Here is a 57362-nt window from a genome sequence, read left to right as displayed (position 1 = left end):
TGCCCCTAAATGGCCTGATTTGATTCAAAAAATGCGCCAATCCCGAATCCAATAAATACTGACGAGTCCCCATGTTCGACGGAAAAGTACTCATGATCACCGGTGGTACAGGGTCGTTTGGCCACACCGTGCTGAAGCGTTTTATCGAAACTGAAGTGAAAGAAATCCGCATCTTCAGTCGTGATGAAAAAAAGCAGGAAGACATGCGCATTGCCTTGGGCTGCGACAAGGTCAAGTTCTACATCGGTGATGTTCGTGATTATGACAGTCTTGCGCAAGCCATGACTGGCGTTGATTACGTGTTCCATGCTGCCGCACTGAAGCAGGTGCCTTCCTGCGAGTTCTACCCTATGGAGGCCGTGCGCACTAACGTGTTGGGCACCGAGAACATGCTGAACGCAGCCATTGCCAAGGGTGTTAGTCGCGTGGTGGTTTTAAGTACCGACAAAGCGGTGTATCCCATCAACGCCATGGGAATTTCAAAGGCCATGGCGGAAAAGCTCATGGTTGCGAAGTCCCGCACCATTCCCGAGGGGGGTACGGTGGTGTGTGCCACCCGATATGGCAACGTCATGGCCAGTCGCGGCTCGGTCATTCCCTTGTTCATCCAGCAGTTGCTGGATGGTCAGGAAATCACTGTTACCGACCCCAGCATGACCCGTTTTTTGATGTCACTTGAAGAGTCGGTTGATCTGGTTTTGCATGCGTTTGAACACGGTCAGCAAGGCGATATTTTTATTCAAAAAGCACCAGCCTCTACTGTGGCGGATCTTGCCCAAGGATTGAAAGAACTTCTAAACAAAAACAACCCGGTTAAAGTCATCGGTACCCGGCATGGTGAAAAACTTTACGAGTCCTTGGTGTCGCGCGAAGAAATGGCCAAAGCTGAAGACATGGGGCGTTACTTCCGCATCCCAGCAGACAATCGCGACCTGAACTACAAAAAGTATTTTGTAGAGGGCGAGCAGCGTATCTCCGAATTCGATGACTACACGTCTCACAACACGCATCGATTAGATGTGCAGGGCGTAAAAGAGGTGCTCTCAACACTCGACTATGTGCGGGGGTTCCTGAATGCTTAAGGTCATGACTCTGGTTGGCACACGACCCGAACTCATCAAGATGAGTCGCGTAATTGCAGAACTAGACAAACACACTGAGCACACCCTCGTGCACACCGGTCAAAATTACGACTATGAATTGAATCAAGTTTTTTTCGATGACCTGGGTATTCGCAAACCCGACTTTTTTCTGGAAGCGGTGGGTGAAAATGCAGCGCAAACCATTGCTCGTGTAATTGAAAAATCGGATGCCGTGCTTGAACAAGTCAAGCCCGACGCGTTGATGCTGTACGGTGATACAAATTCTTGCCTAGCGGTCATTTCTGCAAAACGTCGCAAGGTACCTGTGTTTCACATGGAAGCGGGTAATCGATGTTTTGATCAACGCGTACCTGAAGAATTGAACCGCAAAGTGCTGGACCATTTAAGCGACATTAACTTGGTGTTGACCGAGCACGCGCGCCGTTACTTGATCGCTGAAGGTATTCGCCCTGAAACCATCATCAAGACCGGTTCGCATATGCGGGAAGTGTTGGACCATTACATGCCCAAAATTCAGCAAAGCACCGTGTTGCAAACCATGAAGCTGGAAGAGGGCAAGTTTTTCATCGTGAGCGCACACCGCGAGGAAAACGTAGACAGTCCTGAGAATGTGGCTGATCTGCTTGAAACCCTGAATGCTTTGGCGCAGCAGTACAACTACCCTGTAATCGTATCCACGCACCCGCGTACCCAAAAGCGCCTGGCAGAACTTGACTTGAGCCGTATGAACCCGCTGATTCAGTTCCTGAAGCCGTTTGGTTTCACCGACTACATTCGCTTGCAAATGGGTGCAGCATGCGTAATCTCCGACAGCGGTACCATCACTGAAGAAACTTCACTGCTTGGGTTGAAGGCTATTACCATTCGCAATGCACATGAGCGGCCCGAGGGTATGGATGAAGGCGTTCTCATCATGTCAGGTCTGAAGAAAGCGCGTGTGCTGGATGCTGTTCGTGTGGTAATCGAGCAGAAAGCCGAACAACCAGGTGTAGCTCCGGTTGTGAAAGATTACGAGAATCCGCACGTGGCCCGCCAAGTTCTGCGCGTTGTTCTCAGCTACACCGACTACATCAATAGAACCGTGTGGTCCAAGTGAATGATCAGCGTATGTTGGTAACTGGCGCTACCGGCTTCGTTGGCCTGCGTGTTTGCAGCTTGCTCGAAAGTCTGGGTGCTGTTGTCGTAAAAGCCAGTAGATCACCTTCTCGTGAACCCAACACATTTCAGGTCTCTGCATTGGGTTCAAATACCGACTGGCGTAAGGCACTTCAAGGCTGTACTGCAGTAGTGCATCTTGCTGCGCGCGTGCATGTGATGAATGACCAAGTGGTCAATCCATTGCTTGAATTCCGCCAAGCGAACACAGAGGGCACCTTGCAGCTGGCAAGGCAGGCTGTGCAAGCTGGTGTAAAGCGCATGGTGTTTGTTAGCTCCATCAAAGTGAATGGAGAAGCCGGCCACTTCACTGCAGGTTCAAAACCGAATCCGATTGATCCTTACGGCATTTCGAAATTTGAAGCCGAAGAACAGTTGTTGGAGTTTGGTCGGCAAAGTGGCTTGGAAGTTGTCGTACTGCGCCCGCCACTGGTGTATGGGCCAGGTGTAAAAGCCAATTTCTTGAAACTGTTAAGCGCGGTTGCGCGTGGAATACCATTGCCCCTGGGGGCGGTGAACAACAAACGCAGCTTGGTGTTTGTAGGCAACTTGGCTAATGCCATTGCGACTTGCCTGGTACATCCAAAGGCTAAGGGTCGAGTCTATTTGGTTTCAGACAACTCCGATGTTTCCACTGCGCAGTTGGTTCGTGAAATGGCGCAGGCTTTTGGCCGCAAAGCCAACTTAATCAGCATATCGCCCAGGCTTATGGAGTCACTGGCAGCTATATTGGGCAAGCGGGCAGCAGCGCAACGCCTGTTAGGCGACCTAACAGTAAGTCCTCAAGCCTTGTGTGAAGAACTGGACTGGAAGCCCCCTTTCAATATGCAGGCTGGCATGAAAGAAACGGCCGACTGGTATATGCATCAGGGGCAACTGAAACTACGATGATGAAACGATCATTCGACTTTTTATTGTGCATTGTTGCTTTGGCCATTTTGGCCTTGCCAATTGTATTGGTTGCTTTGGCTGTACGCCTTACCTCCAAAGGTCCCGCTCTTTACTGGAGCGACCGCGTTGGAATTCGCAATCAAATTTTTAAAATGCCAAAATTTCGCAGCATGCGTGTGGGCACACCCGCTGTTGCAACTCACCTGCTGAATGACCCGCGATCGCACCTTACGCCGATCGGTTCATTCATACGAAGAACAAGTCTTGATGAATTGCCCCAGCTGTGGAGCATCCTCAAAGGCGACATGAGTTTTGTTGGTCCACGCCCGGCCTTGTTTAATCAACACGACCTCATTGAATTGCGCACGGAAAAGGGTGTGCATCAAATTCTTCCCGGCTTGACAGGCTGGGCCCAAGTGAATGGTCGTGATGACATACCGATTGACCGGAAGGTGCAGCTAGATTACGAATACCTTCAAAAGCAAAGTCTGCTTTTTGATATGCGGATACTTTGGCTGACTTTTCTGAAAGTGGTTAAACGCGACGGCGTTTCGCACTAGGGCACACGTTCATCATGTTTCTTTCAAAATTCGCCAGCCCTGTTCTTAATTTACCTCGCATTGCCAAGCGTTTAATCGTATTGGCAGTGGACGCTAGCTTGTGTGTTCTAACCGTTTGGCTTGCCTATTATTTACGCCTTGATTACTGGATCTCATTGACCAACCCTGACTTTGGCTGGAATCCAATGGCTGCAGTGGGTATGAGCTTGCTGGTTGCGATTCCACTGTTTATTGTCAATGGTTTCTATCGAGCAATATTCAGGTATTCAGGCTTGTCCGCCATATTCACAGTCACAAAAGTTATTGCTGTTTACGGTGTCATTTACGCCGCAATTTTCACGGCCATGGGTGTATCTGGTGTGCCGCGTACGGTAGGAATAATTCAACCAATTTTACTGATGGTATTTGTGGGGCTTACTCGCTTGTTCGCACGTTTTTGGCTGGGTGGTTTGTACCGAAACCAATTGCAGCTGGCTAACCTGCCACGTGTGCTCATTTATGGCGCTGGTTCCACTGGTCGCCAGCTAGCGGGGGCACTGGCCAACAGCCACGAAATGCGTGTAGTGGGCTTCATTGACGACAACAAGGCCTTACACAAACAAACCATTAACGATCTGAAGATTTTTAATCCTAAAGATCTGCAAGGCCTTGTAGAAACACTTGGCGTAAATACTGTTTTGCTGGCATTCAGTGCGGCAAGTCGTAAACGCAGGAATGAAATTCTCGATAGCATTTCAAAGAGTAAAGTGGCTGTTCGCACCCTGCCGCGAGTCACTGAAATAGCAACAGGCAAGGTCAGTGTTTCTGACCTGCGTGAACTAGATATTGACGACCTGCTAGGGCGCGACCCCGTAAGTCCTGACCCTGAACTGCTGTCAAAAAATATTCTAGGCAAAGTGGTCTTGGTGACTGGCTCTGGTGGTTCAATTGGTAGTGAACTCTGTCGTCAAATTTTGAATATAGGTCCAACGCAGCTTTTGCTCGTCGAACAAAGTGAATTTGCTCTATATCAAATCCACCAGGAACTTGAGCACAAACTGTTAGCGAGCAATAACTCGCAAATTGCTCTGGTTCCCTTTTTGGCTTCCGTTCGGGATGAAATCCGTATGGACAGTATCCTTGCCAAATTTAAACCTCAAACAATCTTCCATGCAGCCGCATACAAGCACGTACCGCTGGTTGAGCACAACCTTAGCGAAGGTATTTACAACAATGTATTCGGTACCTTCACAACAGCTAAACTGGCTTTGAAACACGGAGCAGAAAACTTTGTGTTGATCAGCACCGACAAAGCCGTGCGGCCCACCAATGTGATGGGGGCCACCAAACGCCTGGCTGAAATGTCGCTACAGGCGCTTGCCGAAACATCAAGCACAACCGTTTTTTCTATGGTGCGTTTTGGAAACGTACTCGGCTCATCGGGTTCTGTTGTTCCCCTGTTCCGTCAGCAAATCCGCGACGGTGGGCCAATCACTCTTACTCACCGAGATATAACCCGTTATTTCATGACGATACCCGAAGCCGCGCAGCTGGTGATTCAAGCCAGCGCTTTGGCGGAGGGCGGGGATGTGTTCTTGCTGGATATGGGTGAGCCCATCAAAATTTATGACTTAGCCGTACGCATGGTTGAGTTGTCCGGGCTCTCGTTGAAGGATGAGTCGAATCCAGAGGGTGATATTGAAATTCAGATTACAGGGTTGCGGCCAGGTGAGAAGTTGTATGAAGAATTGTTGATTGGGAACGAACCTCACCCAACGGTTCATGCGCGTATTATGCGTGGAAGCGAAGGATCTTTAAATATTGAAACCTTAGCAAATAACCTTGAAATTCTAAAGAATTTGGTAGCGGCTCAAAGATTCGATTTGGTTCAAAATTTCTTAGTTAAAAATGTGATTGGTTACGATCCGAAAAAAATTGTGGATTGGATTTTTTCATCAACAAACTAGAGCCGTTTGTAGTCAGACATCAATCCAAAAACACGCATAACTTCACTTTTAAATCTTTGATACGCCCTGGAAATTAGATTTAAATAATATATGAGATCGAGAGGCATGTCGTTCGATTTTTCAATGCGAAACTTCTCAATATGACTGCTGCTCAAATCAGTTGGATGCTGGACTAAATTGCTGTAAAAGTAAGAAGGAATAGTCTCTTGGAAAAAATATCTCCAGTCGTCGGCGACTGTTGTGAAGTTAACGGTACGCTCTAAAATTTGTATTGCCGTAGCTCGGTCGACTACATAACAGCAGGTTCTCCACAAGTGTTTCCCAGAGAACGGATGTAATCGATATACCGGAGGGAAAATAGTGGGTTTTCCTAAAAGATAACGTTGACTAGGTAACCCGTTTTGACCACCAGGAATAAATATTGAGTGTTGAGGTAGCGTAGCATTGACTTGAAGTATTAAATCAATATCTTCATCGGTAACTGAAACGTCATCTTCAAGGATGAGTGCGTGAGAAGAATCTGATTTAAGAAATCTATTAAGTGCAATCTGATGGCTTAAAAAACACCCAATTTCGCCTGGTGACAATAATCTATTTCTGATTTTGAAGTGATTTGAGACATGTCTATAAAACTCATTGCATGGTAGGTCGGAGCCGTTGATAGCATTTACGCACTGAATATTATCATAGTAACGAGGCAGTCTACTCGCGAGTATTTTTCTGCGAGCTTCGTCTTTTTCGAGACTGATAAGCAATAGAATTGTAGATGAATAGCTCATGATTGGGTTGTTAGCATCGATTAGGCTGGATAAAAGGATCTGAGAGTTGAAAAATTTGTCATTATCAATATGCATACCAACTTACAACAGAAAGAATAAATTGGAGAAAACTTTGGATGTGCTTGTTCCAGCACTGAGAAAATTTCACAATTTAGAAATTATAGTATCAGATAATTGTTCTGTCGATGGTACGGATCAAGTTAGAAAGAAATATGCTGGTAGCCTGAGATGGAATACAAATACGAAGAATCTGGGTTTACTTGGAAATTTAAATAAGCTCTATGAAATTTCGAATGGTAAGTTCATATGGTTTGTCGGTGATGATGATTATGTGCCAATTGAGGCTGTTGCTTATATTATTAAGATAATAGATGAAGTTGATATCGATCATATATTTTTAAATCATGAAATCGTGAGTTCAGGGTCATTGACTGAAAGAAGAAGTGTTATCGAGGGAGGGGAGGATCTATCACTGACTGAGGGATCATTTGAACTGATTGATCGTTTGGGTCCTAATTACTTTTGTCAATTAATGTTTATAACTGCCAATGTATATAAAAAAGAAAAAATAGAAAAGGCGATAAATGATGTCCATTCTATTGCTTTGCCACTATATTTGACGCTTTATGTGATGGCCTGTGGCAAGTCTCGTGTCGTTGCTCGGTCGATGGTAGTTAATGACTGGTCCGAAATAAGTTGGTCGGATCGTTATGAGGAAATCTATACCAGAGATATCCCGAACATATTCTATTTGATAACGAGAAAATTCCCGTCTGCTAAATTAAAATTTAATTTTCTATTTAGGTTTCGTTGGATTGTTAAATATAAGAGTTTATATTTAAGGTTCATCTTTCGGGCGCTGAGATTAATTCGATTCAGTGGTGAGGTGAAATGATTTGAATTCAGCATTTGATGGCGCATCGCTTTGGGGTGGGGTATCTGCATTTCTGCGTTTAATGCTTGGTCCAATAACCCTATTGCTTGTTGCTTATAAACTAACCCCAGCAGAGATGGGTTTTTACTTTCAGTTTTTTTCTCTTTATGCTTTTCAGCAGGTTTTTGAAGGTGGCGTAGGGTTTTTGTTGTTGCGTTATTGTTCTAGATTGAAAGCATCTGGTGTTGAGGATGTGAGGAATAATTTAGAATTAATTGAAAAAATAAATTTTTCTTTAGTCTGGTATCGAATTATATCGATCATACTGATTCTGGCATTAGGTTTTTCGGGATTTTATATTTTTATTGGGGATCAGTTTCAATCGACGGTTAGTTGGGAAGTACCTTGGGTTATTTATATAGTTTTTTCTTGTTTAACTTTGGGTCTCTATCCGTATTCTATTTTGAATGAGGTTTTTTATTCGGCTGCGGAAGTTTATAAAAAAAGAGCCTTTGTTAACTTGGCGCAGTTTGTTGTTATTTCATTGTCTCTTCTGCTTGACATGAAGTTGTTCGCGCTATCTCTGAGTGCAATATTCGTATTTATATTGAGTCGATTTTTGTATTATAATTCTGGGTTGCTTATTCTAAAAAGATTTGCATCGGTATCATTGAAGTTCTCAAATGTATTTAGGGTCTATTTTGTTGAAAATTGGAAGCTAATCCTGGTTTGGGTTACTGGATATTTTTATTGGTTTTCGCTGCCATTACTGATTTTTGTGATGGAGGGTAGCAAAGTATCAGGTGCTTTTTCTTTCACCAATTCCATTGTGTTGGCGATCTCAACACTTGCCTCTATGATGGTTATTGCCAAGGCGGCATTCTTTTCTGAAAGGTTAAGTTCTGGTTGTTTTCTTCAGGCAATTGATGTGTTTCGGAAGTCTAATTTCTGGTCAATTGTTTTATATTTACCGACTTTTATATTAATTTTTATAATTGATTTCTCGGATATATCTTTGCTTAAGGGAAAAATTGTAGAAGGTTCTGTGTTATTTTTTCTTGCTTTGAATCAATTGTGTGTTCTGGTTTTTTCGAATCTAGCTTTCTTTTGTAGATTAAAGGAGGGCGATCCTTTTTTTTGGGTGAGTATGTGTTCAAATATTTTAACGCCAGTCGTTTTGTTGATTTTTTCCAGTACTGCTGATGGGGTTTTAGTTTTGATTGTTACTAGTTTAATTTTGAATTTATTTTATTTAATTTATGGTTATCTAATTTACAAGGGTTTTGTCAAAGATTTAATTATTGGTGATGGTTTTTAAGGTATGAGTGTATTGTGAGATCAAGTCCTTCATGCATTTTTATTGTAGGGGTCCAATCTATTGAAGAAGTCCATTGTAGGTTGGCGGAAGAGGAGCTTATTTCACCATTTCTCTGATTTACAGCTCCATAATTTCTTTTCGTGTGAGTTCCGATTGTAGTGGCTAAGTATTCAATTAAATTTTTTAGTGGCACCGCTTGTCCTGTTCCAATTTCCAGTTCTACGCATTCAGGTGATAAGTAAGAATAATTGGATAGTATCAGATGCATGGCATTGCATACGTCGTTAACAAATACGAAATCTCTTGATTGTTCACAAGATGAAAGATCTATTTTTTCAATATTATTTGTGAATTGTCTAATTAAAAAAGGTATCAGTTTTTGCTCGTTGTCGTCTGGACCATATACATGTTCCAAGCGTGCAGTTATAAATTTGCAGTCTGTATTTTTTGTAAGGTCATCGCCGAGGATTCGAAATAAGTTTTTAGTCTCTGAGTATGCTTGCATCGCAGGATAGCTGCGTCCTCCCTTCGTATAGTACGAATCCGTGTTTAAAAATAATTGACCATTTTGCTCTAAGAACTTGCTCAATATAAATAGGGGCATAGTGAGGTTCGACTCGTGAACCTCCTCGGTTTCTCCGTTTCTTCCGTAGTGTGTTGCTAGATGTACAACACAATCAATTTTAAATTTCGCAAACAGATCCTCGACCTCATTTGCTCCGACCCAATGCATACCTAGTTGTTCTAAAGTTTGCATTGATGTGTTTTTGTGTTGTTGTCGATGAAGTCCAAATACAGCATATTTATTGTTTAACAATCTTCGGGCTAAGTGTTTTCCTATAAAACCTGAGGCGCCCGTTATAAACACGTTTTTCAAAACCCAACCCCAAAAAACTCTTCCATCTTTTGCACCACGTAATCCAAATGCTCTGTGCTTAAACCTGGGTACACTCCCAGCCAGAAGGTTTGGTTCATCACAATGTCGGTGTTGGTCAAGTCACCACTGATACGGAAGTTACGTCCAATCATGTAAGGCTGTCTTGTCAGGTTGCCTGCAAACAGCAACCGCGTGCCAATCTTGGCTTGGTCCAGGTAGTTCAAAAGGTCAACGCGCTTCACTCCGCTTTCTTCCCTCAGCACCAAGGGGAAACCAAACCACGATGGTTCGGAATTGGGTGTGGCCACAGGCAGGTGGAAATAATCCTGAAGGCTTTCAAGTTTGTTGCGCAGGTAATCATAATTCGCACGGCGCTGTTCAATGAATCCTTCCAGTCGGTCCATTTGTGCCAATGCGCAAGCAGCTTGCATGTCTGTAATCTTCAGGTTGTAACCCGCGTGGCTGTAGGTGTACTTGTGGTCATAACCTTCGGGCAGTTCACCCAGCTTCCAGCAAAAACGCTTGTTGCAGGTGTTGTCTTTTCCGGGGGGGCAATAACAATCGCGGCCCCAATCGCGGAAGCTTTCCGCGATTACTTTCAGTTCATCGTTGTTGGTAAACACAGCACCACCTTCGCCCATCGTAATGTGGTGGGCAGGGTAAAAGCTTAATGTTGCAATGTCACCAAACGTGCCCACGGTTTGCCCCTTGTATTTGGCCCCCAAGGCATCGCAAGTGTCTTCAACCAGCCAAAGGTCATATTTCTTGCAAAGTGCGCTGACCACGTCCAGGTTAAAGGGGTTGCCCAAGCTATGCGCCAACATAATTGCTTTGGTTTTAGGGCCAATTGCAGCTTCAATTTTCGTGGCATCAATATTGTGGGTGTGCAGGTCTACATCTACAAACACGGGCACCGCACCAAACTGCAAAATTGGGTTCACCGTGGTTGGAAAGCCTGCAGCCACACCAATCACTTCATCGCCAGGTTTAATGGCTCGGTCGCCCAGCTTAGGGCTAGTCAATGTTGAAAACGCCACCAGGTTGGCTGATGAACCTGAATTCACTGTAAGCACATGCTTAACACCCAAAAACTTGGCCAAGCGGGCTTCAAACATGGTGTTAAAGCGCCCTGTGGTCAACCAGCAATCAAGGCTGGCCTCCACCATCATTTGAATTTCAGGCGCGCCCACTACTTTGCCTGAAACAGGTACAGAACTTTCACCGGGAACGAACGCCTTGGGTGCGTGTACTGCATCTGCATACTGCTGAACCAATTCCGCGATTTGCGCGCGCAGGGCTTCCGGGTTGGTTTTGTGGAATGTAAGGGGTTCGCTCATGCTGCTTCCTGTGTGCGGGTATTTGTGTATTCGTTAATTTGTTGCAGGCAAAGGTCGCGGGCATTTTCGCCAGCCAACCACGCCTTGTGCCACTTAGTAATCTTTTCCAACGCTAAGCCCAAATTCCATTTGGGCTGCCAATTTAGGTGGCGCTTGGCCTTGGAAATATCTAATTTTAAATAATTGGCTTCATGCGGGTTGGGTTGACCGTCTAACTTCCAGCTCGCGCCCTGGCCCCACTGTTTCACCATGTGGTCGCAGATCCAGCCTACGGGTTGCACATCCTCATCTTTCGGACCAAAGTTCCAGCCATCCGCAAACTCTGGGTGCTTCCCGCCGTGAAGCTGTTCTGCCAGCACAAAGTAGCCAGCAAGTGGTTCCATCACATGTTGCCAAGGTCGGGTTGCAGTGGGGTTGCGAATCACGACAGCTTGTTGCTTTTCAAAGGCCCTGAGAATGTCGGGTATTAGCCTGTCTTCAGCCCAATCGCCACCGCCAATTACATTGCCTGCGCGCACGCTGGCCAGTGCAGGTGTTCCGGGGGCGTTAAAAAACGATTTGCGGTAAGCGCTGGTCACCAGCTCTGCACAACCTTTACTGTTGCTGTAGGGGTCGTGTCCACCCATGGGTTCGTTCTCGCGATATCCCCATTCCCACTCTCGGTTCTCGTAACACTTGTCGGTGGTAATGTTTACAATCGCTTCCAAGTTCGCGCATTTCCGTGCTGCCTCAAATACATGCACAGTACCCATTACGTTGGTGGCGTAAGTTTCAACGGGATCCCGGTAGCTTAGCCGCACCAAGGGTTGCGCCGCCATGTGAATCAGAATGTCTGGGTTGAAAGCCGCCATACTCTTGGTAATCGTAGCTAAATCGCGAATGTCGCCAAATTCGCTTTCCATGCCTTCGGCAACCTGGGCCTGTTCAAACAGAGAAGGCGATGTGGGCGGTGGCAATGAAAATCCTTTCACAACTGCACCCATTTGTTGCAACCACAGTGCAGCCCAGCCACCTTTGAAACCGGTGTGGCCGGTCAGAAATACCCGCTTTCCTTTCCAAAAATCGGCATTCACGAAGCCCGTCATTTTTAGTCCCACTTTTTCCAGGGTGCTTTGCCGCTGGCCCACAATTCTTCCAGCAAGTGCTTGTCGCGTAGCGTGTCCATGGGTTGCCAAAAGCCTTGGTGTTCAAAAGCCATCAGTTCACCGTCCCCGGCTAACTTTTGCAATGGCGTCTGTTCCCAAATAGTGTCATCACCACCAAGGTAGCTTAAAACTTTGGGACTTAATACAAAGAAACCACCATTGATCATCGCCCCATCGCCTTTGGGTTTTTCCTTAAAGTTAAGTACTTTGCCTTCACGAATATCCAGTGCGCCAAAGCGCCCTGGAGGGTAAGTGGCGGTTAGTGTTGCCGCTTTGCCATGCTGCTTGTGAAAAGCAATGGATGCACCAATATCGATATCGCCCACGCCATCGCCATAGGTGAAGCAGAACATTTCATCGTTTTCAATGTACTTGCGCACCCGGCCCAAGCGTCCACCAGTCATTGAATTCTCGCCAGTATCAACAAGCGTAACTGTCCATGGTTCGGCACGCTTGTGGTGAACGTCCATGGTGTTGTTGCGCATGTCAAACGTAACGTCTGATTGATGAAGAAAGTAGTTCGCAAAGTATTCTTTAATCACATAGCCTTTGTAGCCACAACAAATCACGAAATCGTTAATGCCATGGTGTGAATACATTTTCATGATGTGCCATAAAATCGGCATGCCACCAATTTCCACCATCGGCTTGGGTTTAATGCTGGTTTCTTCACTTAGGCGTGTGCCAAGGCCACCGGCCAGAATTACGGCTTTCATTAATTTGAGCTCACAAAGGCGTCTGAATGGAATTTGTTGGATGGTAACCCACTTTTCACCAAGGCCGCTTTGGCGGATTCAATCATTTTGATCGAGCCGCAAGCATAAACAGCACATTCATTAAAATGCCTGTGATCAGTCAATACCGCCTCCTGAACATGGCCTGTGCGACCAATCCAGTCCTCTCCGGGCCGACTAAGCAGCACATGAATCTTTAAGTTTGAGGAAGAAGGTTGGGCCAGGTCCATGTAAATGTCTTCCGCAAACCTGCTTCCCCAATACATATGAATTTCAGGCAAATCATTTGCGGGTAGTGTGTTTATATGCTCAAGAAGGCCTTTAATCGGGGCAAGGCCAGTGCCGGTTGCCAGCAAAATCAACTTCTTGGGCAAGGGTTTTCGCACGAAGAAAGTGCCTAGCGGCCCCTCGAATCGAAGCAGATCATTTGCCTTTGCGTGATCAAACCAGTACGCACTGAATGCACCACCATCCACTTTTTTGATGTGCAATTCAATTTTTCCGTCTGCTCGTGGGGCGTTTGCAATTGAATAACTGCGTCTTAGGCCATTTGGCCCGATCACGGAAATGTATTGCCCAGCTAAAAAGTGAATTTTGTCGTTGGGTGGAGTTCGCAGAATAACCTTGATAATCGATTGGGTTAATCTCTCAATTGAATCAATACGCGCCGGGTAGGTTTTGGTCTTGATCCCAGCCAATTCGGGCAGGTCCTCAGCATCAATTTCAAGGTCAGAAATCGCCGTGCGGCAGCAAGTCAGTACATAGCCTTGTTCAAGCCTTTCTGCACCCAATGCAATCTCGGGGCGCAAAGCCTTAGTGTCACCTTTTAGCACTTTGACCTCGCAAACACCGCATTGACCATTTTTACAACTGTGCTCCAAGGCAATTTTGTTGGTAATAGCACTGTCCAGAATGGTGGTGTTGGATTCGCAAGCGAACCGATTGCCGTTTCTTAGTAATACCTGGCGCATGTGATTGTTCCGTGTAAGGCGCTTTTAACGTCCTTATTTTACGCTTTCAAGCCGCTTAACCCATCAAATGAGCCTGTCAATAGCCTGTTAAGCAACACCTTACTTTTCAATTTTGGGCTTGCTGCAGTATGAATGTGTCGCTCGGTTTTCAGACCAGGCACCCAGCGCAAACCTTAATTAGAGAACGGATTTAGCAGCGGTACTTCAAACCGAGTGAAGTCCCTCGTATTGCGAGTCACCACCGTTAACTGGTTGGCAAGGGCCGTGGCTGCAATCATGGCATCTTCAAGTGCTGTGTCTGTTTCCCGGTGCATTAATTTCGCCCATACTCGAAAGCACCTTGCATCCATAGGCAGTACCTTAAAGGTCGCTTCCAGTTTGTTCAGCCATTGCTCTATTTCTTCGGCTTTGTCGCTATCTTGTTCTCGAGTTTTTTCTATCCCACTTTGAATCTCAGCCAGTGTGAATGCGCTAAGGTAAAGCAAATGCTCGGGAATATTCTTGATCCACGCAAGCACTGCTCCATGGGGCTTTGCTTTTCTAAGTTCGGAAATAACGTTGGTGTCCAGAAGGTACATGGTTCAGCCTTCCTGTGCGTTGGCTTTTCGGCGCTTAAGCTGCCCTCTCGGGGGTACAAGGTATTCCGTACGGGCCTCCTCGGCCAGTAGCAAAACTTTCACGCCCGGCTGATTTTGCTGGGTCAGCCGTACCCATTCAGCCATGGATACCAAAACCGCCTGTTCTTGGCCGCGCCTGCTTACCGCTTGGGGACCATCACGCAGGCAGGTGTCCAGTAGCTCACTGAATCTGGCTTTTGCATCCTGTACAGGCCATGTTTGCATAAACTTATCCTAAATGACTAGTTATCTGACTAGTTTATCTGGTTTGGTATTTTCAAGCAACAACCAGCAGCAATAACCCCCATCCTGATTACGTACTCAACCCTGTTTTTGCCTCCCGCCCCACCCAGTGCTAGCGTGCTCGTTTGTTCAAAACATGCAGGCTTAAACCATGTACCGCATCTTGTTTGCTCTGGTATTGCTGCTGCCCCTCTCTCCCGTCCCCTCGGAGGCCTTTGTGTTCAGAAAAATTGTGTACTGCTCGCCCATCGAAGGGTTTATTCATTGGCAAGGAAAGCCGCTGGCCAACGAGGTTGTAACGCGAGAACTCCACAGCGGTGGGTTTGCGGGGGGTAAGTACAGCGACACCGCTTCAACTGGCATCGACGGACGCTTCAAGTTCGATGTGGTTCAGGAACGAAGGTTCTTAAGACCAGATTTGTTGTCGGCGAATCCAGTTGTTTCTCAGAGTCTGAAAGTTAGTTATCAAGGAATCAACTATCTGATTTGGTATTTCCGAAAGCCAAATTACGAACTTGGGTCTGAATCTCTCAATGGTTTTCTAAAACTCGATTGCGATCTCTCCATTTCTGAAGAGGGTGGTGAAAGTCAAATTGTTCGCTGTAAACACAATGGAGCTTTGTAAAAATGGAATTAAATCCTGGTCAAATTTATAAGCTGACTGACCAAGCTTATGAAAGTAAAGACATCACCTTGGGAAACTTTAAAGATAAGGTGAGGTACGCGTTACCGTTTGTCGCCAAAGACAGCGTCAAAATCATCACCGCCACCTCCGGTCTCACCACCCCCATTCCCAGCGGCTTTGGCTTCATGGCCCAGCTCAACGGTGGTCGCTCCCGCGAAATCGTCATCGCCACCCGTGGCACAGCCACTTGGGCTGATGCTGGTACCGACATCAACGCCATTCCTACCCCTGGCCCCACTGGCCATGCCATTCACAAAGGCTTTGGCACCACATTCAAAAGCTACGTTCAGCAGCTTAATGAATTCATCAGGCAACAAAACCTCGGTTTCAAGCCCACCGCAGTGCACTGCATGGGGCATAGCTTGGGCGGTGCGTTGGCCAATCTCAATGCAGCGGCTTGCGCCGAACTGGGCTTGAATTCTTACCTGTACACCGTGGCCGCACCCCGCGTGGGTATGGTGCCGTATGCCGAGCACCTGAGTAAAAAAATGAAAGCCGCCCATGTGTACCGCGTGGCCAACGAAGCGGATATTGTCACCATGGTGCCGTGCTATCCCTTCGTGCACTCGCCCTATGTGCATGGCACTTACCTGCTAGAAGCCGGCATGCTGAAAATCAACCCCATGCAGCACATGCTGGCCAACGGCTATGGCAGCATGGTCAACAGCAGTTGGAAACAAATGCAAAGCCTTACCCAAGGCAAACAACAGCAGCTTGAAAACTCCCTGTACCCAGCCAACAACAAGGAAGCAGGGCAGTTTGAACAACTCGCCAAAATGCCCGGTGCCATGTTCAGTGGGCGTTTGCTCAAGCTGATCAACAAAGCCATTCACGACATGCTGAGCCGTTTGGGCGCACAAAGCCTGCTCAGCGTGAGCCATTACGGTACGGGGGCATTCACGGTATTGGATCAGATCTCGGAAATACTCGCCCGCTACGCCCAAGCCAGCCACAAACAAGCCAAAGAGGTAGCTGGCATGCTCAATGCCATCATGGCTTACCTGGGCCGCTCAACTTATGCATTGGCAGATGCCTCAGTGGCCACCATCCGCTGGGTGTTTAACCTGTTGCACCTGTCGGTCAATACCATGGCCAAACAGGCCATTCAACTGGTGGGAAGGTGATCCAAATATTGCGTTTGGTACAAATTTGGGTGCTAGATACCCGCAAACCGGGTTTCGCCGAGGAATGTGCACGCCAATCGAATGTTGTTGCCCAAAGTGACTCTGCAGACCAAGCGATTAATGATCTGTTGGACGAGTCTTTACGCAATATCGATGGTTGGGCCGATTGATGCAAACTGGTTTATAGAAATTGGACTAGCCATGCCAACCAATTCTCCACTCGCCCGTTAGCAATTAATGGCCTCTAGCTGAATCCAAAAGGCTGTAACACGTGTAACAAAGGCAGGCGTATACTTCACCCTTAGGTGCTGTGTCACAAACCTGCCATGAAGCAGGTGCGATAATTACGAAATATTACCTGTAGCAATTTGCCGCCTCGGGCATTTTTAATGACTTAAATAAAACAATGTGCTTGCCTGCCCGCAAGCACTGTTTCATGTGTGTGGAGCATCATGCAAACAGCAGCGGCGCTAAGCCTGAACTGGCCTTCGGCCATGGTAGGGCTATTATGTAGCTTTCTGGTGGCCTTGTTTATTGTATTAACTAAAAAATGGCATGGCCGCCTTACACTCGATGCCCCGCAGGGCATCCAAAAATTTCACACCATTCCAACGCCCCGCATTGGCGGTGTCGCGCTGGCCGTGGGCTTAATTGCGGCTTGGTCATTCCTGCCCGTGGGCAGCAACCGCCAACACTTGTTGGGCCTGTTGTTGCTGGGCGCCTTGCCAGCATTTGCCTTTGGCCTGGCCGAAGATATTACCAAGCGCGTCAGCGTAAAAGCCCGCCTGTTGGCCACCATTGCCAGCGGTTTAATCGCAGCATTGCTGACTGGTTACTGGGTCAGTTTTGTGAATGTACCGGGCGTAGACATGCTGCTGGCACTTGCCCCAATCGGCCTCATATTCACCGCCTTTGCCGTGGCAGGTATTGCCAACAGCGTGAATATTGTTGATGGTTTCAATGGCTTGGCTGGTGGCGTGGTGGTGCTTATGCTGCTTACGCTGGCCACCATCGCGTGGCGTGTAGACGACTTTGTCATCATTCAGCTGGCGCTACTGGGCGTGTCGGTTACCTTGGGTTTTTTGTTCATCAACTACCCCAAGGGCCACCTGTTTCTGGGCGATGCTGGGGCCTATTTCCTGGGCTACTACGTCGCCATGCTGGCTGTAATGCTGGCCATGCGCAACCCCATCGAAGTAAGCCCATGGGCCATGTTGCTGGTGTGCGGTTACCCGGTGATTGAAACACTGTTCAGTGTGTACCGCCGAACCACGCGCAAACGCAGGCACAACCCTGGCGCGCCCGATGCTTCCCATTTACACAGCTTGGTGTATCGCCGCGTGGTTAGCCGCAAACTGTTGCCCTATGCGCCAGCTTGGCAGCGCAATGCTGCCACTTCCCCGTTAATGTGGATTTACGCCGCAGTGCCCATGCTGGGCGCCGTGTTCTGGCCAGAAAGCCTGGGCATGGTGTTGGCATGGTTGGCCTTCAGCGTAGTGGCCTATGTGCGGCTGTACCGCCGCATGCTGGTGCTGGGTATTTTCTTTCGCAGGCGTGCGCACTAAAACGCACTTGGCAAATAGACACAATAATGTCCATAAGTTGTTATAATTGGATTTTATGGATATTATTGTATCTTAAATGAATATCAGTTTGTCTACTGAAATCAACCTGCAAAACCAGCTGGCCCAGCACCTTCAGCGGCTGCGCAAGCAGCAAAAGCTGTCTCGTCAGGCATTGGAAAAAATTAGCACTGTGCCAGCGCCCACCATCAAAAAGTTTGAAACCACCGGCCAAATATCGCTACGCCAGTTTTTGCTGCTTTGGGAGTGCCTGGACAACATAGACCGCCTGGCCATGCTGCTTAATCAGCGGCACAACAACACCTTAGCCCACCCAACAACCATCGAACAGGTGCTGGCCGATGAGTTTTAAACCCATCCAAAAACTGAATGTAAGCCGCACCTTGTCCACCGGTGTGCAGGTTGAAGTGGGCACCCTGGCGCAAAACAGGCAAGGCGTTTACTTTCAGTACCACGACCAATACCTAAGCCGCTTTGGTAATTTGTCGCCTTACGCGCTGAATAACACATTGGCCCTTCAGCAAGCCCAGGCTGGCCCGCACCAAGGCCTGCATGGTGTGTTTGCCGATAGCCTGCCCGATGGCTGGGGGTTGTTGCTTCAAGACCGCGTGTTTCGCCAGCATGGCATACTGCCCAACCTGCTCACGCAAATGGACCGCCTGGCCTTTGTTGGGCAGGGTGCAGTGGGTGCCTTGGCGTACGCCCCCAATTCACAATATGCAGCTATAACGCAAAGCGATATTGACCTTTCCGAATTGGGCCAACAAGCCCAAGCCGTGTTCGAGGGGCAAACCGGGGAGGTGCTGCAAGCCTTGGTGGTCAGTGGTAATTCTGGTGGAGCAAGGCCCAAGGCCTTGATATATGCGCAACCCGGCAACTGGGCCAACTGCAGCACGGCATTCAGGGCGGGCGATGAAGCCTGGTTGGTTAAATTTACTTCCGCAAGTTTGCCCTTGGGCCACGAGGAAGGTATTTGCGAAGCGGTGTACTTGCAGCTTGCCGAGCAACTTCAGCTTGAACCAGCACAACACACCTTGGTTCAACCTTGTTATGCCAATCGTGAGTACCCTTGGTTGGCTTTAAAGCGTTTTGACTGGGTTTCCAATCAAGAGGGCCCGGCCGGCCGCTTGCACATGCACAGTGCTTGTGGCCTGTTGGGTGCAGACTTTCGCTTGCCCAGCCTGGATTACCAAACGCTAATTTCGGCAACCCGGCGCTTGTGTAAATCGCCTGCGGCAGCTCAGCTTCAATTTCGGCGCGCTGTGTTCAATTTGCTGGCGAGCAATCAAGACGACCACAGCAAAAACTGGGCGTTTTTGCAAAACGACCAAGGCCACTGGCAGCCAGCACCTTTTTACGATGTCACCTTTAGCCCCCACCCCCACGGTGAGCACAGCACGGCATTTGCAGGGTTTGGCAAAGCGCCGCCGTTGAAGGCCGTTCAGGGCCTGGCAGCTGCAGCAGGTTTTGCGAATTGGGGCGAAGCCAGGCAAATCGTTGAACACACCGTTCATGCCCTCGCTCAGTTTGAAACCTTGGCCAAGGCGGTAGGTTTAAGCAAGCAAACAGGCGCTTTGATACAGAAAGAGCTTGAAGCCACACGCACAGCGAACAAAGGGTTGCTGGGTTGAACTCCAAAACAGTGAAATAGAATCCGGAATTTGTCCTCTAATGTTCCGAAATATACGGTAGTAGATCCCGAGATTTATGTTGATCTATTACGAATTCTATTGGCAGGAGCCTTTATTGAGCGTGACGAACACCACGTTTTGTTGTGGTGTTCGTCGAGCAACGAATTGAATACTATGGCTGCTGTTCAATCTCAGACATTTCAAGATGGATTTGCCGAGTTTATTCTGAATTGAAAGCCCTGTTGTAGTCATTTTTACAGCCCCGCATTTGCAGGGTACAAAAATGCATCCAAGATCCTTGTTGCGGAGTGATATGATAGTCGATTGTGAGCTTAATGCTTCGTTCCATATTTAGGCCAGCATTAGACTTCGGCGCATAGAAGTAATCAAGTTGACATGCTGCAAGCGCACAATAAGGTCGCCAAATTTGAAGAAATATGCGGCCTTGTTGAATTAAAAAAAGCCATCAAATTACAAACATATATCCGCTGTGTTCAACCATTGGTTGATGAAATAAATTAAATAATTGAGTTGATACAAATATGCAAACCATCGAGGCCATCAAAATATTCTGGCCAGCATTATTTAGCGGGCTTGCTTGCTCATTTCTGGCCAGTTTAATTATTGTTGCAACCAAACGCTGGCACGGCACTTTCAGTATGGACGGCACTTGTGGCGTTCAAAAATTCCACACGGCGCCAACCCCTCGAATTGGCGGTATTGCCTTGTTGGCTGGCTTTTTGGGTGTGTGGTTTGCATTGCCCCATGGTTTCAGCAAGGGTACCGCTTCTTTGCTCACCCTTATCCTTATTGGCGCAATTCCAGCATTTGCCGAGGGCTTGCTCGAAGATTTCACCAAGCGGGTTTCAGTCAAAGCCCGCCTCTTGGCTACCATGCTGAGCGGTTTCCTGGCTGCGGTAATTACAGGTTATTGGGTCAGCAGCGTTGATGTACCTGGCCTCGATTGGTTTCTCGCGCTAGCCCCGGTGGGTTTGCTGTTCACTGCTTTCGCAGTCGCCGGCATCGCCAACAGCGTCAACATTATCGATGGTTTTAATGGCTTGGCCAGTGGTGTGGTGGTACTCATGCTGCTCACCTTGGGGTCTATCGCTTACAGCGTTGGTGACACCGCAGTGCTGAATTTGGCTTTGTTGGGTGCTGCCGTGGTGCTGGGTTTTATGGCCGTGAATTACCCCCGTGGTTATATATTTCTTGGCGATGCGGGTGCTTACACCTTGGGCTATTACGTGGCTGTGCTGGCCGTGGCCTTGGCAACGCGCAACCCCGACCAGGTAAGCCCATGGGCCATGTTGCTGGTGTGCGGTTATCCGTTTATTGAAACCTTGTTCAGTGTGTACCGGCGCGCAAGCCGCAAACGCAAGCACAACCCCGGCAGCCCAGATGCAAGCCACCTTCACAGCCTCATCTACCGTCGTGTGGTTAGTCGCAAGCTGATGCCAGGCGCCCCAGCCTGGAAGCGCAATGCCTACACGTCACCCTTTTTGTGGGTGTATTCGTTCATTCCCATGTTGGGCGCCATATTCTGGCCTGAAAGTATTGGAATGGTGGTGGCTTGGCTGGTTATCAGCTTTGTGGTGTATCAGCGCATGTACCGGCGCATGCTGCGTTTAAGTATTTACTTCCGTCGACAGGCCAAAGCCCTGAATTAACGCAGGTTTCTGCTAATCTTTACTGCTCTACCAATCAGGTTATACACAATGTATTGTTTAACGCTAGGTCGCACTGGCCGTTTGCTGGGTATTCTTGCCTTCTCCGTTTTTGCTACCTCTGCTTGGGCCCAACAGGGGTTGGGGCTAGCTGGTTTTGTAAATTTGTCTCAAGAACAACAGCGCGCCATTCAACTTCAGCAAGGCGGCGCAGCAAGTTTAAATGCCGGTAACCCGTCAGCCGGCGTTCAACAACTTCCGGGTCAATCAAGCCCGGCTTTGTCGAGTGCTAATCGGGAGGGTCAACCGGGCAGCGGTCAATCGTTGAACGATCAGTCTTCGCCGGCTCCCAAGCGCCCACTGAGCGGTTTTCAGCGCTTTGTGTTTGAAAACACCGGCAAGTTGCTGTACCCGTTTGGCAGCAAAGCCCTGAAAACCGAATTCGCTGTGGGCGGGGAAAACAATGCCCAGGTGTCGGCGGATTATGAAATAAGCGCGGGTGATGAAATTTTGGTGCGGGTGTGGGGTGGTATTGATGTGAACCACACAGCCACAGTCGATCGTGACGGTCAGCTCACCATCCCAACCGTGGGAACCTTTCCCGTGGCAGGTGTGCGCGCACGTAATCTGGATGAATTCCTGAAAGCAGAAATTGGCAAGTACTACAAAAACTTCAGTTTAAGCGCAACACTGGGCAAGCTAAGCGGAGTCAATATTTACGTGGCTGGCCAAGCCCTTGCCCCGGGTTTGCACACTGTGAACAGCACTAGCACCTTGGCTTCAGTGGTGTTTTCTGTTGCTCAGCCAGGCGTTAACGGTAGTTTTCGAAATGTGCAGCTAAAACGCGGTGGCGAAACTGTGGCTACGTTTGACCTTTACGATTTACTTCGCAAAGGTGAATTGAACGGAGACCGCAAGTTGCGCGCTGGCGATGTTGTGTTTATTGCGCAGGCTGGTGCGCGCGTAGCCCTGAATGTAGAGGGCCCTGCGGCTGCAATTTTTGAACTGAAACCCGGTGAAAACCTGGTCGATGTGCTGGATATGTCGGGTGTAGACCGCACCTTGTTGCGGCAAGATACCGTGCTGATTGAGGGGTTTAACACTGGCAACCCCAAAGCACCCAGAGCCGTTGAACAACTCAGTTACACTCGCGCCCTTAATCAGGCGACCCTTCAAGACGGTGACATTGTCACCGTATTTCAGACGCGGCGAGAATTCGCAAACGCAGTAACCTTGAAAGGGAATGTGGCAGCGCCAGCGCGCTACCCCTACTTCGAAGGTATGCGAATTGCCGACTTGATCCCCAACACCGATGCCTTGATTCAAGACAGCTATTTCAAAAAGAAGGGCGCCTTGGTGCAATTCAATAAAGCCGATGCCCGCAAATCGGTCAAAGATCCCGATTTGCGCAGCCAGTTGAACCAAGACGATTCAAAGCTTTTTAATAAGGCAGATCAGGGTGAAGAGGGCGAGCAAAAAATTGAGGTGGTCGAAGAAACCATTACCTCTATGCTTGCGCAAATTAATTGGGATTACGCCGTAATCGAGCGCCTTGATCGGCAAGAACTTCAAACCAGGCTGATTCCCTTTAATTTGCGAAAAGCCATGGCTGGCGACCCCGCTCAAAACATGCAACTTCAAGCGGGCGATGTGGTAACCATTTTCAGCGCGAATGATGCACAAATTCCACGCTCTCGCCAAACGGCATTGATCAAGGTAACCGGGGAAGTAAAAGCGCCCGGTTACTACCAAATTGCGCCCGGCGAAACCCTGCGCGATGTGATTGTGAAAGCAGGTGGCCTTGCCGAAGACGCTTACTTATTTGGCACCAAGCTCAACCGCCGCGCCATTGCTGCTGAACAGGAACAACAAAAGCAAAAGGCTTTGGAGCAGGCCGAGCGCATGTTGGTGTCGGCACAGGCGAGCAACGCTGCATCGGCCATTTCGGCCGCTGATGCCGCAAACGCCCAAAAGCAGGCTCAAGTGCAGGGCGCTTACCTGGAGCGCTTGCGTAAAATGAAGCCGGAAGGCCGGGTGGTGCTGGAAGTTAAACCCGATGCACAGTCTATTGCCGAACTTCCCCCCATTGAATTGGTGGATGGTGACGTCGTGGCTGTGCCATCCCTGCCCGGGCAGGTAGCGGTATTGGGGTCGGTGTATAGCCAAGGCGTGTATGCCTTCCAGCCGGGTAACACAGTATTCGATTATTTGGGCATGGCCGGTGGTGCTGCGAAAGGCGCTGATGATGACTCCATATTCGTCATTCGAGCCAACGGCACCGTAGACAGTGCGCAACAAGGCTGGGTGCCCTTCGTCAGCGGCTTGTATGGCAAGCGCGCGCTGCCGGGGGACGCTATTTATGTGCCTGAAGACTTTGAGCGCGTATCGCTCACAAAAACCTTGATCGATATTTCCCAAATTTTTTATCAGGTTGGCCTTGGCGCGGCAGCTGTTAACGCCATTCAAGACTAACGGTAAGCAGGTATGAATTCACACATGGAACCCCGGCAAGCTGAGCAATTTGACGACGATGAAATAAGTTTGGTCGAACTTGCCACCACCCTGGGCGAAGAAAAAAAACTGGTATTCGGTTTGCCTTTTGTAGTTGGCATTGTGGCTATTGTGGTTAGCTTGTTTTTAACTCCGATATTTACGGCAAAAACCACTCTGCTACCTCCACAAAACAGTGGTGGCGGTGGGGCAGCGGCTGCATTGGCCAGCCTGGGTGGTTTGGCAGGGCTGGCAGGCATTAGTACTGGGGGCACTACGGCAGACACTGTAATTGCCATGCTGCAAAGTCGCAGTGCGAAGGATCAAATCATCGATCAATTCAATTTGGTGGAGTACTACGAGGCCGAATTGCGTGGAGATGTCTACGGCACCTTAGACAATGCCGTACGGGTGACTAGTGATAAAAAGTCTGGATTGATTACCGTTGAAGTGGATGACAAAGACCCCGAACTCGCCGCGAAAATGGCCAATGCCTATTACGAGGTACTTAAAAGCTTGATGACTCGTGTGGCCGTTACCGAAGCTCAGCAACGTCGCCAGTTTTTTGAAGATCAATTTGCCAAGGCCAAAGAAGAACTTTCCAATGCTGAGGTAAAACTGAAAGAAACCCAAGAGCGCACAGGTTTGGTGGAGTTGAAAAGCCAGGCAGAGGTAACCATTGAGGCTGTGGCGCGCCTGCGTGCCGAGATTGCGCAGCGTGAGGTGCAGCTTAGTGCCATGCGCACCTTTGCCACCCCCGAGAATTCCGATTATCGCCGAGTGGTGGCCGAATTGAATGGCCTGCGCGCTGAGCTTAAAAAGCTGGACAAAGGTGGTACTGGTGGTGAATTGGGTTTGGTGTCCGCGGGTAATTTGCCCGAGCAAGGGTTGGAATATGTTCGCGCCCTGCGCGAGGTGAAGTACCAGGAAGCGGTGTTTGAAATTATGGCCAAGCAGTTCGAGCTGGCCAAAGTCGACGAAGCCAAAGACGGTGGCAATGTGCAGCAGCTGGATGTGGCTACGGTTCCCGAGCGCAAAAGCAAGCCCAAGCGTGCCTTGATTGTAGTGCTCAGTGTATTGGCCTCGGGTTTCCTTGCCGTGTTACTGGCATTCGTGCGCGCTGCCATGCGCAAGGCCGCCGCCGATGAAAACAGCCAGCAGGGTTTCCAGGCGCTGAAGAAAGCCTGGAGTTTTAAACGATAAAGGTGTGCCCCCACCAAAACAGGGTGTAGGGTTGTTTTTAGTTCAAAAACAAGCCTTTAAAGGTAGCGTAATTGTGAAATCTGATGTATTTTCTAAAGACGCGCGTTTATAGAATCCTTAATTAGGGAGAATTGTTATGAAGAAATTTTTGGCCATGATTTCCATGGTGGCTTTTAGTGGCGTAGCCATTGCCCAATCTGCAACGGGTGAGGCTGCTTCCGGTGGCCAAGCTGGTGGTGCGGGTGGCGGCGCTGGTGCAGGTTCTGGCGCAAGCGCCGGTGCTGGTGCAGCTGGTGCAGGTGCTGCGGCTGGTGGCTTGGGTGTGGCCGGTGCAGTGGGTGTTGCCGCTGCCTTGGGTACTGTTATTGCCGTTTCCAATGACGACAACAACGCCCCCGTGTCTGTTTCTCAGTCCAACTAAGCCACAGCACACAAAAACGCCTCCTGATGGGGGCGTTTTTTTTTGCCCGTTGTTATCGTGTTTTTATACTCATCAATTGTGCTGAAAATTATTCGACTTCTGCTGTTGCCCCTTGCCTGTGTGGGTTTAAGTGCGTGCACCACAAATTTCAAAGCTGCTTACGACATGATTCAAGCGGTGGGGTCGCCAAGCCCCGATCGGTTTGAGCAATTTGAAATGGACCCAAACTTACAGTACCTGGAGGCGCATACCGTGGGTGCGCAGGCCATGATGGTGCTTGGCTATGTAGTTACTCCACAACAGCAGCCCTCCGTGCAAACCTGGTACGATTCACAGCGCGAATTACTGCGAACCCAAAACGGGTTCATGGTGGGCTTAACCGGTGTTAAAAACTACATTAGCAACACCCAGTACACTTGGGCTGAGCCCAATCAACAAGGGGTGCAGCTGCCCACTGGTAAAACTTACAGCCAGCCCGATCAGCAAATTTTCAATAAAACAGTGGCACTTCAGTTTGCGCCAATTCCTCAGGCGCAGGTGAATACCAAAAATAGCGTGCTGCGCAAACGCCTTGTTGAAGCCACCAAAAACGAGAAACAAACACTGTTGTGGTTTCAGGAAATACCGCAAGCCGATAGTGATATTCCTTACAGCCTGCATGCATTTACCAGCACCGGTAGCCCCGTGTACGGTAGCCAGTGCCTTACTTCAGCCACATGTATTGAATGGCTGTACCGCTCCAACCCAGTACCCAAGCCATGAAACTAAAAACAACCGCAGCCCTGGCTTTGTTGATTACCCACTTGGGTTGGGCCCAAGCCGAAACCATTTATGCGCCCAAGCAGGGTGAACGCCTTTCTGAATTGTTGATGCGCCAGCAATTGCTACCCGGCAGTGCACGCAATGCGCAGGGGCAAGCCCTGCAACTTGAAGGCATGGTGTTGCAACGCGCAGCCCTGCGCAGCAAGCAAGCATTGCAAAAAACCCAGCTGATAACTCAACTGGCCGTGATGGGCCCCAGCAAAGTGCCTGCCTATTTGCAGCCATTGCTTGATGGCTTACCAGTAACGGGCCGGCAATTGCTGCCTAGCCAAGACGGGCACGTGCTAGCCGCCAAAATTAACCTTGACCCCATACTGCAAAACAATGACCAATTGGTGCTTCAGCCAGTGGGCAACACCATCGCCGTATTGGGTACCAGCGGGCAATGTATTGCTGAATTCAAACCTGAGGTAAGCGTGCTTGCTTACCTGGAACAATGCTTCCCCAAAAGCAGTTGGTACCAGTTTGGTGAGGGTTTTGACCAAGCATGGCTTGTTCAACCCAGCGGTGAGGTAACCAAACTGAATGTAGGGCTGTGGAATCAAACTGAGCAAACCTTGCCGCAACCCGGTGCGTGGGTGTGGGCACCTGCGCGCAACAGCGGCTGGGCCGAGCAAGAAAGCTTACAGTTGGTGCAGTTTTTACAAACACAAGGCGCTTACAAGCAGCCTGCTGACACCACAGTTCAACCCCCTGTGGTTGAGGCCCCTGAAGCGGATGCCATAGCGGCCAACAACACGCCCTTTGACTATACAGTGCGCCCCACCCGTAGTGATTGGGGCACCGTAGGTTTGCTGCAAATGCCTAGCGCCCGCATGGCCGAGGAAGGCACCATCAGCATTACAGCCAGCAGGGTTGAGCCGTATTCGCGCTACTCGTTTATTTACCAGCCCTTTGAATGGCTGGAGGCTGGTTTTCGATACTCCATCATTACCAACCGCCGTTTTGGTTCAGACGCCTTCAGTGGCGACCGCAAGTATCAAGACAAAAGCGTAGACCTCAAGGTACGCCTGCTGGACGAAACTGCCTATGTTCCTGAAGTGGCCATGGGCCTTAGGGATATCGGCGGTACGGGTTTGTTTTCCAGCGAATATTTTGTGGCCAATAAACGTGCCGGAAAGTTCGACTTCACGCTGGGCTTGGGCTTCGGCAACATGGCCAGTGGTGGCGGTATTTCAAACCCTTTTGGGTTTATCACTGATGAATTTGACACTCGGCCAGCTCCTGATGTTGGCGTGGGTGGGCAGGCCAACAGTAGCGCCTACTTTCGCGGCGAGGCAGCCCTGTTTGGCGGTGTTGAATGGCAAACCCCTTGGCAAGATTTGATTTTCAAAGTCGAGGTAGACGGCAACGATTATTCCAATGAGCCACTGAATAACCCCCAAGCACAAAGCAGCAACATTAACTACGGTGCGGTTTATCGAATTAACGATTACATCGACCTTAGTGTGAGCGTGCAGCGCGGCAACACCATGGGCTTTGCTTTGTCGTTTAAAGAAAACGTAAGCAAGTACGCAGTACCCAAAATTACTGATCCCAAACCTGTTGTGGTTACTCAAGGCCCGCGCCCAACGAGCACTGATTGGGAAAAAACGGTAAAACTGGTGGAGCAGCAAACCACCTGGAATGTTGAAAGTGTTCAACAGCGCGGCAGTGAGGTACAGCTAACCGTGAAGAATGCTGACGTAACCTACCCGGGCAAGGCAGTAGACAAAGCAACCGCTGCCCTTCATGAAAACGTGGCTGAAGGCATTAACTGGTTTAGTTTCAACTACAAAAACCGTGGAGCAGATGTAGCTCAGCATGTAGTAAATCGCAAGCAATGGGCCGCCGATAAAACCGAATTACCAGTTGAACAAACCAACAGCAACCCGGTGGCTGCTGTAGAACCGAACAGCTACACCTACAGGCCAGTCCACACCGATTATGACCCTTGGTACAACGGCGGCGTGGGCTTGGGTTACGAGCAAACTTTTGGCGGAGCCAATGGCTACCTATTTCAGTTTACCGGGTATGCACGAGGCGAAATAGAGTTTACCGACAGCACATGGGTAACCGGGCGAATTGACCATGTACTTGGCGGCACTTTCGACAAATTTACACAGCGGGGTACCAGCCGTTTGCCACAGGTGCGCACCAACTTTAGGGAATACTCCACTGCGTCGGATACCAAGCTAAGCAATTTGCAGCTAAACCATGTGGGCCAGCTTTCACAAAACCATTTTTACAGCCTGTACGGCGGTTACCTTGAAAGCATGTTTGGTGGGGTAGGGGGGGAATACTTGTACCGCCCCATGAATTCACGCTGGGCGCTTGGTGTAGACGTTAACCGAGTAAAACAACGCGCATTTGAACAAGACTTTGGTTTTAGAAATTACTCGGTTAATACGGGGCATATTACCGCCTACGTGGACACAGGTTTTGAAGATATCCTCGCGACGGTATCAGTGGGGCAGTATTTGGCAGGCGATAAAGGTGTTACGGTTGACCTTTCTCGCGTGTTTGATAATGGTGTACGTATTGGCGCATACGCCACGAAAACCAATGTATCCGCTGAGGATTTCGGTGAGGGAAGTTTTGACAAGGGAATTTACCTGCGCGTGCCGTTTGATGCGCTGTTTACCAGCACCGTGCCTGGCGATGCCAGTTTTAACTGGGTGCAGGTAACGCGAGATGGTGGGGCGAAGTTGAGAAGGGCGTTGAGTTTGTTTGAAGAAACAGGGGTAAGGAGCCCGCGTGTGTTCAGGTTCAAAGCTGCCATTGAGGCAAATTAAAGTTCAGTTAAAGCCATTGGGGTTTTGGTATTGCCAGCGCCACGCGTCTTCAAGCATTTGTTCTAAATTGCGTTTCGCCACCCATCCCAATTCAAGTTGGGCTTTATTCGGGTCCGCGTAACACGTTGCTATATCGCCAGGGCGGCGAGGTACCATTTTATAGGGGATCTCTCGGCCAGAGACCCTTTCGAAAGCTTCGATTATTTCAAGAACACTGTAGCCTTGGCCCGTTCCGAGATTCCAAACGTTAAAACCAGTTAACTGTTGGATGGCAGTCAGCGCGCATAGGTGGCCCTCTGCCAAATCCATTACATGTATGTAGTCACGTACACCCGTACCGTCTTTTGTGGGGTAATCATTTCCAAACACAGAGAGCTCGTGTAGTTTGCCAACCGCCACTTGAGCGAGGTAGGGCAGTAAGTTGTTGGGAACTCCACGTGGGTGTTCACCAATAAGCCCACTTTCATGCGCACCTACAGGGTTAAAGTAGCGTAATACAGCAATTCTCCACCGTGGGTCAGAGGTGACTAGGTCGCGCAACATATCTTCCACCATTAGCTTACTACGACCATACGGATTTGTTAGTCGACCAACTGGACAATCCTCAGAAATTGGTATCTGAGAAGTCTCGCCGTACACAGTAGCAGATGAACTGAAGATAAATTTGAAAATACCTGCTTCTGCCATCGTACTTAGCAAAACCTGACTGCCGTGCACATTGTTGTCGTAATAATCAAGGGGGTTAGAAACGCTTTCACCTACCGCTTTGAGACCGGCAAAATGAAGTACCGCATCTATCGAATGATTTTTAAATAGCTGGTTGAGCGCTTTGCGGTCACGAACATCAACGTTCAAAAATACGGGTTCACATCCCACAATTTGTGAAACTCGCCTTAATGACTCATATGAACTGTTGCTTAAATTGTCTGCAACAACCACCTTGAAACCTGCTCTAAGCAACTCCAATGTAGTGTGTGAACCAATAAAGCCAGCCCCTCCGGTAACTAGGATAGAGTTATAAAACATTTTTTCTGCTGTCAAAAGACTTGGCCTTAACTACATGCCATAAAAAAATCGGTGCTGATATGAACATCCTTCGCCATAAACGTCTAGGTTCTTGAATTAATCGAGGTAACCACTCCAACCCAAGACGTTGGAAAGCTGGATGTGATCTTTTAACTTTTCCAGCGTAGAAATCGAAAACTGCTCCGATCGCAGCGGCAAATTTAACCTCTAGCCTAGATTGACATTCATTAATCCACTTTTCTTGTTTCGGAGCCGTCATGCCAACCCACAGCACGTCTGCAGCGGATGTATTGATCAATTCAATCATCTCATTTTGCTCAGCTGGGGTATAGTTTGGTTTGAATGGCGGTGAGTAAGTTCCTGCGACTCGAATGTTTGGATAGTCCTTCTTCATGCGCTCAAGGATGACTTGCAATGTGCTTTCAGATGCTCCTAAGAAAAATACACTCAGTCCACCAGCAGTATTCATTAGAGAATGAAGTCCATAGAACACATCAGATCCAGTTACTCTCTCGTTAATCTGATTTCCCAGGATTCGGGATGCTAAAACCACACCTGCTCCGTCTGGAATTAGCCAATCGGCATCATGCAAAGACTGGTTAAAGAGTTGGTCTTCTAGAGCCATTACATAGGAGTGAGGATTAAGGCAGGCTAACCACTCGCACTTCTTGTGCTTATCATTTCGCATCTGAATACTGTGGAAGATGCTGTGTACGCAATCATTGATTGACTCACCATCCAGGTTGTAACCCAGAAGATTTACTTTCATTGTTTTCTCCCGATTCCTGAACTCAGCGCCTGTTCATAAATTTCCATGAGTGTCGCGTAATTTGCATCTTCAGTGAATTTTGATTCAAACTCTTGACGAGCAAATTGGCCGAGTTTTTTTAATAGGCTTTCAGAGTGCCATGCGCTTTGTACAGACTGTAGTAAAGAATCCGAGTTTGCCGGTTCAAATAAAACACCATTGACATTATTGGTTACGATGCTGGGTAAGGGCCCGAGATCAGAGACCGCAACTGGTGTTCCGAATGCGAATGCTTCGCGCACAACCATCGGAAATCCCTCAAAACACTCTGAAGGTAAGACGAGCAGCTTTGATTTTGCTATCAATGATTGGGCTTCTGCACTATCAAGCTGCCCGAAAAACTTAACTGGTAGCCCAAATGCAAGCGCCTCGAGTTTTGACCTTAATTCACCATCGCCAACTATGCGTAATTCGGGCGCACTAGTTCCCCATTTTCGCCAGGCATCCAGTAAAGAGGTAATTCCCTTCTCCGCGCTCAGTCTTCCTACAAACACAATAAAGTCATCACGTTCAGACCACGGAATGACAGATGGCATGCCAGGATAGAAATTAGGTTTTATGTGGAGCTTTTGGATTGGTAGGCCGGATCGTGCCATCAATTCGCGTTGAAAGTTTGAGAGTGTTATAAATGCATCAACATTGTTTTGCCATGTGCCCAACATGCGGTGTAGGCCAATGTTTAGGGCCAGGGGTGCGGTTGCTAATCGGCTATTTCGGTAGCATCCGTATTGAAGCGCGGGAAAGCTGCTTTGGTTATCTAGGCAAACCGTACATGTTTTCCCTTGCCGCATAGGAATGCCTGAGGCACACAGAAGCCTGTAGTTGTGAAGAGTCAGGACCTTAGCGGCTTTACAGCCATTCGCGTGAAAAATACTGGGGGATAGAAGGGGAAATGTATTGTGAACATGCATGATGTCAGGCTTGTACTGTTTAAGCACAGAATTCAACTGCCGAACCATACTTGGGTTCCAAGGTGTCGAGAAGCCACCGATCACAGTACCCAGTGCCCCTTTCTGTCTGATCTCGTCGCTATGGCGAGTAAACTCAAGCACCTCATGTCCACGAGAACGTAACATCGCAACTTCTGCGAGAAACACCTGATTCTCGCCTGAGGGGGCTGAGGAGCCATAGAAGTTGTGCGCCACTAGTATGCGTAACACTGCCTCTACCTGCCCAGTGCGTATTCGCATGCCGCTTCGATTCCTGCAGCGGCAGCCTCATAGGTATATGAGGCGACAATTTCCCTAGCATTTGCTGAACATAACTCCCAATGATTCCGATCCTCTAATAAGCGCATTGCAGCAGATGTCCAAATCTCAGCGTCGGGTTCACATACTGCACCTGTAACCCCGTCAATAACCAATTCGCCCGCAACGCCAGCGTACGGTGTGGTGATCACTGGTGTGCCAGCCGCCATTGCTTCGTTCGCAACTACGCCCCAAGGATCTAATCTGGTTGTGAATAACAGAACTTTGGCAGCGCTATAGTACTTTGGGAGAAGTTCTTGTTGAACAAAGCCAGGATAGTCGAACTCTATTCTAAGTGATGACAGTTGTTCCAAAATTTCTTCTCGCAGAGGGCCGTCGCCGATCAAAATTATTCTGCATCCTCCCCGAGCATGATTTACTCTCTTACAGATTTCAGTAAATAAGAAAGGAAGCTTTCTTTCATGAAATTGGCCCGAAAAAATCAGGTCAAAAGGTCTCTCATCGTATTTAGTATAAGTGCAGCTTGAAAAATAAGAGTTGTCAGCACAAAGTCCGCTGCGAAAAATCTCTTTCCTCGGTATTCCATATGAAAGAAATAGTTCGATGCTCTTATTGCTAGCGCCGATGAAAGCATGGGTTCGAAAAAAAAAGATTTTTCTAATAATCTTGTGTACAAAACTGAGATGAGATTCTGAACTGATCGTTCCGTCCGTCAAGCAAACATGACGTTTTCTTTTTAAGACAGACCAAATAAATGCATATAAATGACTAGGGTTGTAGCCTGTTGTTACTACAATATGTGGGTTATTCTTGTTTAGTACTTTCCATATGTCGAGATTGTTGTGAATAAAGTTATACCCATCTGAGTGGGAGTGAAAATTTTCTTTCAAATAATAGTGTTTGTGCTTCAAATTTTTAGTTGACCAGTTACGATTGGTCTCACGTCTAGCGAGATAAATGACTGTAAGGTCGAATTTCTTTATCAAATTAAAAACAGGTATTCGATATGGTGCGGGATTATTGGTAATAAGCGCTATCTTTATCATTTCTTTGTGGCGTTGAAGATGGATTGATACTGATTGAATTCATTGCTTTTATTGTATTAAAGTTCAAGCTTCGGTTATAAGCTAGACCGATAAATAAACCATAATAAAAACCAACCATGGGATTGTTGTAGAAATGGCCGCCAAAAAAAGAATAGGTGATGGCTAACAGGAAGATTATTTTTGATAGTGGATTTATATTTCTACATAATAAAGGGAGGGAGTAGTAAAAGAGAGTTAAATAAAAAACCCCAAAAATACCATACATAAGTAAAGCATCGTAGAAGTCCATTTCAATACCTACTTTCCCAAATAGAGCGCTCTCTGCTCCATTTGCACCAACTCCAAATAGCCAATTAAATGATCCAGAGTTTATAAAGGAGAGGGCGTCTTCGAGGTAGCTGGTTCTACCGAAGGTCACAATTTTGGCTAAGTCATCAAAGTCTTGATCTAGTAAGTCGAACGCTGAGCTTAGATTCGGTATAAAGTTGGAAATATAAATATATAAATATTTTTCGAAAAAAAAGTAAATTATTGTAATAGCTAGAGTTAAAGAAAAAACCGAGCGTGCCACTGATCTCTGTAGTTGACCCGCAGCAAAGACTAGCGGGTAAACTAGAATTGTTTTCGACAATGTTAAAATGTGTGCTACTAAGACTATAAAAAAAGATTTTTTATAGTTAAACCTATCCCAGTAAGCCATGGATGCAAAAAGTATAAAAAGAGCAATCAGGTCATTGCCAGCATAAATAAGACCAAAGTAACCTTTGCCTTCTTGTATCTGATAGCTTAGTAGGAAAGAAATAATTACTAGTACCGCATAAATAAGTATGGAAGCCTCGATATATGTTTTAATTTTTTCAAATTGTGGTTTTGTAATTTTCGTATTTTTTATATAAATAAAAATAATAGCAGGTAGTATAAGTTTAATGTAATTAGGAATGTCTGAAGCGTCAGAATTGCCGTTCATGCTATGAACGAAATATAACGAAGTTGTTATTGTTAGTGTAAAAAGGCTGGCAATATTTAGTTTTGTTGCTAGTAAGATTAGGAGGTAGATAAAAATAATAGAGAAGAATGCCGGTCCAATGATGGAGGGTAAGTTTGTTTTTATAGAGATGCCCGTTATACTATTGACTAGTGGTTGCAGTATGATTGAGGCTAACAATAATCTATGATTTAATTTATTCAATTTTTTGTTCTGAGCTGGCTATTAACTTTGGCATTAAGTTTTTTTAAAATATAGAGATAATTTTTAATTTTTATTTTTATAATTTCTAAAAAATATTTGTGAATATTCGCCTTGTAAAGTTCAGGGTAGTCTTTTTTTATCATTTTAATTTTTTCTGTCACGCATTCAAGTTGTCTCTGGTCAGATATTCCACCAAGAAGATATCGTGAAATTGGTCTATCAAAAAAATGCCCATTTTCTTTTGCTTTTGAGATACACTGCATTATCCACTTCTGATCCGCTATCAGTTTGTAATTTAAATCATATTGGTTGGCTAAGCTTTTTCTCACGATAAAAGACTGGTGCGATATGTGCATTCCTTCGCTAAGCAATCGAACGCTTAGTTTTTGCGGAGCGTCTAGGGTATCAATCAACTTCCCTTCTATGTTTATTAATTGTACGCCCGAATAAATAAATTGTGTGTTATGGGTGATTTTTGATATTAAGTCCATAACTATCCTGTCATCGCTGATTTGATCTCCAGAGTTGAGAAACCAAATAAATTCTCCTGATGCAAGAGTTAATCCTTTGTTCATTGCGTCATATATACCTGCATCCCTTTCTATAATGTGTTTGTCTATGTATTCAGAATAGCTTTTGAGTATTTTGTTTGTATTGTCTGTAGATTTTCCGTCTATAACTATATATTCAATATTGTTGCTTTTTTTGTGGGAAATAATGCTCTCTATTGTTAATTTTATTGTTTCTTCGCCGTTATATACAACAGTTATTATTGATATTTTTGGTTTGGTGTCGTTATTTTTGTTGTGTTTCATGATCATAAATAGATTTATATAAATTTATGTATTTTTCTGTAATTATTTTTTCGGAATATAACGTTAACGATTCATTTCTTATCTCTTCAGATTTTAATGTATTTTTCAAAAGGTGTTTAATAGATTTTTGAAGTTGAGTGCATTCGTATGGCTGAACTAGTTGTCCGTTTAGAATTGGTTTAATTAGATCTCTTATGCCCCCTACATCGAATCCGATGCATTGAGTTCCACATGCAATTGCCTCTACAAGGGTATTTGGTAAATTATCCTGCATCGAAGGTGCTACAAACACATCTGCAGCCGAATACAATAATGCGAGGCTGATGTCATCGTGATAGTGGCCTAGGTAGTTCGCATGTAGACCCAGATCAATTGGATGAGTGGGTGCGGTTGATCCAAAGATCAGTAATTCCGTTTGACTACGGATGTCGTCTAACTTTGATAATTGTTTTAGTGCATCTTGAAGAAGATGAAATCCTTTCCGTTTGTCTGTAGTGCTGGATATCGCACCAAATAGAATGTATTTTTTCTCAGGCGTTAGGTTAAGAATCAGGCGGGCTTGTTGTTTATCGATTGGTTTAAAAATTTTTGTGTCTATGCAGTTTGGAATAACACTGCATGGCTGATTCTTGAACAATGCGCTTCGCTTCGCGCAATCTGCTAGCCAGTTGCTTGGGCTAACAAGGTGGAAGTGTTTGTCACTCCAAGCCCTCTTCTTTAGTCGCCACACTGCTGCATCTATGTCTAGCCCGCTATAACCTTTTGGTCTTGTGTTTTTTGAATAACCGTGCACATAGCGTTCGGGATTGTCTAGGTCGTCATAGTGTTCGGAACCACTGAATGGCCACATGTCATGCATGGTCCATACAATTGGTTGGCGTATACGCGCTATTTCTTTAATTGATAACATTTCTGCGCCAAGCCAATGCAAGTTGACTATGTCGAAATCGCTATCGTTAATCCATTTGCCCAGACCACTATCGAATATATTTGCGGAATGAAACACCTGATTAGTTGGTGTTTTCTGCAGGTCCATAATCCGTTCGGCCAAGGCTAGCTTCAATCGATGACTTAGCTGGGCGAATTTGCCAAGGGGCGCGTGAACAAATGGTGAGGTCTCACTGCGGCGTAAAACAAGCATATGGCTATCAAGCCCAGCCTCACGTTGAGCTAAATGTAAGCGATGGGCTGCACGCGCTGCTCCACCTATCTTGTCGCTAGTGCACACATGTAAAATTCGAAGCGGTTTCATTGCTCTATTTCTGATTCGATACGTTCTGGAAAATTCAGGCTGTGCAGTGCGGCTGCCATCGCATTGGTAAATGTGGGTTTAAAGTTTATTGCTTGATTTTTGGGTTTCTCAAGTAGGTTGGAGATTTCCCTGATTATGAAAGAAGCATCCAATTCATCAAGGCTGCGCGCTGGAACACCAAAACGATCTGCCAGCGCATGAACTTTTCCTTTCCGAAGGGTGTAGTCAATCGCTACCGTTGGCGTGCCCAACCCGAGTGAGAAAACGACAGAATGGAAGCGCATGGTAAGCGATGCAGTTGATTGTTTGAAGGCTGCACAGTATTCCACTGGAGTTAATTCGGCACCCAGTAGAGACAAGTCAAGATGTGGCTTGATCGTCGTTTGATTTCGAAATAGCCTGCGATAAAACCAACGGTCATCGTCGCCATAGTGGTTCGTGCACATTGGTAGAGGGCGAATAGTCAGGTCGGGAAACTTTGCTACAAGGCTGTTCAGCGCGTCGATTATCGCTGTCTCGTATCTTTGCTTTGCTTCGAGGCATTGTGCCTTGTTCAGGTGTTTGGCGTATGTCTCGTAAGGAAAGTCTCGAAGACCAAGCAATAGAACTTTGGTTGTTTCTGTTTTCTGCGGTTTAACATCAATTCGATTCTGAGTTTGCAACCACGTAAAAGCTGGGTCCTCTGCCACAAGATCCGCTTGAGTTTCTATACCCAGGTTCGAGGCGATATCGCGCGATAGTTCATCGCGGAAGATACGTGCATCGGAAGTTTTAAGTATGAGGCCGATAGTTTCATTGTGCCAATTCGCGCCTAATGGCCCTACGCCGCAGCCCGCAATTAGAGTTTTCACTTCAGCTTTTTTTGCCATTTCAAAGATTGCCAGCATGTCCGCGGTTTCGTTAATCGCCATAAGTGGGCCCCCTCCGAACACCACCAGGTTGGCTTTTGCTGCCAGTTGGACGCCTTGCTCCGGTTTAACAATGTGAACTCCGTTGAGGTCGTTCATTTGGCGTCTAGTCATTTCGCTGACGTAGGGGAATAAAGAGACAAGCACAACATCTATATCGCCAAGGTATTCTCTTAAAGCCTGAATGACACCACCTAGAATACCTTTGTCTCCTAGAGTTTCTGTACCGTACCAGCCACATATAAGCACCCGGATATTTTGGCTGTTGCCTGGCCAATCTTTTGTGTGCTCCCCTATCTGTCTCAGGGTGTTTAGTTTGCGAGAGAAATGCTTACTCTGCCGCGCGGCACTTGAAGCCCACTGCTGGTAGATGCTCTTAAGTAAATTTTCTGCGCGCAGTTTTTTTGCAACTTGAAGTACGAACTGTTTTGTATGCTGTTTCTTGGGAGGAATGCCTACATAGTCATGATTACAACTGTCGCAGTGATTTTGGATGATACTTTTTAAATGGTCTTTATTTCCAAAGTACAACCGTTCGCTGTCTTGAGTGGTTATGTTACCCAAAGCTTTGCTTTGAACTGCACAATATAAAAGCTCCCCTTTGGATGTAATGGTGGCGCCGCGGTGTTGCCAGTCGCAGCCTGCTTTTCGTGCGGCGCCGGATATGATTTGATCGATCAGTGACCGATAGAAAAACCTTTGGGATTCATTTGGTTCGTAATGTTTGATCAAACCTTCTAAAAATTCCGTGATGTGATATTTTTCGGCAGCGTTTAGGGCGTATGGGTCAAGTAGGTTCTGTGTGTAAAGACGTTGGTGAGGAATACCTAACCGATACTTGATATATAGCCCTTTAACTTGGCAAAATTCAAACAAGTCACTTAGTCCGTACACGTTCTCTTTAATTATGGTGCAGCCAATTCGCACATTGTTAACCAATGGCGAAGACTGCGCGTAATCAATAACATGCTGCGCACGCTCAAAGTTGCCTGGCTTGCCGCGAACTTTGTCATGAACCTCACCATAACCATCTAGCGAGACCATTACATCGAGTACCCCATTGTGTTTCTTGACAACTTCACCGATGTCGGTGATTCGGGCAATTACTTCTTCATATTTGTATGCGTTGCTTATTAAAGAGATGGACTTTAACTTTGGTAATTCTTCGAATAACACAGAAGTCAAAGCACCCAAGTCTTTGCGCAATGTAGGTTCGCCTCCATTTAATCCGATGGCGGTTACTTCGCTGAATAGAGGGTTACGTAGCCCTTGTCTTAGTTGCTCTGGTGTTAGGTCATCAGACTTTTTGTTTTCCCATATGCGGCACATTTGGCACTGGGAGTTGCATATGTCGATTACCGGAAATTGAAGTACGGTCGGCTTTTCTAAGGGCAAAGGCCGGTCGCTGATCAAATAGCGTACGGTTTTGTAAAGCGTGGTTAGGTTCATGGTGGGTTGTTTTACTTCCAGATTAACAGCAGTGCTTTCAATTTGAGTATGCCGATATGCCGGGTTTTCGGATTCAGGAAATCACTGAAGAAGTAAGCGATGCTCAGCGATCCTAACGTTCCGATAGCGGCGCCTAGCGGCCCATAAAGGGGAATCAGGTAGAAGTTGAATGCAATGTTGGCCAACGCTCCAGCTACGTTTCGGGTTAGATTTAGCATAGGTTTACCCTCAGCCATAATCCAAGAACCAGATGCAGTGCCCAAAGAAACAAAAAGTCCACTCCAAATTAGGACGATCAAGATGGCGGCTGAACTGGCATAAGCCTCGCCGAAAAGTGTGGAAATAACCCAAGGTGCGAGAAGGGTGACAACTGCAGCAACTAAATAAGAAATACCAACCATCGCAAGCATGAGTTGATGAAGGCGTTTTAGATACAGTACGGAGTCCTGTGTTCGTTGGCGTACTATGGCAGGGAAGGATGAAGCAACCAATGCGCCAGGAATGAAATACCATGCTTCTGCTAGTCGCGAAGCCACTGCATATTCCCCAACTGCGACATTTCCGATCATGTTTCCCAGCATGATTTGATCAATTCGCATGAAGACCAGGCAGGCAAAGCCAGCGAAAAGTTCGGGCCAGCTTTGCATAATCATGCTCCAGCCATGGCGCATGTCGATATCTTTAATACCAGGCCTGATGCCATACGTCCGACATGCAAACCACAGCGCAACGGCATTACCCATGGCTTCTAGAGCTGTTACCACAGCGAAATAAACCACATCAGATTCGCTGAGCAACAATACTAATTTAATCCCCAGGAACAAGAAGAAGTTGGTGCTGCGCGCAATCGCACTGTAACGAGAGGCTGTTTTGGATTGAAAATAATGATCGATTACATCAAACGAAGTGAACGAGATGCTTGCGGCTACAATGCCGACTAACAATGGGTCGCCTTGTCCAAAACCTAGGCTTATCCCGACAGTTACGGCGTAACAGATAAATGAAAATAGCAACCGCCAGGCGAGTACGGACGCCACAATTTGCTTTCCGAAGTTTTCTTCATTCGCATGTAATGTCAGTTCTCTAACCACTGTGCGGTTGAGCCCTAAAGTTGCGAAGATTCCAACTATGGTGGATAGTGCCAACGCAAGGCTTAGGGAGCCATAAGAACTTGGACCTAGGTGGCGGGCAATCCAGATTCCCACAAATAGACCCGCAACTAGTCTTATAACTTGCTCTGCGGCCATCCAGCCAGAGTTTTTAAGGATTTTAGATAATCCAGACTTGCTTTTTTCAGACGAGGTTGGGTCCTTTGAGCCATCTAGCCCAACGCTGGATAATTTATTTTGAATGGTGGTTTTCAAGTGTTCGGTACTGAATGGCACAAGGTGTCTGTCGCTTTTGCGAGGGCCTTTGACAGGCTAGATGTGGGTTTTATTGTGATAGGCGGTGGCGGAAATTGGTGCGCTGAGCGTATTTAATGCTGGCTGTGCGTTTTTTGTTTATCAGCGCTTTGCACTTCAGATCTTACAGCTGCAATTTCAGCTTTCAGTGCTTCGTATTCTTCCATCTTTCGCTTTAAAAATGCGCTGGCAAGTCGGGTCTTTTCTGCGATGCCGCTTGGTGTCAATACATACATGTATCCAAACTTGTTTTTGCTATTGGCAAAGTTTTGCATCTTCACCAAGCCTTTTTCAGTCAAGGCCTTCAAGCAATAGTTCAATCCGCCAACACTGACGCCAAGCTTTTCGGCTAGCTCACGTTGGGTAAGGTCGGGGTTCTCGTCCAGCAACCGCATGACGCGGTAGTAGGTATCTTCTTGTAGTTTGGCTTGTCGGCTGGTCATTTTACTGTGTTTTAGGCACGCTACCGCCCTGCTGTGTAACGGTCAGCATGCGCAGTTGAGGCTTAAGAATAGCTAAGTTTTGTTAAAGTTTGAACAATGCTTATCTACTTGACGGGAAAAATTTATCGTACCTCGCAATTGCGGGGAGTTAGCAGTTAGCTCTCAGGTATTCAAAGCCAATAATGGTTGGCCGGTCAGCTTTTTCTCTTTGGTCGCGATGGCTGTAAACAAGATGTGGCCGAATACTCCCCGTATGTAGTAGGGGCAGAAGCCGATGAATCAGCTCGATTTCACTAGCGGCGTTTTTACAGTAGGTGCGTGCCACTTCTGCCAGCACTAAAGCCAGCTTGTTAGTTTGTTGAGTAATTGCCTCGTATTGTCGCTCGTTCAAGTTAAGAACACTGGTCAGCGGTTCAAATCCAAGTAGTTGCTGGTAGACATCCATGTCTGGCCTGGGGTGTTGCACATGGCCATTTAACAGTTGCGCTTGCAGCGTCCAGCGCAGTGCTGGCAAGCGGTTGTTGGGGTCAGCTTGGTGTTTGATCGCCCGTAGTTGCAGAACAAGGGCCCATGTGCATTCGTGGTGAACCACTGTGTCTGCGAAATTGCGCCGTAGTTGCGAACCGTGCTGCCTGGCAATCAGGGAGCTTTGGCCTGGCAGTAATGGCGGTGGCGTGCGTAGGGGCTGTTTAACCACCGGGTTGTCGGGGTTGGCAAAGCTGAGCGTTCCCAACTGTGTACCGTTGCACTGGTGCAGTTCAGCCAGCGAGCTGCCATATTGAGCAAACACTGGGAATAACTCGGCCTGCTGATAAAAATTGTTGCTGGGTGGCATCAGCAAACTGACCCAGTGTTGTTGTGGCGTGTTGCTGCTGTAGTGAAACCAAAAGCCACTGGCCGTTTGCCCCAGCCAACCGCAGGGTTTGCCGCCGTTGAACACCTGCAGTGTTTGAATTTGTTGGTGCGCAGTCACAGGGTTTTGAAGTGTTGATGTACCGTGTTCAAGGTGGGCCATTCAACGGGGGCTGCGCTAAGCCCCAGGCCAAACACCCGCAGCACAGCCATGGCGGTGGAAAAGGAAACGTCTTCACCGCGTTCAATGCGAAAAATAGTGTCGCGGCTAACGCCCGCCAATTCCGCCAGGGTTTGGGCTGTCATTTTTCCGCCCTTGGCGCCGGCTTGCAGGCGCTGGGTGCGAACCAGGGTGGCCAGGTCGAGTTGGTTCTTGAGAATTTCTTTGTTCAATTTGTGTTCCTCAATACCAAATTGAGTCTCTCAGTCGCATTGATCAGTGCCTCCAACAATGACGATTCAATCTCAGTGAAACCTTCGTATTCTGCAAGGTTTCTTTTTTGATGCGCTGTGGCGAATATTCGCCAAATAGACGCTGGCAGACCAGCGGTACTCTCGAGTAACTGAAAAACGGTGTATCTATTTTCTGAGCGATATCCCGCCTTGCGAAGCGCTGCCAGAGCGAGCGAGTGTGCTGCGTTGTAAGCAAGATCGAAGCGACTGTCTTTCGACAAGTTGGCGTTTTTGGAATCGTGGAGTTTACGATTTGCGGTGCTAACGAGTCCGTCAAATTCAGCTTGAATAAAAGCCTCTCGTTTTAGTTGCCCTATCTTGAGCAAATTATCAAACGGATTATTTTCTTTGTTCATTAATCACATCGACGACGGAAATGGTTGGTGCGTCAAAAATTCGGCGCATAAATTCTGTGTCCTTTTTTTCTGCGAATTCTTGTGTGCGATACAGCGTGGGTTGAATGGTTCGCCCCAGAAGTTGTTCCGCAGGTTGAAGTATGTCAAAAAGATCATGGAAGTGAAGTTGATCGCTAACTACCATCAAATCAATGTCGCTTTTTGAATTGTCTGTTCCCTTGGCGATAGACCCGAATATGAACGCACGGTTTATATTGGTGGCGTGATTTTGCAAGCAGTTCGCGATGACTTCCCGTATGCCAAACGTTTTGATGATCAAGGAGCGAAGATCAGAAAAAACCGGATTCTGCCTGTTGGCTTGAAAGTGTTTTTGGTTGCCTTGTGGCGTTGAAAGAACCAGCCCGGAGGATTCCAGTTTAAGCAGTTCACGCTGCACGGCGCCTTTGCCAGCATTGGCATGTCGAACCACTTCGTTGAGATAGAAAGACCGTTCAGGATGCAAGAAAAGCAAAGCCAACACCTTTTGCTGTGTTTTGGAGAACAGACTGTCTGATATTGAAATTGGGGTCATAATGGGTACGATAATACCTTTTTTGGGTATGTTTGTGCAAGATTCGCTCTGAAATTCCCTCGACCTTGCCAGCGTAGGTGAGTCAATATCTCTTTAAACACTCGTTGGCCATGCAGCGACTTATTCCATAAAGGTATTTTATATCAGTCATAAATTGTATACAGAAAATAACAAATTATATTTAATACTAAATTATGTGGTGCTCTACTTGGAATTCAACTCTGGTTCACCTAAGCTTTCGCTTTGAGTTCAATTAAAGCAAGGCACCCCTGCAATGACTAAAGTGGCGTTGATCACCGGTATCACCGGGCAAGATGGTTCGTATTTGGCTGAATTTTTGTTGAGCAAAGGCTACGAAGTGCATGGCATCAAGCGCCGTGCATCGCTGTTCAACACCCAGCGCGTAGACCACATTTACGAAGACCCGCATGTTGAAAACGCCCGTTTTAAATTGCACTACGGCGACCTCACTGATAGCTCTAACTTGACCCGCATTATTCAGCAGGTTCAACCCGACGAGGTGTACAACCTGGGCGCACAAAGCCATGTGGCGGTGAGTTTCGAAAGCCCGGAATACACGGCCGATGTAGATGCCATGGGCACGCTGCGCTTGCTGGAAGCAATCCGCTTTTTGGGCCTGGAAAAGAAAACCCGTTTTTACCAAGCCAGTACTTCAGAGTTGTATGGTTTGGTGCAGGAAATTCCGCAAAAAGAAACCACACCTTTTTACCCCCGTAGCCCCTACGCTGTGGCGAAAATGTACGCCTACTGGATTACGGTGAACTACCGCGAAAGCTATGGCATGTATGCCTGCAACGGTATTTTGTTTAACCATGAAAGCCCACGCCGTGGTGAAACTTTTGTAACCCGAAAAATTACCCGCGGCATGAGCAATATTGCAGTGGGCCTGGAGCAGTGCCTGTACATGGGCAATATGGATGCACTGCGCGATTGGGGCCATGCGAAAGACTACGTTGAAATGCAATGGTTGATGCTGCAGCAGGAAACGGCGGACGATTTTGTAATTGCCACTGGTGTGCAATACAGCGTGCGCCAGTTTATTGAAATGACTGCAGCCGAGTTGGGCGTAACGTTACGCTGGGAAGGCAGTGGTGTGGATGAAAAAGGCATTGTGGTGAAAGTGCAGGGCGACAAGGCACCCGCACTGAAAGAAGGCGATGTGGTTGTGCAGGTAGACCCGCGCTACTTCCGCCCTGCGGAAGTGGAAACTTTGTTGGGCGACCCCAGCAAGGCGAAAAATAAATTGGGTTGGACACCGAAAATTACCGTGCATGAAATGGTGAAAGAAATGGTGCAGGTAGACCTGGATGCCGCACGCCAACACGCCCTGTTGAAGCAACACGGCTACAGCGTTGCAGTAAGCCGCGAGTAAAGGCTGCCATTCATGTTGAACTTCAATTCAAAAATATATGTGGCAGGCCACCGGGGCATGGTGGGCAGCGCCATTGTGCGCCGCTTGAACGCCCTGGGCTACAGCAACATTGTGGTGCGCACCCACGCCGAACTCGACCTGTGCAACCAGGCTGCGGTGAATGAATTTTTTGCAGCCGAGAAGCCCGACGCCGTGGTGCTGGCAGCCGCCAAAGTGGGTGGCATACATGCCAACAACACCTACCCGGCCGAGTTTATTTTTCAGAACCTGATGATGGAATGCAATGTGGTGCATGCCGCACATGCCAACAATTGCCAGCATTTGTTGTTTTTGGGTTCAAGCTGTATTTACCCCAAGCTGGCCGAGCAGCCCATGACAGAAACGGCCTTGCTGACCGGCACCTTGGAATGCACCAACGAGCCCTATGCCGTGGCAAAAATTGCGGGCATTAAATTGTGTGAAAGTTACAACCGCCAATATGGCCGCAATTACCGCAGCGTAATGCCCACCAATTTGTATGGCGAGAATGACAACTTTCACCCCGAAAACAGCCATGTAATTCCGGCGATGATGCGCAGGTTTCATGAGGCCAAATTGCGCGGCGATACCGAGGTGGTGGTGTGGGGTACAGGCACACCCATGCGCGAATTTTTGTACGTAGACGACATGGCCGCAGCCAGTGTGCATGTGCTGCTGCTGGATGAACAAACCTACAAAGCCAATACACAGCCCATGCTGAGCCACATCAATGTGGGCACTGGTGTGGATTGCACCATTCGCGAACTGGCAGAAACCATGCAGCGTGTGGTGGGCTTTGAAGGTAAGTTGGTGTTCGACATCACCAAGCCCGATGGCACCCCGCGCAAGTTGATGAATGTAGACCGTTTAAAAAGTTTGGGCTGGCAATACAGCATTGATTTGGATACCGGTTTGAAGAAAACCTATGACTGGTTTTTGAAGAATGTGGAAGGCTTGAGGCAAGCATAGTGATGTGGTGGAACCCGCAGCAATGGGCCGAGGTAGTTGAACGCACACCCTTGGTATCAATCGATTTGATTGTGACCAATGCGCGCAATGAGGTGCTGCTGGGCTGGCGAAACAACAAGCCCGCACAACACTGCTGGTTTGTGCCCGGTGGTGTAGTGCGCAAGGGTGAAACGTTGCAGCAGGCTTTTGAGCGCTTGGTTCGCGATGAACTTGGGGTAAGCACCCAATCAAGAAGCAAGGCTTTGTTAGGCGGGGTGTACGAACACCACTACACTGACAATTTTGCAGGGCTTCCGGGTGTTACCACCCATTACGTGGTGTTGGCCCACCGCTTGAATGCGGAGCAACATTTGCCAGGTTTGGGTGGTTTGGATCATTTGCCCAAAGCGCAACACAACGACTATGTATGGATGCCCGTGGACGAGTTGTTGAACAACCCGCAGGTGCATACACACACGAAAGCGTATTTTCAGGAATGAGTGAATGATGAGCAACAGCAACCGAGTAATCCCTGTAATTCTATGCGGCGGCGCAGGCACCCGTTTGTGGCCTTTGTCGCGCAAAAACTTTCCGAAGCCATTTTTGAAAGTGGGTGCGGAAAGCCTGATTGCGCAAACCGTGCGGCGTGCCGCTGCGGTGGCCAAAGCTGCTGACTCAAACGATGTGTTGTTGGTGAGCAATGAAAGTTACCAATTCCTGCTGCAAGACGAATGCATGCCTGTGTTGCAAAGCGAGGGCGGCAACATGGCCCTGCACCAGTTGCTGGAGCCACAAGGCCGCAACACTGCACCAGCCATTGCCTTGGCTGCGCAGTGGGCGCAAGCCCGTTACCCCGCTGAAAACCCGGTGCTGTTGGTGTTGCCGGCCGACCATTTAATTAACCCGGTTGCCGAGTTTGTGCGTATTGCGCAACAAGCCGTGGCCGCTGCACGCAAGGGCTGGCTCACTTGTTTTGGTATTACGCCCAGCACACCCGAGACTGGTTTTGGTTACATTCAGCAAGGTGCGCCTGTCGACGAAATTAACGGCGCATTTGCTGTGCAGCGTTTTGTGGAAAAGCCCAAGCTTGAACTGGCCATGGAATACTTGGCCAGTGGCCAGTATGTGTGGAATGGCGGCATGTTTGCCTTGCGCGCAAGTGACCTGTTGCAGGCGCTCGAGAACAATGAGCCCAGCGTGGCCAGCCAAGCGAGTGTTGTTTGGGCCAGTGCCAAAGAAAGCAAAAATGCCAAGGCAAGCGGCAGCGTGTTTACGTTCAACAAAGATGAATTTGCAAAATTGCCCGACATCAGCATTGATTACGCCGTGATGGAAAAGGCCAGCAATGTGGCGGTGGTGGCTGCCAATTTTCAGTGGAGCGACATTGGCAGTTGGGCTGCCTTGGCCGAGCAATGCACGCCCGACACACAGGGCAACACAGTGCAGCAAGAAGGCGCAGGCCAACTGATTTCAATTGACAGCAACAACACCCACGTGCGCTTGGGCAACCGGGCTGTGGCCACCTTGGGTGTTGAAAATTTGTTGATTGTTGACACGCCCGATGCTTTGCTGGTGGCTGACAAAAGCCGCCACCAGGATGTGAAAAAAGTGGTTGAAACCTTGAAGGCGCAGGGCAGTGAACTGGTGAATTTGCACCCCACCGTGCACCGCCCTTGGGGTACTTACACCGTGCTTGAAGATTCCGCTGGTTATAAAATTAAACGCATTGAAGTAAAGCCGGGTGCATCGCTTAGTTTGCAAATGCACCACCACCGCAGCGAGCACTGGATTGTAGTCAGTGGTACTGCAGAAGTAACCAATGGCGAGAATGTGTTTTTGGTGCGCAAGAATGAATCAACCTACATTCCCGCTGGGAACAAGCACCGCCTGGTAAACCCCGGCGTAATGAACCTGGTGATGATTGAGGTGCAAAGTGGCGACTACCTGGAAGAAGACGACATTGTGCGATTTGACGATGTATATGGGCGGGCTTGAATTAGAATTAAACTCACGAGGGCGAGTATTTAGGGTATTTGGCAAATATGGAACGTTTGAATGAAAGATCAGCCGATTTTCTGAAAGCCAGTCAGAGGTTAACCGAGGCTTGCGAGCGGCCTCTGGATTCGTTCATTCGAGATTCGGTTATTCAACGCTTCGAGTTTTGTTGGGAGCTGGCCTGGAAAACACTAAAATTGCGACTTGAAGTGTTGGGTATTGTGGCCTTGAATCCCCGCGATGTTTTCAAAGAGGCTTTGGTTGCGGGGTTGATACATGATGGTAATGCCTGGAGCGAGGCCCAACGAATGCGGAATTTGTCCAGCCATACTTACGACGAGAAACTGGCGGATCAGGTGTACGAGTTTGTGAAAAACCATGGTGACACGATGTTTCAGAATTTGGCCGGTGAAGTACGGCGATGGAGTGAAAATTGACTGTGAAGTATGGCTTGTCGAGCCAGGTAATTGAGCAGTTGAGGAAAGCATTCGCCAAATATCCGACTATTGAAGTGGTCTATTTGTTCGGTTCACGTGCCTCGGGTCACTTTAAAGATGGCAGCGATATCGACCTTGCAGTGGTTGCGCCCGCAATGACCGAGTCGAATTTTAATTCCCTGTGGAATGAAATAGATGCCTTGCCCTTGGTGTTTAAAGTGGACTGCATTCACTTTGAGAAACTGGGAAACGAAGCCTTGAGAAAGAATATTCTGAAAAACGGCGTTCAGTTTTATCCCGCTTAATTTTTACCCTGTAGTTTGGATACTCATCAACTCACTCAATGTACTTCGCAATTGCACGCCACTGAGCGGTTTGTGCAAGATCAGGAAACCGGAGTTTCTGGCTTCCTGAATTCGACTGGGGGCGGTATCCCCAGTCAATATTACAGCTGGTACATTTCCAAGTTGTGCTTGTAATGATTGTATTGCCTGTACACCTGTGCTTTTATTGCGCAGCCGATAATCGGCCACAATGGCATCGGGCATTCGGCCACGGGCCATGAGAATACGCAAGGCAGTTTCCGCATCTTCAGCTGCAATGGTTGAACATTGCCAGCGGCTTAGCATTTCGGTCACGCTGGCGCGCACCAAATCGTCATCATCAATCAACAACACGGTTTTGCCGGTCAATGGGGTTTTACCACCGGCCTGCACGCGGCTGGGTTCATCCATCAAGTGGCTGGTATCGCCCTGCGGTACAGTCACGTAAAACATTGAGCCCTTGCCCACTGTAGAATTCACACCAATGTCGTGGTTCAACAATTTGCCCAAGCTGTGCGCGATGTACAGGCCCAGTCCAAGGCCTTTGGCTTTGTCGCGCTCGGGATTGCCCAGTTGGTAGAACTCTTGAAACACTGTTTCCTGGGCACTGGCGGGTATGCCGATGCCGGTGTCGTGCACTTCAATCCGGATTTGCCCGCCCTGTTTGCGGCACCCGATCAGCACGCGCCCTTCGGGTGTGTACTTGATCGCGTTTTCAACATAGTTGCGAAGAATCAGTTCAAGCAGGGCGGGGTCGGTGTAAACACACGCTTTGGTTTTTGCTACGCGAATATCAAGGCCTTTGTGTTGTGCCTGGGTAGCCATTTCATTACAAATGCGTTTAAGCAAAGGGGCCAGTTGAACATGGCGTGGCTTGGCAGTAATGGCAGCTGCGTTAATTTTTGCAGAATCCAGCAAGGCATTCAGCAAGTTGCGCAAGCCGTAGCCTGCCTCCTGAATTCGGTCCAGCAAGCCTTTGCTGGGGTGGTTGGCCAAGTCTTCGCTTAGTGCATCCACCAACAATTCGATGGCTTGCACGGGTTGCCGCAGGTCGTGGCTGGCCGCCGCCAAAAAACGTGTTTTGGCCACACTGGCCTGCTCGGCCACCCGCTTTTGCAAGGTCAGCTCGCTAATGAGTTCAGCGTTTTGAAAGCGCAAACGAATGGACTGAATCACCATGTTTTGCAGGTTGCGCCCATAGTGAATATTGATGAGCACATAAACAAATGCCACGCTGCCCAGCACCCAAAGGAAGGGTGTGTTTTCCCACAAACAGCGTGCGATGAAAGGCAGTGACGCCGGCAGCGCAAACGCAGCGTAGGCGGGGGTGTGGCAGGCATGGGAAGACACCGCACCAGCCACCATGGCCGCGAGAAAAATAGCCAGTGTCATCAGCACCATGGGGTCGGTTGAAAAAAACACGACCCCCGCGAAACCCCACAAAATACCCGATGCCGCGGTGAATTGAACGGCCACTTGTATCCAGTGTTGTGGGTCGAAATGTGCCCCGAGTTTGTTGAAATGCCGGCGCACCCACCAGCGCAAACCAGTGAGCATGTACACCGCCAACAGCCACAGCAGCAGCGCATTGCCCTGGCCTGTGTGCCAAAGCACAGCCACCAAGCCAGCCGAAGAAGCCATGACACCGTACAAAACAAAAGGCAAGTGCTCAAACAGAAGTTTGGTTTGCTCTCGCAGAATGGTGAGTTGGTGCGGGTCTTCAGCTTTCATAAATAGAGCAATGAGAGAGAGCAATAAGTAGTTTGCCCTAAGCATAAGTGGTGAGGCACTGGACAGGCAATGTCTAAATGGGTGACCCCTGGTTTTTGTAACCCAAATTAGCGGTTATCACCCTGGAAAGTTTCCACGTATCTTGGGTGCCCCATTCGATTTCAGGCACCGGAGGTTTTCTTGCTTCAATTGATTTCACGCTTTGCGGTGTGTGTTGCCTTGGTATTGACCGCGGCATGCGCCAGCAAAACACCCCTGCAGGTGGATGGCCTGGCCACCACGGGCAAGCAGTACACCACCACCTTGAAAAAAGTAAACAGCTTTGCACTAACCCACACGCTTGAATTTACAGCCAGTTTGTTGCCCAATTTGCCCCGTGACAATTCAACGCTGTTGGTGCACACGCAAGCCATGCAACAAAGGGCGGCCTTGCTGCAAACCACCAGCGAATACTTCGACACGCAGGCGCTTTATTTTGCCGAGCTAAGCGCGCTGGCCAAAGGCGACACCAGCACCGGCACCACGCGGGCCTTGCGAAAGCTGGTGGAGGCTTTGAACAAAGCGCCTGATGTAGGCGGCATACCCCGCGTGAGCAAAGAGGCGGTGGCGGGCCTGGCTGGGCATGTGGCCAGTTGGAAGCACAGTGCCCAAGTGCGCGAAGAATTGCGACGCAGCGCAGAACCCGTGGCGCACGCCTTGTTGTTGAACCAGCACATTTTGCAGGAGCAAATACAGTGGATTACGCAACGCGAGGAATTGGCCCGCCAGGTTGAATACCGCGAGAAAGTATTGAAGCCTTTTGTGGAGGATAAAAAGCTGGGCGAAACCTGGAAGAATGCCTGGATGAAACACATCAAGCAGGTGCCCACCATTGAACTGTTGGAGCAGGCCAAAGCGGCCAGCATTGACATGCAACAAGCCTGGGTGAACGTGCTGCGCGGCGAGGGTAGTTTCGAGCACTTGCAGGGCGTTTTTGATCAACTCAATTCAAATATTCAGGCAGCCAATAAACGTGAGCCCAATACCCATGACCCCAAGTGATTTTGAAGCCTTGCAAAACGATGTGCATGCCGTGTTTTCAGCTTTGTATTTGATTGATGTAGACCTGTTAAGCGCAGAGGAACGCAAACAACACCAGCAAGTTTTGGCGGCTGCTTACCTTGCTTTTGTGAATGCAGAGAATGCCCGCTATACAGCTTTGAGCACCAAGGCGAAAGGCGAACTTGGCGAATTGGCTGGCCATGTAAAAACCATGCGTACGCAGTTGGCTGAACTGGAAGCCCCGAACGAACAACTGGGTGTTTTGGGCAAAGGCCTGGATGCCTTGGCACGGTTGGCGAAGCTGTTGTAGGTGCCAAGCGGTTTTCCTTGTCTACTTCACATAAGATATGAAACACGCAAGGTTAACCAAGGTGAAAACATGAACCGCAAAGGCATAGTGTTGGCCGGTGGGCAAGCCACCCGCCTGTACCCGGCCACTGCCGCTGTCAGCAAGCAGCTGCTGCCCGTTTACGACAAGCCCATGATTTACTACCCCCTGAGCACCCTGATGTTGGCGGGTGTACGGGAGGTGCTGGTGATTTCAACCCCGCACGACACACCGCGATTTGAACAATTGTTGGGCGATGGCAGCCGCTGGGGCATGCGCATTGATTACGCTGTGCAGGCCACACCCAGTGGTGTTGCGCAATCGCTGATCGTGGCCGAACCCTTTTTGCAGGGCGCACCCTGTGCCTTGGTGTTGGGCGACAACCTGTTTTATGGCCAGAACCTGGTGCGCCAAATGCAATATGCCTACGGGCAAAAGCACGGTGCTACTGTGTTTGCGTATTCGGTGGCAAACCCGCAAGCCTATGGCGTACTTGAGCTGAACGCCGAGGGCACAGTAATTGGTGTGGAAGAAAAACCTGCACAGCCCAAAAGCAAGCAGGCGGTAACAGGCTTGTATTTTTTTGACGGGCAGGCAGCGGGCATTGCAAAAGGTTTGACACCTTCAGCCCGTGGCGAACTTGAAATTACCGATGTAATACGAACCTACCTGGCCATGGGGCAGCTTGAAGTGCAACACATGGGCCGTGGTCAGGCCTGGCTTGATACGGGTACCGCAGACAGTTTGCTGGACGCGGCCAACTTCATTCAAACCATTGAGCGCCGGCAGGGCTTGAAGGTGAGTTGCCCTGAAGAAATTGCGTGGCGCAACCAGTGGATTACTTCGGCACAATTGGCCGCGCTGGCAAAGCCATTGCGCAACAGCGGTTATGGCGATTACTTGCTGGGCTTGCTTGAGGCGGGGCAGTGAACATGCAATGCAATCCAACTCCCCTGCAAGGTTTGTTGTTACTTACACCCACCGTTTACACCGACGCACGCGGTCACTTTTTTGAAAGCTTCAATGCGAAAACTTTCAAGCAGGTGGCTGGCATTCAGCCCGAGTTTGTACAAACCAATGAATCGCTTTCAAAGCGCGGGGTGTTGCGCGGCCTGCACTGGCAAACTGCCCCCAAGGCACAGGGCAAATTGGTACGTGTGGTGCACGGTGCAGTGTTTGATGTGGCTGTGGACCTGCGTGAAAATTCGGAAACATTTGGCCAGTGGTATGGCTGTGAATTAAGCAGCACCAACCATATTCAGCTGTGGATACCGCCTGGTTTTGCGCATGGTTTTTTAACGCTGACCGACACCGCAATTACCAGTTACCAGGTGACCGAGCACCACAGCCCCGAGCACGAGCATTGCATGGCCTGGAACGACCCGGTGTTGAACATTGATTGGCCATTGAAGCAGGCTGGTGTTGCAAAGCCAACCCTGTCGCCCAAGGACGAACAGGGTGTGGCTTTTACAAGCTTGAGTTGATTACAAATCGACGCTAACAATCGCCTTGATGGTTCGGGGTGTGCCCACACCAATCAAGCCGTTGCCTGCGGTGCTGTAGTAGTTTTTGTCGGTGGGGTTGTCGACCACCAACTGAAACTGCGTGGGCGTACTGCCAATGACAGTCGAGTAACGTGCGCCCAGCGAGGCCACTGTGTAGCCGCCAATAAACGCCTGGTTTTGATCGTTCACAGCGCGCTCGCCGGTGTAGTACAAACCACCACTGAAGCTTAAGCCCGGTATGCTGATCAAGCGGTATTCAGCAAACAGGCTGGCTGTTTTTTCGGCGGTGTTTTCAGGCACACGCCCCACAGTGGCTGGGTTGCCGTCGTTTTGTAATTCCGCATCCATCAACAAGGCTGAGGCGGCAATCGAAAGTTGCTTGTTCAATTCGCCGGTCCACGCCATCTCGAACCCGCTGTAATTCGCCTTGCCGTTCAGGCCAAACAGGTTGGTTGCTGGGTCTTGAAAAGTAGAGGCACGTTCAATGTCGAAATACGCAATTTGCGCCAAACTTTTTTGACCAATATTGAACTTGGCACCCACCTCACGCTGTTCTGATTCTGCGGGGTCGAGCAACTGGAATGCATTGGCCGCATTGGCAGGTGCCTGCCCCGATTCCTCAAGTCCTTCCACATAGCTGGCGTACAACGACACATCCTGGCGTGGCTTGTACATTACCGCCAGAGAAGGGGTTGTTTCTTGTGCATTATAAAGACGAACAGTGCGTGTACCATCGGCCAGAACACTCAGGTTTTCGGTGCGGTAGTCGCCACGGCGAAGGCCTGCCAATACCTGCCACAGTTCACCCAACTGCATGCGGTCAAATACATACAGGCCTTGGTCATCAATGGTTACAGCGGAATATGCACCTGTGAAGCTTACGTTCTGTGGTGCAATTTCACGGGGGTTGTACAGGTTTTGGTTGAACAGGCTTTGTGTGCCGGTTACGCCCGGTGTGTTGCTGGCGCGGGTGTTGGTGGTGTAGCCAAAAGACAGGTTGTGCGTAATTGGCCCAGTGACCACTTCGCCGTAAACTTCACCGCGGTAGTTGGTGTTGTCGAATTGTTGGTCGCGGCTGTAGAAAATTCGCAGCTCGCCCTCGCCGGTGTTCAGGTCGTAGTTTTGGAATTGGGAAAAGGCACGATCGCGAGTGGTTTCGGCGTAACCGGCTTCAAACAACACTCCCCAAGAATCGCTCAACACATAGTCCACGCGAGCCAGGTAGTTTTGTGCGTTGGCATCGTATTGTTGCCATTCGCCAGCCAGGTTGGTTTTGTTGTCGGGCACTGGGGGCAGGGTTACCCTGCCATTGACTGCAGGCAGCAGCGCAATTGCGGCCTGCTCGCTGACTGATTTCTCATAGTGTTCTACATCGAAGCGAAAGCTTAAGCGATCGGTGATTTTCCAGTCGTAGGCAATGCTGGCCAATTCGCGTTCGCCGCTGTAGTTGTTCACGCCAATGTCTTCAGCGCCCTTCACCAAATTAACGCGCAGGCCTTGGTTGTTGTTCTCGCCAAACTTGCGGCCCCAGTCCAGGTGGGTGGTGGCGCCGCCATGTTCATTCACACTTTGGCTCAGGCTGAGTACAGGTTTGTTGCCCGCACGTTTTGTAACAAGATTCACCACGCCCGAGGGGGGAATGAAACCGTAATACAGGGAGGATGCGCCCTTGAGCACTTCCACCTGTTGTTTGTTTTCAAGGGGCACATCGACCAGATTGATAATGGGCAGTGAACCATTGAGGCGGTAGTTGCCGCGGTTTTCTACCAGAATGCCGCGAATGGCAATGTTGTCGTAGGTTGAGCCGTTTAGTTGCGAGCGGGTAACACCGGCGGTGTTGCGCAGTGCACCGAACAGGGTGGTGGCTGATTGTGCATCCAGCACCTCGCGGGTGACCGAGTTCACGGTGAGCGGGACATCAATGGGTGCTGTGTCGCGGAAGGTGCCCACCTGCACGGCGTTACTGGAGTAGCTGCCTTGCTCGCGGGCTTGAACCTCAACTTCTTCGAGCTGATTGTTGGTGGTTTGGGCGATGGCCAAAGCTGGCAGGCCCAGGCCAAGCATGGCCAGTGCAACAGGTTTGAGTTTCATGATGATTGCTGTGGTGGATTTGGAATTTTTATGAAGATAGGATACTAAACGATAATGACTTGCATTTCTAATATCAATTATCAAAACTGTTGTTTATCCTGCGCTTTGAAGGGTTTAGAATGCGGCCTGTGCCTTATTTTGAAGAATGCAACACCATGGCCCAGTGGTATGTGATGTACACCAAGCCCCGCCAGGAAACCGTGGCGCTGGAAAACCTGCAACGCCAGAACTACCAGGTATTTTTTCCGCAAGCCCGTGTGCAAAAGCGCAAGGCGGGGCAGGGCACTGTGCAGGTAGTTGAACCCCTCTTTCCCCGCTACATGTTTATTCACCTGGAGGTGGGGGTGAGCGATTTTTCCAAGCTGCGCTCAACCAAAGGCTGTGTGGATTTGGTGAAGTTTGGCGGCAAACCTTCAGTGGTGCCTGTTGAGTTGATTGAGTTGATTCAACACCAAGTCGACTCCGATTCCGTGATCGATTTGCTGAAATTGAATGCGCTTGAAATAGGTGGTGAGGTGCGTGTGGCCGAGGGCCCGTTCGAAGGCATGATGGGCAAAATTGCATCCCAAAAAAGTGATCAACGCGTTGTCGTGCTGCTCAATGTGCTGGGCGCTGAACGCAATGTGGAATTGGCCCGCAGTCAGCTGGACAAAGCCTGAATCTCGCCTAGAACTGACCTCAGCTTGTTGAGAAAATACTCGGGCTCGACGGGCTTTAACATCCAGCCTTGAACACCTACGGTTTTTGCTTCGGCCACCATACCTTTGTCAGACAAGGCGCTCATGACAATGATTGGCGTGTGCTTGGCCACATGCCGCACCCGTTTACAAAACTCCAGGCCGCTGATGCCTGGCATATTGATGTCAGTCACGATGAGGTCGGGTGTGCCGTGGTCGACAATGTATTGCAACCCTTCTTCGGCACTGGATGCGGTTTGGGCGTCAAACCCGGCTTGACGAATTACTTCCGCATAAACACTGCGAATGGAGCGCGCATCATCAAGCAACAAGACCGTTTTCATACTGATTTCCCATTTCACCGAGGTTGTTACAGTGGAATGTTAAATCAGCATGAAATGTTAATGACAACTTTTAACCAAAGTTAACCATGGCTTACGCTGTGCTTACTTGGTGCGGTTCCAGTCGTTGATGCAACCCACTTGCACTGTGTTGCGTGCCACAGGGCCGGTTTGGGTCAGTGTGCGGTTTTCACCGGGCATGATGTACAGTTCGGTCAGCTGTGCGCCCACCAGCACGCGGCAACGTTTGGGGTGCTCTTTGTGTTGGTTTTCAACGTAAATGACGGTTTCTTCGCAAGACTGTGTCACCTTGGCTTTGGTGGTGCCGTCCGACAAATCTTGTTCCTGCTTGCCTTCGATGTTGCACAGGGTGGCTGAAGTGCCGCTGTTTTCAGCGGTATTGCCTTCATTGTTATTGGGTGTTGGTACTACGGCCACGCATGCGGCGGCCAGTGAAGAGGCCGCTGCAATCAGGCCCAAGCGTGTGATGAGTTTCCCATTGATAGTCATGTTCTGTCCCTAATAAATTAAAAAGCTGGCTGATGCCTGTGATAATTGAAATACTGCCCTGATCTGCACAATTGATATTGTGACTTATTGTGTATTTTTTTAGTTCAGGTTTTATTCTAAGCAATTTACTGATAGATCATGACTTTACTTGTTACGGGCTCCGCAGGTTTTATCGGTTCATGTTATGTGCGCCAGCATTTTGAGCACAGCGTTGAGCCCGTTGTAAGCCTGGACGCCTTGACTTATGCCGGCCACCTGAGCACCCTGGGCCCGGTATTGAAGCGACCTGAGCACACATTTGTACACGCCTCCATTGGCGATGTAGATGCCGTGCGCGCTATTTTTGAGAAACACAAACCCCGCGCGGTGTTGAACTTTGCCGCAGAAAGCCATGTGGACCGGTCCATTCTTGGGCCGGGCGAATTTATTGAAACCAATGTGGTAGGCACCTACCGTTTGCTGGAATGCGCACGCGAATACTGGAATGGTTTGCAAGGCGAGGCCAAGGCCGGTTTTCGGTTTTTACATGTGAGTACCGATGAGGTATACGGCACGCTGAAACCAAAAGACGCCCCATTTTCTGAAACCAACCGTTACGAACCCAATAGCCCTTACTCGGCCAGCAAAGCAGCCAGCGACCACCTTGTGCGCGCTTGGCACCACACCTATGGCTTGCCCGTGCTGACCACCAATTGCAGCAACAATTATGGGCCTTATCATTTTCCGGAAAAGCTGATCCCGCTGTGCATCATGAATGCCTTGAACGGAAAGCAACTGCCGGTGTATGGCGATGGTCAGCAAATTCGCGACTGGCTTTTTGTGGAAGACCACACACGCGGCATACGCACCGTGCTTGAAACCGGTGTGCTGGGCGAAACCTACAACATTGGTGGCTGGAATGAAAAAGCCAACCTCGATGTTGTGAAATTGATTTGCAACTTGCTGGATGAACTGCAACCCCGTGCAGATGGTATTTCTTATTCAACACAAATTGCCTTTGTGGCCGATCGGCCCGGGCATGATCGCCGATACGCCATTGATGCCCGAAAAATTGAACGCGAGTTGGGGTGGAAGCCGGTTGAAACTTTTGAAACAGGCATTCGAAAAACCGTGCAGTGGTATTTGGCAAACCAGGCTTGGGTTGCCGAAGTGATCGCTGAACAGTAATTGGTGAGTTGAACTTGAAGGGTCACCGCTGTGTTCAGTGCCCATTCGGCGGCGGTGTTTCGATCGCCTCGCCTTCAAGAAAACCTGCCCTTGCGTGCCGAGCAGGGCCGGTGTTGCCCAGCATGGGC

58 protein-coding genes (1 of these 58 cut by a window edge) are annotated in these 57362 nt (G+C 48.6%); 32 read left to right on the top strand and 26 right to left on the bottom strand.

The annotated features are described in order from the left end of the window. The 6 genes in view from B4C79_RS08785 to B4C79_RS08760 are tightly spaced (at most 16 nt apart) and all read left to right on the top strand, a layout consistent with a single transcriptional unit that may run on beyond the window. Nucleotides 1–55, top strand: partial view of a dTDP-4-dehydrorhamnose reductase family protein gene (locus B4C79_RS08785; protein WP_291739132.1) — the 3' end only. Its footprint begins 809 nt before the window's first position; the window shows 55 of its 864 coding nt (coding positions 810–864); its start codon lies off the left edge, out of view; it ends in the stop codon at nt 53–55. Nucleotides 56–71: 16 nt separating this feature from the next. Continuing rightward, the gene (locus B4C79_RS08780; protein WP_291739131.1) at nt 72–1082 is read left to right on the top strand and encodes a polysaccharide biosynthesis protein; all 1011 of its coding nucleotides are present in this window, start codon (nt 72–74) and stop codon (nt 1080–1082) included. Then, nucleotides 1075–2199 carry a non-hydrolyzing UDP-N-acetylglucosamine 2-epimerase gene (gene wecB / locus B4C79_RS08775; RefSeq protein ID WP_291739130.1) on the top strand — a complete coding sequence of 375 codons (1125 nt, stop codon included), beginning with the start codon at nt 1075–1077 and terminating at the stop codon, nt 2197–2199. The genes B4C79_RS08780 and wecB overlap by 8 nt, the downstream gene beginning before the upstream one ends. Next, nucleotides 2196–3149, top strand: a complete 954-nt coding sequence (locus B4C79_RS08770) for a UDP-glucose 4-epimerase family protein (RefSeq protein ID WP_291751828.1) — start codon at nt 2196–2198, stop codon at nt 3147–3149. Before wecB ends, B4C79_RS08770 begins: the two co-directional genes overlap by 4 nt. After that, nucleotides 3149–3709, top strand: a complete 561-nt coding sequence (locus B4C79_RS08765) for a sugar transferase (RefSeq protein WP_291751847.1) — start codon at nt 3149–3151, stop codon at nt 3707–3709. Before B4C79_RS08770 ends, B4C79_RS08765 begins: the two co-directional genes overlap by 1 nt. A 14-nt stretch (nt 3710–3723) precedes the next feature. Then, nucleotides 3724–5655, top strand: coding sequence for a nucleoside-diphosphate sugar epimerase/dehydratase (locus B4C79_RS08760; RefSeq protein WP_291751831.1), 1932 nt, complete (start codon nt 3724–3726; stop codon nt 5653–5655). Here the strand turns inward: B4C79_RS08760 and B4C79_RS08755 are convergent. Further along, a complete protein-coding gene (locus B4C79_RS08755) occupies nt 5652–6434 on the bottom strand; it encodes a glycosyltransferase family 25 protein (RefSeq protein WP_291751833.1) in 783 nt (260 codons plus the stop codon). The two genes, B4C79_RS08760 and B4C79_RS08755, sit on opposite strands and share 4 nt — an antisense overlap. A gap of 46 nt (nt 6435–6480) precedes the next feature. Between B4C79_RS08755 and B4C79_RS08750 the strand changes: the two genes are divergently transcribed. Both B4C79_RS08750 and B4C79_RS08745 read left to right on the top strand, forming a co-directional pair. Further along, on the top strand, nt 6481–7329 hold the full coding sequence (locus tag B4C79_RS08750) for a glycosyltransferase family 2 protein (protein ID WP_291751836.1): 849 nt from the start codon (nt 6481–6483) through the stop codon (nt 7327–7329). A gap of 1 nt (nt 7330) precedes the next feature. Continuing rightward, the gene (locus tag B4C79_RS08745) at nt 7331–8626 is read left to right on the top strand and encodes a hypothetical protein (protein WP_291751839.1); all 1296 of its coding nucleotides are present in this window, start codon (nt 7331–7333) and stop codon (nt 8624–8626) included. On the opposite strand, the gene B4C79_RS08740 is transcribed toward B4C79_RS08745, so the two are convergent. The 7 genes from B4C79_RS08740 to B4C79_RS08710 form a co-directional block, all read right to left on the bottom strand. Then, entirely contained in the window at nt 8607–9494 is an 888-nt protein-coding gene (locus B4C79_RS08740; RefSeq protein ID WP_291751851.1) for an NAD-dependent epimerase/dehydratase family protein, read from the bottom strand. The genes B4C79_RS08745 and B4C79_RS08740 overlap by 20 nt on opposite strands. A 5-nt stretch (nt 9495–9499) precedes the next feature. Continuing rightward, nucleotides 9500–10840: a lipopolysaccharide biosynthesis protein RfbH gene (rfbH, locus tag B4C79_RS08735; RefSeq protein WP_291751842.1), complete on the bottom strand. Its 1341-nt coding sequence runs from the start codon at nt 10838–10840 to the stop codon at nt 9500–9502. Beyond that, on the bottom strand, nt 10837–11967 hold the full coding sequence (gene rfbG, locus B4C79_RS08730; RefSeq protein ID WP_414673415.1) for a CDP-glucose 4,6-dehydratase: 1131 nt from the start codon (nt 11965–11967) through the stop codon (nt 10837–10839). The genes rfbH and rfbG overlap by 4 nt, the downstream gene beginning before the upstream one ends. After that, nucleotides 11928–12701, bottom strand: coding sequence for a glucose-1-phosphate cytidylyltransferase (gene rfbF / locus B4C79_RS08725; RefSeq protein WP_291739238.1), 774 nt, complete (start codon nt 12699–12701; stop codon nt 11928–11930). The genes rfbG and rfbF overlap by 40 nt, the downstream gene beginning before the upstream one ends. Beyond that, nucleotides 12701–13690, bottom strand: coding sequence for an FAD-binding oxidoreductase (locus tag B4C79_RS08720; protein ID WP_291739239.1), 990 nt, complete (start codon nt 13688–13690; stop codon nt 12701–12703). Before B4C79_RS08720 ends, rfbF begins: the two co-directional genes overlap by 1 nt. A gap of 173 nt (nt 13691–13863) precedes the next feature. Beyond that, the gene (locus B4C79_RS08715; RefSeq protein ID WP_291739240.1) at nt 13864–14268 is read right to left on the bottom strand and encodes a type II toxin-antitoxin system VapC family toxin; all 405 of its coding nucleotides are present in this window, start codon (nt 14266–14268) and stop codon (nt 13864–13866) included. 3 nt (nt 14269–14271) lie between these two features. Next, on the bottom strand, nt 14272–14532 hold the full coding sequence (locus tag B4C79_RS08710; RefSeq protein WP_291739241.1) for a type II toxin-antitoxin system Phd/YefM family antitoxin: 261 nt from the start codon (nt 14530–14532) through the stop codon (nt 14272–14274). A gap of 169 nt (nt 14533–14701) precedes the next feature. On the opposite strand from B4C79_RS08710, the gene B4C79_RS08705 reads away from it, so the two are divergent. The 12 genes from B4C79_RS08705 (at nt 14702) to B4C79_RS08650 (ending at nt 28950) form a co-directional block, all read left to right on the top strand. Further along, complete coding sequence (locus tag B4C79_RS08705) at nt 14702–15175, top strand: DUF6795 domain-containing protein (RefSeq protein WP_291739242.1); 474 nt, start codon at nt 14702–14704, stop codon at nt 15173–15175. Between the two features lie 2 nt (nt 15176–15177). Beyond that, the gene (locus B4C79_RS08700; protein WP_291739243.1) at nt 15178–16359 is read left to right on the top strand and encodes a lipase family protein; all 1182 of its coding nucleotides are present in this window, start codon (nt 15178–15180) and stop codon (nt 16357–16359) included. Beyond that, nucleotides 16356–16529, top strand: coding sequence for an antitoxin MazE family protein (locus tag B4C79_RS08695; RefSeq protein ID WP_291739244.1), 174 nt, complete (start codon nt 16356–16358; stop codon nt 16527–16529). Before B4C79_RS08700 ends, B4C79_RS08695 begins: the two co-directional genes overlap by 4 nt. A gap of 282 nt (nt 16530–16811) precedes the next feature. Continuing rightward, entirely contained in the window at nt 16812–17924 is a 1113-nt protein-coding gene (locus B4C79_RS08690) for an MraY family glycosyltransferase (protein WP_291739245.1), read from the top strand. A 76-nt stretch (nt 17925–18000) separates the two neighbouring features. Continuing rightward, nucleotides 18001–18294, top strand: a complete 294-nt coding sequence (locus B4C79_RS08685; protein WP_291739246.1) for an XRE family transcriptional regulator — start codon at nt 18001–18003, stop codon at nt 18292–18294. Then, complete coding sequence (locus B4C79_RS08680) at nt 18284–19573, top strand: type II toxin-antitoxin system HipA family toxin (protein WP_291739247.1); 1290 nt, start codon at nt 18284–18286, stop codon at nt 19571–19573. Before B4C79_RS08685 ends, B4C79_RS08680 begins: the two co-directional genes overlap by 11 nt. A 542-nt stretch (nt 19574–20115) precedes the next feature. Further along, the gene (locus B4C79_RS08675) at nt 20116–21243 is read left to right on the top strand and encodes an MraY family glycosyltransferase (protein ID WP_291739248.1); all 1128 of its coding nucleotides are present in this window, start codon (nt 20116–20118) and stop codon (nt 21241–21243) included. Nucleotides 21244–21291: 48 nt separating this feature from the next. After that, nucleotides 21292–23712 (top strand): SLBB domain-containing protein, encoded by a 2421-nt coding sequence (locus B4C79_RS08670; RefSeq protein WP_291739249.1) that lies wholly within the window; start codon nt 21292–21294, stop codon nt 23710–23712. A gap of 12 nt (nt 23713–23724) precedes the next feature. Continuing rightward, nucleotides 23725–24933 carry a GumC family protein gene (locus B4C79_RS08665; protein WP_291751349.1) on the top strand — a complete coding sequence of 403 codons (1209 nt, stop codon included), beginning with the start codon at nt 23725–23727 and terminating at the stop codon, nt 24931–24933. A 136-nt stretch (nt 24934–25069) separates the two neighbouring features. Beyond that, complete coding sequence (locus tag B4C79_RS08660; RefSeq protein WP_291739251.1) at nt 25070–25354, top strand: hypothetical protein; 285 nt, start codon at nt 25070–25072, stop codon at nt 25352–25354. Nucleotides 25355–25570: 216 nt separating this feature from the next. Continuing rightward, nucleotides 25571–26116 (top strand): hypothetical protein, encoded by a 546-nt coding sequence (locus B4C79_RS08655; protein WP_291739252.1) that lies wholly within the window; start codon nt 25571–25573, stop codon nt 26114–26116. Then, nucleotides 26113–28950 (top strand): YjbH domain-containing protein, encoded by a 2838-nt coding sequence (locus B4C79_RS08650; RefSeq protein ID WP_291751354.1) that lies wholly within the window; start codon nt 26113–26115, stop codon nt 28948–28950. The genes B4C79_RS08655 and B4C79_RS08650 overlap by 4 nt, the downstream gene beginning before the upstream one ends. Nucleotides 28951–28953: 3 nt before the next feature. Here the strand turns inward: B4C79_RS08650 and galE are convergent, their stop codons facing one another. The 14 genes from galE to B4C79_RS08580 all read right to left on the bottom strand — a co-directional run bounded on the left by galE (nt 28954) and on the right by B4C79_RS08580 (nt 42594). After that, nucleotides 28954–29976, bottom strand: a complete 1023-nt coding sequence (gene galE / locus B4C79_RS08645; RefSeq protein WP_291751364.1) for a UDP-glucose 4-epimerase GalE — start codon at nt 29974–29976, stop codon at nt 28954–28956. Further along, a complete protein-coding gene (locus B4C79_RS08640; RefSeq protein WP_291751357.1) occupies nt 29966–30745 on the bottom strand; it encodes a WecB/TagA/CpsF family glycosyltransferase in 780 nt (259 codons plus the stop codon). The genes galE and B4C79_RS08640 overlap by 11 nt, the downstream gene beginning before the upstream one ends. Then, nucleotides 30742–31974 carry a glycosyltransferase family 4 protein gene (locus B4C79_RS08635; protein ID WP_291739398.1) on the bottom strand — a complete coding sequence of 411 codons (1233 nt, stop codon included), beginning with the start codon at nt 31972–31974 and terminating at the stop codon, nt 30742–30744. Before B4C79_RS08635 ends, B4C79_RS08640 begins: the two co-directional genes overlap by 4 nt. After that, nucleotides 31950–33038: a glycosyltransferase family 4 protein gene (locus tag B4C79_RS08630; RefSeq protein WP_291739399.1), complete on the bottom strand. Its 1089-nt coding sequence runs from the start codon at nt 33036–33038 to the stop codon at nt 31950–31952. The genes B4C79_RS08635 and B4C79_RS08630 overlap by 25 nt, the downstream gene beginning before the upstream one ends. After that, the gene (locus tag B4C79_RS08625; RefSeq protein WP_291739400.1) at nt 33010–34005 is read right to left on the bottom strand and encodes a hypothetical protein; all 996 of its coding nucleotides are present in this window, start codon (nt 34003–34005) and stop codon (nt 33010–33012) included. The genes B4C79_RS08630 and B4C79_RS08625 overlap by 29 nt, the downstream gene beginning before the upstream one ends. A 218-nt stretch (nt 34006–34223) precedes the next feature. Next, entirely contained in the window at nt 34224–35042 is an 819-nt protein-coding gene (locus B4C79_RS08620; RefSeq protein WP_291739401.1) for a glycosyltransferase family 2 protein, read from the bottom strand. Then, on the bottom strand, nt 35023–36294 hold the full coding sequence (locus tag B4C79_RS08615; RefSeq protein ID WP_291739402.1) for a glycosyltransferase: 1272 nt from the start codon (nt 36292–36294) through the stop codon (nt 35023–35025). The genes B4C79_RS08620 and B4C79_RS08615 overlap by 20 nt, the downstream gene beginning before the upstream one ends. Next, a complete protein-coding gene (locus B4C79_RS08610; RefSeq protein ID WP_291739403.1) occupies nt 36291–38651 on the bottom strand; it encodes a polysaccharide pyruvyl transferase family protein in 2361 nt (786 codons plus the stop codon). Before B4C79_RS08610 ends, B4C79_RS08615 begins: the two co-directional genes overlap by 4 nt. A gap of 11 nt (nt 38652–38662) precedes the next feature. Further along, the gene (locus B4C79_RS08605) at nt 38663–40015 is read right to left on the bottom strand and encodes a flippase (protein ID WP_291739404.1); all 1353 of its coding nucleotides are present in this window, start codon (nt 40013–40015) and stop codon (nt 38663–38665) included. 113 nt (nt 40016–40128) lie between these two features. Further along, entirely contained in the window at nt 40129–40497 is a 369-nt protein-coding gene (locus B4C79_RS08600; RefSeq protein WP_291739405.1) for a MarR family EPS-associated transcriptional regulator, read from the bottom strand. Nucleotides 40498–40645: 148 nt separating this feature from the next. Further along, a complete protein-coding gene (locus B4C79_RS08595; RefSeq protein WP_291739406.1) occupies nt 40646–41512 on the bottom strand; it encodes a hypothetical protein in 867 nt (288 codons plus the stop codon). Further along, complete coding sequence (locus tag B4C79_RS08590; RefSeq protein WP_291739407.1) at nt 41467–41742, bottom strand: helix-turn-helix transcriptional regulator; 276 nt, start codon at nt 41740–41742, stop codon at nt 41467–41469. Before B4C79_RS08590 ends, B4C79_RS08595 begins: the two co-directional genes overlap by 46 nt. Further along, nucleotides 41739–42158, bottom strand: a complete 420-nt coding sequence (locus B4C79_RS08585) for a hypothetical protein (RefSeq protein WP_291739408.1) — start codon at nt 42156–42158, stop codon at nt 41739–41741. The genes B4C79_RS08590 and B4C79_RS08585 overlap by 4 nt, the downstream gene beginning before the upstream one ends. Further along, nucleotides 42142–42594: a nucleotidyltransferase domain-containing protein gene (locus tag B4C79_RS08580; RefSeq protein WP_291739409.1), complete on the bottom strand. Its 453-nt coding sequence runs from the start codon at nt 42592–42594 to the stop codon at nt 42142–42144. Before B4C79_RS08580 ends, B4C79_RS08585 begins: the two co-directional genes overlap by 17 nt. A gap of 409 nt (nt 42595–43003) precedes the next feature. On the opposite strand from B4C79_RS08580, the gene gmd reads away from it, so the two are divergent. Genes gmd through B4C79_RS08550 form a run of 6 tightly spaced genes read left to right on the top strand, consistent with a single transcriptional unit; the run spans nt 43004 to nt 47825 of the window. Next, a complete protein-coding gene (gmd, locus tag B4C79_RS08575; protein ID WP_291739410.1) occupies nt 43004–44122 on the top strand; it encodes a GDP-mannose 4,6-dehydratase in 1119 nt (372 codons plus the stop codon). Between the two features lie 12 nt (nt 44123–44134). Continuing rightward, nucleotides 44135–45109 carry a GDP-L-fucose synthase gene (gene fcl, locus B4C79_RS08570; protein WP_291739411.1) on the top strand — a complete coding sequence of 325 codons (975 nt, stop codon included), beginning with the start codon at nt 44135–44137 and terminating at the stop codon, nt 45107–45109. Nucleotides 45110–45111: 2 nt separating this feature from the next. Then, nucleotides 45112–45588: a GDP-mannose mannosyl hydrolase gene (locus B4C79_RS08565; RefSeq protein WP_291739412.1), complete on the top strand. Its 477-nt coding sequence runs from the start codon at nt 45112–45114 to the stop codon at nt 45586–45588. A 7-nt stretch (nt 45589–45595) separates the two neighbouring features. Beyond that, nucleotides 45596–47083, top strand: a complete 1488-nt coding sequence (locus B4C79_RS08560; protein ID WP_291739420.1) for a mannose-1-phosphate guanylyltransferase/mannose-6-phosphate isomerase — start codon at nt 45596–45598, stop codon at nt 47081–47083. A 47-nt stretch (nt 47084–47130) separates the two neighbouring features. Continuing rightward, the gene (locus B4C79_RS08555; RefSeq protein ID WP_291739413.1) at nt 47131–47520 is read left to right on the top strand and encodes an HI0074 family nucleotidyltransferase substrate-binding subunit; all 390 of its coding nucleotides are present in this window, start codon (nt 47131–47133) and stop codon (nt 47518–47520) included. Nucleotides 47521–47522: 2 nt separating this feature from the next. Further along, on the top strand, nt 47523–47825 hold the full coding sequence (locus B4C79_RS08550) for a nucleotidyltransferase family protein (protein ID WP_291739421.1): 303 nt from the start codon (nt 47523–47525) through the stop codon (nt 47823–47825). Between the two features lie 3 nt (nt 47826–47828). Here B4C79_RS08550 and B4C79_RS08545 read toward each other — a convergent pair whose 3' ends face one another. Further along, nucleotides 47829–49574 carry an ATP-binding response regulator gene (locus B4C79_RS08545; protein ID WP_291739414.1) on the bottom strand — a complete coding sequence of 582 codons (1746 nt, stop codon included), beginning with the start codon at nt 49572–49574 and terminating at the stop codon, nt 47829–47831. Between the two features lie 180 nt (nt 49575–49754). On the opposite strand from B4C79_RS08545, the gene B4C79_RS08540 reads away from it, so the two are divergent. The 4 genes from B4C79_RS08540 to rfbC all read left to right on the top strand — a co-directional run bounded on the left by B4C79_RS08540 (nt 49755) and on the right by rfbC (nt 52427). Beyond that, nucleotides 49755–50615: a hypothetical protein gene (locus B4C79_RS08540; protein WP_291739415.1), complete on the top strand. Its 861-nt coding sequence runs from the start codon at nt 49755–49757 to the stop codon at nt 50613–50615. Then, nucleotides 50602–50925, top strand: coding sequence for a hypothetical protein (locus tag B4C79_RS08535; RefSeq protein ID WP_291739416.1), 324 nt, complete (start codon nt 50602–50604; stop codon nt 50923–50925). Before B4C79_RS08540 ends, B4C79_RS08535 begins: the two co-directional genes overlap by 14 nt. Nucleotides 50926–50994: 69 nt before the next feature. Beyond that, on the top strand, nt 50995–51873 hold the full coding sequence (gene rfbA, locus B4C79_RS08530; RefSeq protein WP_291739417.1) for a glucose-1-phosphate thymidylyltransferase RfbA: 879 nt from the start codon (nt 50995–50997) through the stop codon (nt 51871–51873). A gap of 2 nt (nt 51874–51875) precedes the next feature. Then, nucleotides 51876–52427 (top strand): dTDP-4-dehydrorhamnose 3,5-epimerase, encoded by a 552-nt coding sequence (gene rfbC, locus B4C79_RS08525; protein ID WP_171100823.1) that lies wholly within the window; start codon nt 51876–51878, stop codon nt 52425–52427. Here the strand turns inward: rfbC and B4C79_RS08520 are convergent, their stop codons facing one another. Next, on the bottom strand, nt 52428–54539 hold the full coding sequence (locus B4C79_RS08520; protein WP_291739418.1) for a TonB-dependent siderophore receptor: 2112 nt from the start codon (nt 54537–54539) through the stop codon (nt 52428–52430). Between the two features lie 128 nt (nt 54540–54667). On the opposite strand from B4C79_RS08520, the gene B4C79_RS08515 reads away from it, so the two are divergent. Further along, entirely contained in the window at nt 54668–55198 is a 531-nt protein-coding gene (locus tag B4C79_RS08515) for a transcriptional activator RfaH (protein ID WP_168426819.1), read from the top strand. Here B4C79_RS08515 and B4C79_RS08510 read toward each other — a convergent pair. Both B4C79_RS08510 and B4C79_RS08505 read right to left on the bottom strand, forming a co-directional pair. After that, the gene (locus tag B4C79_RS08510) at nt 55180–55560 is read right to left on the bottom strand and encodes a response regulator transcription factor (protein ID WP_105029709.1); all 381 of its coding nucleotides are present in this window, start codon (nt 55558–55560) and stop codon (nt 55180–55182) included. The genes B4C79_RS08515 and B4C79_RS08510 overlap by 19 nt on opposite strands. Before the next feature lie 102 nt (nt 55561–55662). Continuing rightward, a complete protein-coding gene (locus B4C79_RS08505) occupies nt 55663–56067 on the bottom strand; it encodes a hypothetical protein (protein WP_105027428.1) in 405 nt (134 codons plus the stop codon). Between the two features lie 138 nt (nt 56068–56205). On the opposite strand from B4C79_RS08505, the gene rfbB reads away from it, so the two are divergent. Beyond that, complete coding sequence (gene rfbB / locus B4C79_RS08500) at nt 56206–57234, top strand: dTDP-glucose 4,6-dehydratase (protein WP_291739419.1); 1029 nt, start codon at nt 56206–56208, stop codon at nt 57232–57234. Nucleotides 57235–57362 lie beyond the last annotated feature (128 nt).

Source organism: Limnobacter sp. UBA7229, assembly GCF_002473065.1.
In the GTDB taxonomy this organism is placed as follows: domain Bacteria; phylum Pseudomonadota; class Gammaproteobacteria; order Burkholderiales; family Burkholderiaceae_B; genus Limnobacter; species Limnobacter profundi.
This window is presented reverse-complemented; position numbering and strand designations above follow the sequence as displayed.

Coding starts and splice junctions, on each gene's coding strand:
- B4C79_RS08780 (WP_291739131.1), top strand. CDS start 72: ATGTTCGACGGAAAAGTACTCATGATCACCGGTGGTACAGGGTCGTTT.
- wecB (WP_291739130.1), top strand. CDS start 1,075: ATGCTTAAGGTCATGACTCTGGTTGGCACACGACCCGAACTCATCAAG.
- B4C79_RS08765 (WP_291751847.1), top strand. CDS start 3,149: ATGAAACGATCATTCGACTTTTTATTGTGCATTGTTGCTTTGGCCATT.
- B4C79_RS08760 (WP_291751831.1), top strand. CDS start 3,724: ATGTTTCTTTCAAAATTCGCCAGCCCTGTTCTTAATTTACCTCGCATT.
- B4C79_RS08755 (WP_291751833.1), bottom strand. CDS start 6,434: ATGAGCTATTCATCTACAATTCTATTGCTTATCAGTCTCGAAAAAGAC.
- rfbH (WP_291751842.1), bottom strand. CDS start 10,840: ATGAGCGAACCCCTTACATTCCACAAAACCAACCCGGAAGCCCTGCGC.
- rfbF (WP_291739238.1), bottom strand. CDS start 12,701: ATGAAAGCCGTAATTCTGGCCGGTGGCCTTGGCACACGCCTAAGTGAA.
- B4C79_RS08720 (WP_291739239.1), bottom strand. CDS start 13,690: ATGCGCCAGGTATTACTAAGAAACGGCAATCGGTTCGCTTGCGAATCC.
- B4C79_RS08715 (WP_291739240.1), bottom strand. CDS start 14,268: ATGTACCTTCTGGACACCAACGTTATTTCCGAACTTAGAAAAGCAAAG.
- B4C79_RS08710 (WP_291739241.1), bottom strand. CDS start 14,532: ATGCAAACATGGCCTGTACAGGATGCAAAAGCCAGATTCAGTGAGCTA.
- B4C79_RS08705 (WP_291739242.1), top strand. CDS start 14,702: ATGTACCGCATCTTGTTTGCTCTGGTATTGCTGCTGCCCCTCTCTCCC.
- B4C79_RS08700 (WP_291739243.1), top strand. CDS start 15,178: ATGGAATTAAATCCTGGTCAAATTTATAAGCTGACTGACCAAGCTTAT.
- B4C79_RS08690 (WP_291739245.1), top strand. CDS start 16,812: ATGCAAACAGCAGCGGCGCTAAGCCTGAACTGGCCTTCGGCCATGGTA.
- B4C79_RS08685 (WP_291739246.1), top strand. CDS start 18,001: ATGAATATCAGTTTGTCTACTGAAATCAACCTGCAAAACCAGCTGGCC.
- B4C79_RS08680 (WP_291739247.1), top strand. CDS start 18,284: ATGAGTTTTAAACCCATCCAAAAACTGAATGTAAGCCGCACCTTGTCC.
- B4C79_RS08675 (WP_291739248.1), top strand. CDS start 20,116: ATGCAAACCATCGAGGCCATCAAAATATTCTGGCCAGCATTATTTAGC.
- B4C79_RS08670 (WP_291739249.1), top strand. CDS start 21,292: ATGTATTGTTTAACGCTAGGTCGCACTGGCCGTTTGCTGGGTATTCTT.
- B4C79_RS08665 (WP_291751349.1), top strand. CDS start 23,725: ATGAATTCACACATGGAACCCCGGCAAGCTGAGCAATTTGACGACGAT.
- B4C79_RS08660 (WP_291739251.1), top strand. CDS start 25,070: ATGAAGAAATTTTTGGCCATGATTTCCATGGTGGCTTTTAGTGGCGTA.
- B4C79_RS08655 (WP_291739252.1), top strand. CDS start 25,571: ATGGACCCAAACTTACAGTACCTGGAGGCGCATACCGTGGGTGCGCAG.
- B4C79_RS08650 (WP_291751354.1), top strand. CDS start 26,113: ATGAAACTAAAAACAACCGCAGCCCTGGCTTTGTTGATTACCCACTTG.
- galE (WP_291751364.1), bottom strand. CDS start 29,976: ATGTTTTATAACTCTATCCTAGTTACCGGAGGGGCTGGCTTTATTGGT.
- B4C79_RS08640 (WP_291751357.1), bottom strand. CDS start 30,745: ATGAAAGTAAATCTTCTGGGTTACAACCTGGATGGTGAGTCAATCAAT.
- B4C79_RS08635 (WP_291739398.1), bottom strand. CDS start 31,974: ATGCGAATACGCACTGGGCAGGTAGAGGCAGTGTTACGCATACTAGTG.
- B4C79_RS08630 (WP_291739399.1), bottom strand. CDS start 33,038: ATGATAAAGATAGCGCTTATTACCAATAATCCCGCACCATATCGAATA.
- B4C79_RS08625 (WP_291739400.1), bottom strand. CDS start 34,005: ATGAACGGCAATTCTGACGCTTCAGACATTCCTAATTACATTAAACTT.
- B4C79_RS08620 (WP_291739401.1), bottom strand. CDS start 35,042: ATGAAACACAACAAAAATAACGACACCAAACCAAAAATATCAATAATA.
- B4C79_RS08615 (WP_291739402.1), bottom strand. CDS start 36,294: ATGAAACCGCTTCGAATTTTACATGTGTGCACTAGCGACAAGATAGGT.
- B4C79_RS08610 (WP_291739403.1), bottom strand. CDS start 38,651: ATGAACCTAACCACGCTTTACAAAACCGTACGCTATTTGATCAGCGAC.
- B4C79_RS08600 (WP_291739405.1), bottom strand. CDS start 40,497: ATGACCAGCCGACAAGCCAAACTACAAGAAGATACCTACTACCGCGTC.
- B4C79_RS08595 (WP_291739406.1), bottom strand. CDS start 41,512: ATGGCCCACCTTGAACACGGTACATCAACACTTCAAAACCCTGTGACT.
- B4C79_RS08585 (WP_291739408.1), bottom strand. CDS start 42,158: ATGAACAAAGAAAATAATCCGTTTGATAATTTGCTCAAGATAGGGCAA.
- gmd (WP_291739410.1), top strand. CDS start 43,004: ATGACTAAAGTGGCGTTGATCACCGGTATCACCGGGCAAGATGGTTCG.
- fcl (WP_291739411.1), top strand. CDS start 44,135: ATGTTGAACTTCAATTCAAAAATATATGTGGCAGGCCACCGGGGCATG.
- B4C79_RS08565 (WP_291739412.1), top strand. CDS start 45,112: ATGTGGTGGAACCCGCAGCAATGGGCCGAGGTAGTTGAACGCACACCC.
- B4C79_RS08560 (WP_291739420.1), top strand. CDS start 45,596: ATGAGCAACAGCAACCGAGTAATCCCTGTAATTCTATGCGGCGGCGCA.
- B4C79_RS08555 (WP_291739413.1), top strand. CDS start 47,131: ATGGAACGTTTGAATGAAAGATCAGCCGATTTTCTGAAAGCCAGTCAG.
- B4C79_RS08545 (WP_291739414.1), bottom strand. CDS start 49,574: ATGAAAGCTGAAGACCCGCACCAACTCACCATTCTGCGAGAGCAAACC.
- B4C79_RS08535 (WP_291739416.1), top strand. CDS start 50,602: ATGACCCCAAGTGATTTTGAAGCCTTGCAAAACGATGTGCATGCCGTG.
- rfbA (WP_291739417.1), top strand. CDS start 50,995: ATGAACCGCAAAGGCATAGTGTTGGCCGGTGGGCAAGCCACCCGCCTG.
- rfbC (WP_171100823.1), top strand. CDS start 51,876: ATGCAATGCAATCCAACTCCCCTGCAAGGTTTGTTGTTACTTACACCC.
- B4C79_RS08520 (WP_291739418.1), bottom strand. CDS start 54,539: ATGAAACTCAAACCTGTTGCACTGGCCATGCTTGGCCTGGGCCTGCCA.
- B4C79_RS08510 (WP_105029709.1), bottom strand. CDS start 55,560: ATGAAAACGGTCTTGTTGCTTGATGATGCGCGCTCCATTCGCAGTGTT.
- B4C79_RS08505 (WP_105027428.1), bottom strand. CDS start 56,067: ATGACTATCAATGGGAAACTCATCACACGCTTGGGCCTGATTGCAGCG.
- rfbB (WP_291739419.1), top strand. CDS start 56,206: ATGACTTTACTTGTTACGGGCTCCGCAGGTTTTATCGGTTCATGTTAT.